This is a genomic window from Streptomyces sp. NPDC057565 (genome assembly GCF_042801455.1).
Classification (GTDB): Bacteria; Actinomycetota; Actinomycetes; order Streptomycetales; family Streptomycetaceae; genus Streptomyces; species Streptomyces yanii.
In genome coordinates this window covers 56,874-107,991 of the sequence record NZ_JBHVFU010000025.1, presented here as the reverse complement: position 1 = coordinate 107,991, position 51,118 = coordinate 56,874, and the positions used below count along the sequence as shown (strand labels likewise).

Sequence of the window (51,118 nt, the reverse complement as noted above, 5' to 3'; positions counted from 1 at the left end):
TGCAACGTCGCACCCACGTCCGACGTACGGGTCGTGGTCATCGACTGCACCGACACCGGCGCATCCCCACCGACCGCCACCGACCCGACCTGGATCTTGCGGCTGACCCTCCGGTCGGCGAGCTTGGTCGGAACGGACGGCATTCCGAGAGAAATCGCAGTCATGCGCTGAGCATCCCCAAGGTGTGGATCAAGGTCCCGAGATCGGCGGGCTCCGACCTTCGAGGTTACGGCACCGGGGGGAGCCCGGAGCACACCGCATCCCGAAGTCCGCACAAACAGAGGCGCCCGGCATCGGATGTATGCCTGGTCACCGCCTGTGGTTCACCGGGCTCGATCCGCCCGATTGTCGCGCCGGGATCGTCCGTCGCGACGCGTGGCAGGCGGACGCGCCGGGCCGGGCAGACGCCGGGCCCATGGGCGCGCCGGACCGGTCGACGCCCTGGGCCGGCCCATGTCTCGGGCCGGCCCTGCCTCGGGCTCGTCAGGAGATCTTGACCGGATTGACGATGTCGGCCACCAGGACGAGCAGGGTGAAGCAGATGAAGACACCGGCGACGACATAGGCGACCGGCATCAGCTTGGCCACGTCGAAGGGGCCGGGGTCGGGGCGCTTGAAGACCCGCGCCACATTGCGGCGCAGGGACTCCCAGAGCGCTCCCGCGATGTGCCCGCCGTCGAGCGGCAGCAGGGGCAGCATGTTGAAGAGGAACAGCGAGAGGTTGAAGCCGGCCAGCAGGAACAGCATCATCGCGATCTGGTTCGTCGCCGGGACGTCCAGCGTCATCACCTCGCCGCCGATCCTGGCCGCGCCCACGACGCCGACCGGGGAGTCGGCCGCTCGCTCGCCGTCACCGAAGGCTGCGCTCCACAGGTCCGGGATCTTGGACGGGAGGGCGATGATCGAGTCGACGCCGTTCTCGATCATGTCGCCCATGCGGACGACCGAGTCGTTGAAGGAGAGCGGAACGATCTCGGTCTGGGCTGCGAAGCCGAGATACCCGGCCGGGACGTACTTGCCGGGGATCACCTCACCCTTGGAGTCCTTCTTGGCCACCGAGTTCTTCTGCAGCACGGCGTGAAGGGTCTTCTCCTGGCCGTCCCGCTGGACTGTGAGGGTGGCGGGGCCGATGGTTTCGCGGATGCGGTCGGAGAGGGTGGCCCAGTCGTCCACCTTCTGACCGTCGAAGGCGACGATCTTGTCGCCCTTCTTCAGTCCGGCGGCCTGCGCGGGTGAGACCGGGTCGCTCTTCTTGCAGCTGTCCCGCTTCTCGCTCTGCGCGATCACGCATTTCTGGACGCCCGCGACCTCGGTGGTCTGCGTCTGAAAGCCGAAGGTCATCGCCACACCGAGGAAGATCGCGACGGCCAGTACCAGGTTCATGAACGGTCCGGCGAACATGACGATCACGCGCTTCCATGGCTTGCGCGTGTAGAAGAGGCGCTTCTCGTCACCCGGTTCGAGTTCCTCGAAAGCAGCTTCTCGGGCGTCCTCGATCATTCCTCGCCACGGCGAGGTGGAGCGTGCCTCGATCCGTCCGTCCGGACCGGGCGGAAACATGCCGATCATGCGGATGTAGCCACCGGCCGGGATCGCCTTGATCCCGTATTCCGTGTCGCCCTTCTTCCGCGACCAGATGGTCGGACCGAAGCCGACCATGTACTGCGGAACGCGGATCCCGAAGAGCTTCGCGGTCGACAGGTGTCCCAGCTCGTGCCAGGCGATCGAGAACAGCAGGCCGATGGCAAAGACGACGATGCCCAGAATCGTCAACAGGACCGTCGTAATACTCATGCGCGCGCCTCCGCTGTCGCTTTCGCCGAGAGTTCCCGAGCCCGGGCCCGTGCCCAGCTCTCCGCTTCCAGGACGTCTGCGACCGTGAGTGAAGTTCCCGTGGGAGGGGTGCCGTGTTCGGCCACCACCGCCGTGACCGTATCCATGATTCCGTTGAACGGCAGCTGTCCTGACAGGAAAGCGTCCACGCACTCCTCGTTGGCGGCGTTGAACACCGCCGGCGCGGTACCGCCGAGCGCTCCTACGTGTCGGGCCAGGCCCACGGACGGGAAGGCGTCGTTGTCGAGCGGGAAGAACTCCCAGCTGGACGACTTCGACCAGTCGAAAGCGGGTGCCGCGTCCGGGATGCGCTCCGGCCAGCCCAGGCCGATGGCGATCGGTCCGCGCATGTCCGGCGGGGTGGCCTGGGCGAGGGTGGAGCCGTCCGTGAACTCCACCATGGAGTGAACGTACGACTGGGGGTGGACGACGACCTCGATCCGGTCGAACGGGATGTCGTAGAGAAGATGCGCCTCGATGACCTCCAGTCCCTTGTTGACCAGAGTGGCGGAGTTGATCGTGATCACCGGGCCCATGGCCCAGGTGGGGTGCGCGAGCGCCTGCTCACGTGTGACGCTCGCCAGCTCGCTCTTCGTCCGTCCCCGGAACGGGCCGCCGGATGCGGTGACGACAAGCTTCCGGACATCGGCCCGGGTGCCGGCGGCGAGCGCCTGGAAGAGCGCGGCGTGCTCGGAGTCGACCGGGATGATCTGGCCCGGCTTGGCCAGGGCCTTCACCAGCGGCCCGCCCACGATCAGCGATTCCTTGTTGGCGAGGGCGAGCGTGCGGCCCGCCTCCAGCGCGGCGAGCGTGGGGGCCAGACCGATCGAGCCGGTGATTCCGTTGAGCACGGTGTGGCAGTCGCTCCCGGCGAGCTGCGTGGCGGCGTCGGGACCCGCCAGGATCTCGGGCAGCGGCTCACCGGCCCCGTACTGCTCACGCAGCGCCTCGCGCAGGGCCGGCGCCGCCTCCGGTGCGGCAACGGCCACGGTGCGCACCCTCAGCTGCCGGGCCTGCTCGGCCAGGAGGGCAACCCGGCCGCCCGCGGCAGAGAGCGCGGTGACGCGGAAGCGGTCGGGGTTACGCAACACCAGGTCGATGGCCTGGGTGCCGATGGACCCGGTGGAGCCGAGGATGACGAGATCCCGGCGTCCTTCCACTGCGTCGAAGACGAGGTGCGGGTCGGCGAGGGGGGCTGGGCTGTCGCTCATGCCCCCCATTGTTGCCGCATCGGCCCGGCAGGCGGACAGCGCGTCCCCGGAGACCTCCGGGAGGAGCAGCTCAGGAAGCGTTCCTGTGAATTCCGGCAGCCTCTGGGCGGCGGCCCACCAGGCGTCGACGTCCTCGCCGAGGGCGGCGCGGGTGAGCGCCGTGGCGCGAGCATGGGCGGCTGTGACGGCTTCGGGCAGGTCGAAGCGTTCCAGGTGACCGAGCCACCAGCTCTCGTCCAGGGCCCGAAGCGCTGGGGCGCCGTGGAGGATCACATCGTCGCCGGTGAGCAGGCCGGCGGCCAGAGCCTGCTTGCGCCGGGCCGTTTGCGACCACCCCTCGATGTGTGCGAGGTCCGCGACCACGGCGTCCCTGACCCGGTGGGCTTGGCCGCCAAGGCGTGCCAGGTCACGACCACGGGTCCGGGCGGCGCCTCGGCGCCCCCTGTCGGGCACGGACAGGACGCGGTCGATCTCGCGTTGCACCGCAGCCCGCTCGGCGTCGTTCCACCGCAGCCCTCCTCGTACCTCAACGGCAGGCAGCAGCAGGGTGCGGTCGAGCGGGGCATGGTGTCGGACCAGTTCGGCGGGGGTGATCGCGCCGGTCCTGACCGCTCGCACGGCCGGGCGGTACCACCAACGGCTGTACGAGCGAGTCCCCCGGGTGTCGAGAAGCGCGAGCACCACCTCGCGCGGGCACTCATCGCTGAGGATCAGCGCTTCGACGGCACCCGGGGGCAGTGGCTCACGCCGGTGCTCGGCCACCAGCAGGCCGAGGTCGAGGCGGTGCGGAGCGTCCAGGATCCGCAGGGCATGGCGAACGCGTTGATGGCCTCTCAAGAGTGAGATGAGCTCCCGGGTGCCCAGCTCGGGTACATGCGCGGCGGGAGCGATGGCGCGACGCATGATGCCGGTGGTGCGCCGGTGGGCATACACCGCCCGGTCCACCTCGTACTCCTGGTGTTCCAACAGCCCGAGCAGTACGCCTCGTTCGGTCTGTTTGTTGCGCGCCAGAGCGACTCGGTCGCCGGTGGTTCCGCCGTCGAGTACGTACTCGACGACGGCCGGTGTCGTGGTGTGGCCGACGAGGAGCTCCTCGCGCTGCTGTGTTTCGAGACGGTCCAGCAATGCCGGGACGACGACAGTGGGGGCGTGCCGGATCAACTGGGCGAGTGCGGAGATCATGATGCGCGGAACTTCGCCCGTTGCGCGGTCATGACGTCCTGTGGAATGCCGCCCATGTCCATGGTGCCGGTGGTTCCGCCGCGGAAGGCGAGGTTGGTGGAGCCGGAACGAACGACGGTGAGGTAGTCGTACAGTTCCGACTTCTCCTTCACGCTGCGGACGGTGAAGCGGTACGCCTTCACACCGTCGGCTTCGGCTGCGAACTCGGGATCCCAGACGGGCTCGACCTTCACATACTTCGCGCGTGCAATGGCACCCTCTTCGGCGAACGCGACCGCCTTCAGCTGCGCCTCGGTGAGCGTCCTCGGCGCGTGCGCTGCCGCAGAGGACGTGCCCTTCTTCTTCGAGTCGTCGGACCCACCAGACGCCTCCTCGTTGCTGCACGCGCCTGCACCCAGGGCCATAACGACCGCAACCATCACGGCCACCGCCCGACACCGCCGCCCACGTTGACCCCGCACACCGAACATCGCTGCCCCCATTTCGCTGCCGGTCCCCATGCCCCTTTGGTTCTGCAGTTCTGGATCAGTTCTCGCTCGACGCCCGATTGCACTGCATGCCCGTGGTCCGGGCTCACTCCGTCGACCACAGAAGCATCAGGGACCTTTGCGGCCACGAACAGTGATCTTTCGTCAGGGCCTTTCCTTACTTTCGTCAGGGGCGTCGGCGGCCGGTGATCGATGACGCTGTGGTCATGCGAATCAGGTGAGCTGACGGCAGAGGGGTGGGCGGCGTGAACATGAAATCTCCCACGGGCGGCGTGGGCCCAGGAACCCTAACGGTTCGTGAGATCCGTGAAATCCGCGAACGCCTCATGAAACTGCGGGAACGTCTTCCGTACACAGCCCGGGTCGTCGTAGGTGATGCCGGGAACGCGCAGACCGGCAACGGCGAACGACATGACGATGCGGTGGTCGCCGTGGGTGGCGATCTCGGTGGGGCGGGGTGCGCCGGGATGGATCTCGATCCAGTCGGGGCCCGTATCGACGGTGATGCCCATGCGTCGGAGGTTCTCCGCGCAGGCTTCCAGACGGTCGCACTCCTTCACCCGGGTATTGCCGACATCCTCGATGCGCACGGGCCCCGAGGCGAAGGGGGCGAGCGCCGCCAGCGTCGGCATGGTGTCGGAGATGTCGCGCATATTTACCGTGAGGCCGGAGAGCTCGCCACCGGAGCGGACGGTGGTGGAATCGGCAGTGGTGCGCACATCGGCGCCCATGCGGCCCAGCACGTCGACGAACCGCAGGTCGCCCTGGAGTGCGTCCGTCCCGAGGCCGCGGACGGTGACCTCGTGCCCGGTGAGGGCTGCGGCGGCGAAGAAGTAGCTGGCCGTGGAGGCGTCGGGTTCGACGGTGTACGTAGTGGCCCGGTAACCGCCGGGCGGCACGGTGAAGACATTGTTGTCGTGGCCACTGCGGGTTACCTCGACGCCGAAGCTGCGCATCATCGCGAGGGTGATCTCGATGTACGGGGCGGAGACCAGGTCGGTGACGGTGATCCGGAGTCCTTCCGCGGTCAGCGGCCCGAGCATCAGGAGTGCGGTGAGGTACTGGGAGGACTGCCCCGCGTCCAGGGTGAGTGCGCCTCCCCTGATCCCGGCGGCGACGATCCGCAGCGGATGGTGGCCTTCGGCAGCCTCATGATGCAGCTCGACGCCGAGCGTACGCAGGGCCTCGGTGAGCGGGGCAAGTGGGCGGCGGCGCATCTGCGCGGAGGCGTCGAAGCGGTACGTGCCGGCGGCTGCGGCTGCGGCAAGGGTGGGCAGGAAGCGGGCCGTGGTGGCGCCGTCGCGACAGTAGATATCGGCCTCGGTGGTGGCGGGTCCGGCCGGGCGGCCCCCGATGTGCCAGCGGTCCGCTTCCTGCGCGACCTCGTAACCGAGGGACGAAAGGCCCTCGGAAAAGCCCTCGGTGTCATCCGAGCGCAGTGGGCGCACGAGGGTGGTGATGCCGTCCGCGGCAGCAGCCAGGAACAGGGCACGTGCGGTGACGGATTTGGAACCGGGGATGTCGATGACGGTCACGGGACCCCATCCTGCCGTGCGGCACACGGCCGGGCGGGGGGCGTCCAGCGAGTGGACGCCCCCCGCCCGACCCGACCGGTCGGCTCGATGGACCGGCGGTCAGCGGATGGGACGGTGGACGTTGTCCTTGGTTGCCGGGCCGGGGGTGGCGTCGGCGATCCAGGGGCCCTCACCGCTCGGGTCGACGACACCCTGTTCCAGCCAGAGGTACGCCCCGGACAGGACGCCGTCGACCACGCGCCGGTCGAGCTGATCGGTGTTGGACCACAGGCGGGTGAAGAGTTCCTCGACGCGAATGCGGGACTGGTGGCAGAAGGCGTCGGCGAGTTGATAGGCCTCCCGGCCGTGCTCGTCGGTGGTGCGCAGAAGCTCGGCACGGACACAGGCGGCGCTCATCGCGAAGAGTTCGGCACCGATGTCGACGATCCTGCCGAGAAAACCCTGCTTGGTCTCCATGCGTCCCTGCCAGCGCGACATCGCATAGAAGGTGGAGCGGGCCAGTTTGCGGGCAGAGCGTTCGACGTAGCGCAGATGGGTGGACAGGTCCGGGTGCCCGGGCGGATGGAACTCGGTGTAGGTGCGCGGCAGTTGCCCTGGTCCGGTGACAAGCTTGGGCAACCAGCGGGCGTAGAAGCCGGCGGCGTTCGCCCCCGCCTTCGCCTTGGCCGAGAGGGGCTTGTCGGGGTCGATAAGATCTCCGGCGACCTTCAGGTGGGCGTCGACGGCCTCGCGGGCGATCAGCAGATGCATGATCTCTGTCGAGCCCTCGAAGATCCGATTGATCCGCAGGTCGCGGAGGAGCTGTTCTGCGGGCACGGCCCGTTCGCCCCTGGCGGCGAGGGAGTCGGCGGTCTCGAAGCCCCGGCCGCCCCGGATCTGGACCAGTTCGTCGGCCATGAGACAGCCCATCTCGGAGCCGTACAGCTTGGCCAGGGCTGCCTCGATCCGGATGTCGTTGCGATCCTCGTCCGCCATCTGGGAGGCGAGGTCGACAACTGCTTCCAGGGCGAATGTGGTGGCCGCGATGAAAGAGATCTTGGCACCGACGGCTTCGTGCCGGGCGACCGGCCTGCCCCATTGTTCGCGGGCCGCCGACCATTCGCGGGCGATCTTCAGGCACCACTTTCCCGCGCCGACGCACATGGCGGGGAGCGACAGCCGGCCCGTGTTGAGCGTGGTGAGGGCGATCTTGAGACCGGCTCCCTCGGGGCCGATGCGGTTGGCGGCCGGGACCCGGACGCGGTGGAAGCGGGTCACACCGTTCTCGAGCCCGCGCAGCCCCATGAAGGCATTGCGGTTCTCCACGGTGATGCCCGGGGCGTCCGCCTCGACGACGAACGCGGTGATGCCGCCCTTGTGACCGACCGACTTCGGGACACGGGCCATGACGACCAGCAGGTCGGCGACGACACCATTGGTCGTCCACAGCTTCACACCGTCGAGGATGTAGTCGGGACCGTCCGGCACGGCCGAGGTGGCGAGCCGGGCAGGGTCGGAGCCGACATCCGGTTCGGTGAGAAGAAACGCCGAGATGTCGGTGCGGGCGAGCCGGGGAAGGAACGTGTCCTTCTGCTCCTGACTGCCGAAGAGCTTCAGCGGCTGCGGCACGCCGATGGACTGGTGGGCGGAGAGAAGCGCGCCGATCGCCGGGTTGGCGGAGCCGACCAGGGCGAGCGCCCTGTTGTAGTAGACCTGGGTCAGTCCCAGGCCACCGTACTTCGGGTCGATCTTCATCCCGAGGGCGCCGAGTTCCTTGAGGCCGTTGATGACCTCGTCGGGGATCTTCGCCTCACGCTCGATCAGAGCGCCGTCGATCTTGGTTTCGCAGAAATCACGCAACCGGGCGAGGAACGCCTCGCCGCGCCGGACGTCGTCGCCGGGCGGCAGTGGATGTGGATGGATCAGGTCCAGCCGGAAGCGGCCGAGGAAGAGTTCCTTGGCGAAACTGGGCTTGCGCCAGTCCTGCTCGCGTGCGGCTTCGGCCACTTGACGCGCTTCACGCTCTGTGACCTTGGGCGTGTTCTTCGGAGCGGATGGTGCGGACATGAGGAGCTCACCTCGCCGCGTTGTCGGTGGGCGGACCCGGCCGGTCCGCGCGGGGCGCGCATGCGCGCCTGCCGAGGCATACCAACCGGTGCTACTCGTCCGTATGTACCCGATTCCTGCCTGCCTCACCAGCCCCCGGACGCCGATCGGGTCGAGAGCCACTCCAGTGGCACGTTCAGCGGGCGAACTGCGGTCGGGCCTGGATCGAGGGAGAAGCAGGAACGGCCGGAGCCCCCGCACAGAGGGGACCCACTTCTGCAGGGGCATGAACCAGGCCGCCCCGAAGATCGAGTGCAGGGCCTCGTCCACGGGACAGCCGACGAAAGTCCTCGACAAAGTTGCCGCCTGCTGCCGAAGAATCTCCGGCCCAGGCCATTAGGAGGAGCTCACCAGGATCCCCGCCCATGGACACCATGGGCGGGGATTCCTCTCCGCAATGCCGCGCTGCCCGTGTGGATCATCTCGCTGGTGCTTTCCGTGGGAATCGCGTCCTGGGGCACCGTACGTGGGCTGCGCACCATGGCCCGCCGGATGTTCAGCATCGTGGAGCCGTACGGGCAGTGCCGCATGGTGGCCGACGACCGCGCCGCGGTCAGCACCGGTGAGCGGGTGTCCTTCTCCATCGAATGGACGGTGTTCCGGGAGAATGTGGAGACCCCCGGGCTCTTCGTGCTGCTGGGCGGCGAGCGCGCGGCCGGAGTCACGGTGCTGCCCAAGCGGGGGCCCAGGACTCCGCGGACGTGGACCGGCTCCGGGCGATCCTGGACCGGACCCTCGAGCGGCTCCAGGCCGCCGGGTCGGGTGACTCGGATCCGATTCAGGACTTCGATCGCCTCCGGGACCACCCGGCGCCTACGCCCTGCGCGTCACCTTCTTGACCAGCCGGGCCAGACCTGAGGATCCGCCACTGGCCTCGTTCAGCGCCTTCTCCAGCTGGGCGAAGTGGTCCTTGCGGGTCCGGCTCAGGTATTCGTTCGAGGTCAGCGGCTTGGCTATCTTCCAGGCGCGGCGGTGGTCACCCTCGTAGTGGGCGACATAGGCCTTGGCGAGTTCGACCACGGCCTTGAACGGGATCCCGTCGGTGTAGTCCCGGTCGACGACATCCTGGACGGCCGACATCAGCTTCAGCTTCTCATCGGTGTCGAAGGCATCCTCGGCTATGGCCCGCAGCACGTCCTGCGGGATCGGCTTGATCACCTCGAAGGCCAGTGTGGAGCGGATGGGCGGCCCGGCAATCTCGATGTACGGCAGCAGCAGACCGGTGCTGTAGTGCAGCCACGGCAGCCGGGGGCTGGCGAAGTCCTGGTGCAGCACAACGGAGCCTGGCTCCAGGCGGGGCAGGAAGCGCTCGGCCACACAGCGGAAGACCCGCGCCGTCTTGGCGATGTCGACATGCAGGAACTCGATGGGGCTGTGATCTTCGGGATCGGAGGTCTGCCAGATGTCGCCGGGGTGCAGCTCGATGAAGTCGATGAACGGCTTCAGCTTGTCCTTGAAATCTTCGAGAAAGGAGTTGGTGTCCTCGGGCGCGGCCCCGGCCGAGAAGAATTTCTCGGAGGCGAAGGTGCCCTTTCCGACCCGGAAGAAGTCGTACGCGTGCAGCTTGTTGGTCTTCTTGTCGAAGTCCGGGTTCTCCTTGAGACCGAGTGCGAGCGCGTACGTCGATCCACCGCCGCCCGATCCGAGCTCGATCACCTTGCCCTCTCCACTCAGCCGATGGCGTCCCAACAGGTAGAGAAAGCGCAATTCCCATGCGCTCACCTGGGAGTAAGGGATTGCGTCCGGGAGTTCAACGTCGTCGAGCTGAAGGCAGAGCTTGCTGAGGGGTGCCACGGGTACCTCGCGGTCTCAGTCGGATGGACGGGCGCGATAGTAACGTCGTGCGCCGGATACCCGTCGGCGAAAACCGGCGATGGATTCGAGGATTTCCCCGGCCGTCATACTCCGGATGAACGGTGTTGGGCCGACGTTCCTCTTCTGAATCGGAGCGCGGCCGATCTCGGCTTCGAGTGGCCGCGTGGCGAACGCCGTACTCGCGTAGCACCTTTTAGACGCCTCAGGGATCAGTACGGTCCGGGCTTCGGCGGGGCGACAGCAGCTGGCTCGCGGCAATGAGGAGGAGACCAGTGAGCGAAAGGGCGTTTCCGCCGAAGAAGCGGATTTCCCAGGAGGCGCTCGGCAGGATTCGGAAGTAGAAGAGGCCCTGTACCAGTGGGCATGCGCCCGCTGCCAGGGCGCCGAGGCCGTGGAGCTGGGGCCTGGTGACGTGGCGGCGCGCCGCGGGCAGGATCCACCCGGTCCGGAGCGTCACGATTCCCGATGCGATCGCCAGCAGCCCCATGAGCATGCCCGCTCCTACCACCCATGCCATGAGTCCGCTCCGCTTTCCGATCAGGTGAGGTCCGGAACACGCGTGACGCCCGTTCCGGGGTTGCCCATATGGTCGTCGGACCTGGCGGGGCTCGGCAATGCCAGGTCCCGGCAACCTGAGACGCGTTTCCACTGCCGTTGCGACCGACGGATGAGGACGAGGCACCGCCGGCGAGCGTGGCAGACATGGGCCGCGTCCCCATCGGTGTCCTCCAGCCGCACAGGGCGATCGACGGCTCGTACCGGAAGCGGTACGCGCTTCAACGGTGGTCACCGGAAACCCGGTCCGGCCCGAGGTGTTCACCGGTGCCGGGACGGTCGCCGAGCTGACCGCGCTCGGCAAGACAGCCGTTGTCGTCCCTCGCCACGTCGGCCGGAAATGCAAGGAGTGCCGGCAGGGCCGGCGCAGCCGGGCCATCGCCCGTACCCCGACCCTCACGCGGGACGAGGCCCTTCGCACCTGGGCCGGCCGGATGCGGCCACCGCCGCCCCGGGCCACCCTTGGAGTTATGGCAACACCACCGATCACCATCCAGCCACCCACCCCGTCCGGCGCCCGCCCCGTGATCGTGCACATCAACAATCGTGACGAACGGCTCGGACTCGCTCACAGCGATCACGACCTCATCGTGTTCCTCGCCGACGCCGGGCTGAAAGACCCGAAACGGATCCTCGACAACCCGGCCGTGGTCCGGTGGCAGGGAGCCGCAGCGCACAGATACGAAACTGCGTGATGCGCGGCGCGCACGAGCAGCCGAGCGGGCACACCCTGGATGCATGATGAACGCCCCGATAGTCGTGCATCGCTCCGCACCGTCCGGCGGCCGGGCGGTCACCATCAACGGAGAGATCGCCGGGCTCGCCCACGACGACCGCGACCTCGTCGAATTCCTCCGGCGGGCCGGGATCTACGACGCCGAGCATTGCCTCGACGACCCGCACTGGATCGAATGGCGCGGCGGCCGGGCCCATCGGTACGAAGCGGCATAGGACCGGGCACACCCCGACCCTCCCGTCTCCCGTAGGGAGGGTCGGGATCTGCCGGTCCCCGGAGCGCTCGTCGTGAGCCGAGGTCACACCGCGTGTTCCACAGTGTTCCCACTACGCCACAGGAACCAGCCAAGATCCGACCATCACCGCAGGTCAGGGTGCAGATACGCAGGAACGGCCGGAGCCCCCGCACAGTGGGCTCCGGCCGTTCTGCCGCCTGCTGTCGTGCTGTCCAGGCGGATTACAGGCGGCTCTGTCGGATCGGTTCGATCCGGTCTGCGGGCTAGTGCCCCTCCCGGCAGGCTTTGCCGGTCACGGCACTAGAGGGCGAGGCCGGTGAGGACCAGCACGCGCTCGTAGGTGTAGTCGTCCATCGCGTAGCGGACACCCTCACGGCCGACGCCGGACTGCTTGGCTCCGCCGTACGGCATCTGGTCCGCGCGGTAGGAGGGGACGTCGCCGATGATCACGCCGCCGACCTCAAGGGCCCGGTGCGCACGGAACGCGGTCTGCAGGTCGTGGGTGAACACACCTGCCTGCAGGCCGTACTTCGAGGAGTTGACGGAGGCGAAGGCCTCGGCCTCGCCGTCCACCTTCTGTACGGACAGGACCGGTCCGAAGACCTCCTCGCAGGAGAGCTTGACGCCGTCCGGGAGTTCCGCAAGGACGGTCGGCGCGTAGGTGGCACCGTCCCGCTTGCCGCCGGTGAGCAGCTGGGCGCCTGCCTGCACAGCCTCGTCCACCCAGGACTCGACGCGCTTGGCGGCGTCCTCGCTGACGAGCGGGCCGACGTCGGTGGCAGCGTCGGACGGGTCGCCGGTGACCTGGGCCTCGACAGCCGCGACGATCTTCGGGACGAGCCGGTCGTAGACCGAGGCGTCCGCGATGACGCGCTGCACCGAGATGCAGGACTGGCCGCCCTGGTAGTTGGAGAAGGTCGCGATCCGGCTCGCGGCCCAGTCCAGGTCCTCGTCGGAGGCGTAGTCGCCGAGGACGACCGCCGCACCGTTGCCGCCCAGCTCCAGGGTGCAGTGCTTGCGCGGCACCGACTCCAGGATGGAGTAGCCGACCGGGCCGGAACCCGTGAAGGAGATCACGGGCAGGCGCTCGTCCTGGACGAGGGCGGGCATCCGGTCGTTGGGCACCGTGAGCACGGACCACGAACCGGCCGGGAGGTCGGTCTCGGCCAGCAGCTCGCCGAGGATCAGCGACGAGATCGGGGTGGCCGGGGCGGGCTTCAGGATGATCGGGGCGCCGACGGCAATGGCCGGGGCGACCTTGTGGGCGCTCAGGTTCAGCGGGAAGTTGAAGGGCGCGATACCGAGGACCGTGCCGCGCGGGAAGCGCCGGGTCAGCCCGAGACGGCCGGTGCCACCGGCGTCGGTGTCGAGACGCTGGGCGTCGCCGCCGTTGAAGCGACGGGCCTCCTCGGAGGCGAACCGGAACACGGAGACGGCGCGGCCGACCTCGCCGCGCGCCCACTTGATGGGCTTGCCGTTCTCGGCGGAGATCAGCTGGGCGATCTCCTCGGTGCGCTCCACGAGACGCCGTACGACGTGGTCGAGGGCGGCGGCGCGGACGTGGGCGGGCGTCGCGGCGAACTCCTCGCGCACGGCGTGCGCGGCGGCGACGGCCTCCTCGATCTGCGCGTCGGTCGGCACACTGACCGTACCGACGAGACGGCCGTCCCAGGGGTTGGTGACGTCGAAGCTGTCCTCGCCGGTGGCCTGGCGGCCGGCGAGCCAGAAGGCGTGGGTGGAAGTCATGGAGGTTCCGGCCCTTCGGAGTCGTGGGGTGTCTTGCCCCCACCGTAGGGCCGGACCGTCGACCTGACGCTTGTCCGCCATGGAGCGAAGGGCAGCAGGCATGCGCCGGTTTGTCGGATGACCCGCGCCCGTCGGAACGGTTTGCCCCAACCGTCCGGCGCGCGGGCACCCTCAGGCGACGGCCGGGCTCCGTGTCACGGCATCGACGGTGAGCTGGTGGCCTTCAGCGCCAGCCACAGTTCCATCCGGACATCCGGATCGTCCAGGGACCGGCCGAGAATCTCCTCCACGCGCCGCATTCGGTAGCGCAGGGTGTGGCGGTGCACGCCCAGGTCGGCTGCGGCCGCGTCCCACTGCCCGTGGTGGGAGAGCCAGGCACGCAGCGAGGCGACCAGGTCTCCGCGCCCCTTCGCATCGTGCTCGTACAAGGCGCGGAGCATGCCGTCCGCGAAGGCCCGTACCGCGTCGTCCGCGAGCAGTGGCAGAACCGAGCCGGCCGCCAGCTCTTCGTGCTCGACGAGGGCCCTGCCCCGGCGGCGGGCGACCGAGAGTGCCTGTTCGGCCTGCTTGTATGCGGCGGAGACGGCGATCGGACCCGCCGGTGCGGACAGCCCGACCACCACTCCCCCTTCCTCGGGCGTCTTCTGATCGCGTGGGGCCCGCTCGTCCTGTGCCTCCGCATATGCCGTGCACGCGGCGACAGCCGCACCACCGTCCGCGGCGAGGACGACGAGCCGCTCGCCCTCGGGAACCGTCAACAGCGCCTCGCCGGCCCGGAAGGCCGCCGCCTCCATCGCCTCACCGAGCAGCGCCGGTGTCGACGGCTCGGTCGCCTCCGCGATCAGCAGCCGGAAAGGAGCATCGAGCAGCCCTCCGTACAGGTCCCCGGCAACGGCCCGCGCGTGGTCCGGCTGGCCGGCCAGGAGCATCCTCAGCACCGCCGCGCCGAGCCGCTGCTCAGCGCCCTGGAGGGAGCGCGAGCGGGCGGTGGTGAGGGTCAGCAGGGCGACGGCCGAGTGCACGGCGTACCGCTCGGCGGTACCGAGAGCCGAACCGGTGCCCACGGCCAGGGCGCCCCGGGCCCTGCGGCCGGTGCCCAAGGTCTGGAGCTCGACCCGGTCGTCGGTGTCGCCGACGACCACGCTCGCCGGAGCAGGGCGCTCTCGCAGGCGCTCGACGTCGGGGGTGAGCCGGGCGGCACGCCGGGCGGCCCAGTCGGGGGCGGCAGCCACGACAGCACCGGAGGCGTCGTACAGCGCGGCCCAGCCGTCGACCTGTGCGGCGAGCCGAGTGAGGAGTTCGGCGGGTCCGTCCCCCGCGAGTGCGGCCCTGGTCAGATCCCGCTGGGCCTCGAACCCCGCTGTCACCGCCCGGTACTGGTCGGCGGCGATCTCCGACGAAACGGCCTTGGCGATGGCGAGGAACGGGGTGCGGCGCGGCACTTCCAGGATCGGCAGCCCGGCCTCCTCCCCGGCGTCGATGAGCGGCTGGGGTACGTCGTCGTAGTTGACGCCCACGGCGAAGCCCAGCCCGACAACCCCGGCGCCGGCCAGCCGTCGCACGTACCGCCGCATCGCTTCGGGGTTCTCCGCGTCGAGGTTGGTGGCGGTGACGAGAAGGAGTTCCCCACCCTCCATGTAAGGGACGGGGTCGGCGAGCTCGCTGGCATGCGCCCAGCGCACGGGCTGGTCGAGCCGGTCCGCCCCCGCACGCACCGTGAGTCTGAGCGCCGAGTGCTGGACGAGCGAGGCGAGTGTGGGGGGCATGGAGACCGCAGGACCTTCAGGAGTCGATTTCGCCGTCCCGTACGAACGGCTCCTCCCGATTCTGCCAGGGCGGCAGGGTCCGCCGTCACTGCTCCCGGAGATAAAGCACCGTTCCCGCCCGTCGGATCCGCCAGGGAGGACCCGGTCCGCACGTCCGGGCCGCACGGACACGGTTCAGCCGTTCAGGTTCACCAGCAGGGGCGGCGCATGGTCCCCCCGTACTGTCGTGAGGGACAGCACCGCGTGTCCGGCCGGAACGCGATGGGCCAGTTCGGAGGCGGACCAGCGTTCGCGTTCGACCTGGCGTACGGTCACCGCGTCCGTGGTCACGGCCTTCCCGGTGACCAGTTTCCGGAAGGCGTGGATGGCCCGGGTCATCGGCTGGTCGGCGAAGACCGTGCGCTGGGTGACGTCCCTCGTCTCGACCCATTCCGTGCCCCACGCCTCGGCGAACTTCTTGCCGTCCCAGGTGGTGATCCCGGAGAACGCCATCCGGCAGCCCACAGCGCCGAGCAGCGCCGTGTGGAGGTTCTCCGGGACGTCGTCGAGGGTGCGCAGCGTGACCACGGCTCCGGCGTGCGCGGAGCGCAGCCGCTGGATTCCGCGGACGGTGTCGGGGGTCAGGGCCCGGGTCGCGTCATCGAGGACGAGGCAGGCGAAGAGCGAGCGGTCCGTGCGGGTGGCGGCGCTCGCGGTGAACTGGGCGAGGACAAGGCGGGCCATCATCCGCGACGCCTCGGCGTGGCCGCGTTCGGGCAGGTCGATGCGGACCCTCAGGGGGTGCTCCAGGGCCCGCAGGGAAAAGGGGCGGGTCTTGCCGGTCGTGTCGAAGAATTCGGCGAACGCGGGCCGGTCGAGGAGAGCGACCCGGTCGGCGAGCGCGGGTCCGGCGTCGCCGGGGGCGCCGGACTGGCGGGCGCGCGCGTCCAGTTCGCGGTGCATGTCCTGCCTGCCCGTCGTGTCGAGGGCCGCGCGCAGGGTGGAGAGCGTCTCCGGTACGCCGTCGAGCAGTTCCCGCAGCTCCGGGACGGACGGGAAGCGACCGTGGGCGGCGCGGTAGGGACCGAGGAGCTGGGCGAGGGCGGTGGCGGCGCGTCGGCTGTCCACCTCCTGGAGATCACCGACGAGCCCCTCGGCCAGGGCGGCAGCGGCTTCGTCGGGGTCGGTGGTGCCTCCGTACAGGTCGAGATCGTGGACGGAGGACGGGTCGCCGAGCTTGACCACGACGTCGAAGCCCTCGTCGGCGCCGAGCTGGGTTCCGGCGGCGCACACCGCGACGACGGCGGCGCGCCCGGCGAGCGCCTGGAGGGCGAGGGATTCGACGACCGGCCGGATCAATGCGCGGCTCTTGCCCGCTCCCGGCGGCCCGACCGCCAGCAGGGAGGTGCCGAGCAGCCCGGGGTCGAGGGCGATGCCGCTGCCGCGGCGCGCGTAGGGGTTGCGTTCGCTGTCGTCGACGGTGCCGAGCCTGACCTGGTCGACCAGCAGGTCGTGCCGGGCGGCACGGACGGGTAGATCACGTGCGCCGGAGGGGTGGGTGCAGGCGGCGGCGCCGTTGCGCAGCACGGTGTCGGTGAAGGCGGGGAGCCGGTTGCTGTCGGCGCGTACGGACGTCCAGGCACGTCGGATACGGGCGTAGTCGACGTCGTTCATCCGGCCCGAGCGCGCCTCCTGGGAGAGCTTGGCAGCGACCTGGTTCTGCCCGGCGGCGCGCACGTCGGGCCACTCGGCCGGATCGTCCGCGCCGTCGTCGGTACGGCTTTCGGTGCCGCGGCCTGCGTCCCGGGCCGCGCCGCCGTGCACGTTGCCGCTCGCGCGTTCGGTCGTGGCGGCGCGGTCCGTCGGCGGGTGCTGCGGTCCCTTGCCGCCGGAGGTCCGGCGCAGCAGTTCCGTCCACCGCCCCAGCTTCGCGAACGGCCACACGATCACCAGGGTGATCAGGGCGTACAGCGTGTACGTGACCGCGGTGGTCACAGTGCGGTCGGCGCCCAGCCACGGTGCGGCGAAGCTGAAGGTCAGCTCCATGCCCGGCACGGTCCCGTTCCATACGAGGATCCAGACCAGCAGGGCGCCGACCGCGGCTCCGCCGGCTCGCGCGGCGGGTCCCCGGCCCCCGACCCATCGTTCGAACGCGGCGGGCCAGTTACCCAAGCGGCCGAACCCGTAGAAGATGGCTCCGGTGATCAGGAGGCGGTATATGTCGAGCGCCCGTACGGCCCCGTGGGTCAGCGGCTGGTCTCCGAACGGTCCCCACCAGCCGTCGGGGGTGAAGAGTTTCAGCGGGACCCGCCAGTACGGGATGTATCCGTTGCGCCAGAGCGACCAGATGAGGATCGAGGCCAGCAGCGAGATCACGGCTCCGCTGAGCAGGGTGCGGTCGGGCGTGCGCTCCTCTTCCTGGGCGGGCCGGGAGGTGTGACCGAACCGCCAGACGCCCGGTTCCGCGATGGGCCTGGGGATGCGCAGCCAGTCGCCGAGGGAGGGCCCGGAGGCCGGCGCGTGGCCCGGCATGGGCGGCAGCACGGGCGGTGGTGGGCCGGCCGGGCGCGGCACCGGATGACCGGAGCGGGTGCCGCGTGAGTCGTACGTGCCCTCGGTGTCCATGTGCTGTCCCTCGTCCCCTGACCAGCGCTGACCGGCTAACTCCGGGCGCGGGCGCCCGATCCCCTCAATCTAGTGCCCCGTACCACCCCGTCAGACGCTGTCGAGCGGGATGTCCCGCACCTGTTGCCGGGCCGGGGCCATGCCGGTCGCTATGTCCGTGACGGACAACCGCGACCCGCCACTTCTCCCGAACGGAACATGCCGGACCCCCGGCCTCGCCCCTAGCCTGCAGAGAGAGAAGCGTCCGAAACATCCCCCAGGAGCCCCGCATGACCGCAATTCCGCAGGAGCGCCGCGTCGTCACTGCCATTCCCGGCCCGAAGTCGGTGGAGCTGCAGGCCCGCCGTCTCGCGACGGTCGCCGCAGGTGTGGGCTCCACCCTGCCGGTGTTCACCGCCCGTGCCGGTGGCGGGATCATCGAGGACGTGGACGGCAACCGTCTGATCGACTTCGGCTCCGGCATCGCCGTGACCTCGGTCGGCGCCTCCGCCGAGGCCGTCGTGCGCCGCGCGTCCGCGCAGCTGGCCGACTTCACCCACACCTGTTTCATGGTCACGCCGTACGAGGGGTACGTCGAGGTCTGTGAGCAGCTCGCCGAGCTGACGCCGGGCGACCACGCCAAGAAGTCCGCGCTGTTCAACTCGGGCGCCGAGGCCGTCGAGAACGCCGTGAAGATCGCCCGTGCCTACACCAAGCGCACCGCCGTCGTCGTCTTCGACCACGGCTACCACGGCCGGACGAACCTCACGATGGCGCTGACCGCCAAGAACATGCCGTACAAGCAGGGCTTCGGTCCGTTCGCGCCCGAGGTCTACCGCGTCCCGGTGGCGTACGGCTACCGCTGGCCGACCGGTGCGGAGAATGCCGGTGCCGAGGCGTCCGCCCAGGCCATCGACCAGATCACCAAGCAGATCGGTGCCGACAACGTCGCCGCGATCATCATCGAGCCGGTGCTCGGTGAGGGCGGCTTCATCGAGCCGGCGAAGGGCTTCCTCCCCGCCATCGCGCAGTTCGCCAAGGACAACGGCATCGTCTTTGTCGCGGACGAGATCCAGTCCGGCTTCTGCCGTACCGGCCAGTGGTTCGCCTGCGAAGACGAGGGCATCGTCCCCGACCTGATCACCACCGCCAAGGGCATCGCGGGCGGTCTGCCGCTCTCCGCAGTGACCGGCCGCGCCGAGATCATGGACGCCGCGCACGCGGGCGGCCTCGGCGGTACGTACGGCGGTAACCCGGTGGCCTGCGCGGGTGCGCTCGGCGCCATCGAGACCATGCGTGAGCTGGACCTGAACGGGAAGGCGAAGCGCATCGAGGAGGTCATGAAGGGCCGCCTCGCCGAGATGCAGGCGAAGCTGCCGAACGGCGACGTCATCGGTGACATCCGCGGCCGCGGCGCGATGATCGCGATCGAGCTGGTGAAGTCCGGCACGAAGGACCCGAACCCGGAGGCCGCCGCGAAGCTCGCGAAGGCCTGCCACGCCGAGGGCGTGCTCGTCCTCACCTGCGGCACCTACGGCAATGTGCTGCGCTTCCTGCCGCCGCTGGTGATCGGCGAGGACCTGCTGAACGAGGGCCTCGACGTCATCGAGCAGGCCTTCACCCAGATCTGATCCGGTCCTGGCGCCGGATCCTGACCGGGCCCACGTGAGGGTCTGTGAAGAAGGTGTGGGGGGGCGATGGCGGGATCCGATTCCCGCTGTCGGTCCCCCATCGGCTGCCGTACGGTTTCTGCAGATGAGAGAAACACCCCGCTCGCAGGGCACTGCGAGCGAGACCGGGTCGGAGCTTCCCCGGCGCCGTCCTGGTCGTGCCTTCGCGCACACCACTGGAGCCTTTGGCTCCGGAACTCCTCACCGATCGGATGGCCGCTCGCCCCAAACCCCCCGGGGCGCGCGGCAAACCGATCCAGGCGGCCGCCCCGGAACCACCCCCCCTGTTCCGGGGCGGCCGGCTTTTCTCCTTTCGCTGGTGTCGTCACTGCTCGCGGTCTTTGCGCTCCTCACCTGGCAGGTCGCGGCCGACGGCCCGCTGCGCGGGCTGGACGAGCGGATCGGCCGGTCCGTCGTCGGACACGGTCCCGCCCGGCTCGCCGAATTCCTCGCCGATCTCGGCAATATGCAGGTCGCGCTCCCGGTCCTGGGCTGCGCGATCGCATACGCGCTGCTGCGCGGCGCACGCCGTGAACCGCTGTACGCGGCGTCGGCCATGGCGGTGGTACCGGCGGTGATCGTCCCGCTCAAGGACTGGATCGCCCGGCCGGGACCGCTGACCGAGGCGACCGGCTACTACCCGTCGGGCCACGCGGCGACGGCTGCGGTGGCGTACGGGGCCGCGGCGCTGTTGCTCGCACCGCGCACGGGTCCGGCGGGGCGGTCGAAGTGGTCATGGATGATGCCCGTCGCCGCTGTCCTGCTGACAGTGGCGACGGGCATCGGTCTGGTACTGCGCGGCTATCACTGGCCGCTGGATGTGCTCGGCAGCTGGTGCCTGAGCGGGCTGCTGCTCCTGGCACTCAGCAGGCCGGGCTGTTCCTCACGGCGGCGTCAGCCGCCGAAGTAGGCGTCGAAATTCTTCGAGAACTCACCGTTGTTGAAGCGGTCCCAGTTGATCGACCACGTCATCAGTCCGCGCAGTCCGGGCCAGGTCCCGTGCGTGGCGTACGAACCGCAGTCGGCCTTCTTCGTCAGGCAGTTCAGCGCCTTGGTGACCTCGGCGGGCGAGGTGTATCCGTTGCCCGCCTGGGTGGAGGCAGGCAGGCCGATGGACACCTGGTCGGGGCGGAGCGCAGGGAAGACCTTGGTGGTGTCGCCGGCCACCGGAAAGCCGGTGAGCAGCATGTCGGTCATGGCGATGTGGAAGTCGGCGCCGCCCATCGAGTGGTACTGGTTGTCCAGACCCATGATGGAACCCGAGTTGTAGTCCTGGACGTGCAGCAGGGTGAGGTCGTCACGCAGGGCGTGGATGACCGGCAGGTAGGCACCGGCGCGCGGGTCCTGGCCGCCCCAGGGGCCCGAGCCGTAGTACTGGTAGCCGAGTTGCACGAAGAATGTCTCGGGCGCCATGGTCAGGACGAACGTGTCGCCGTACTTGGCCTTGAGGGTCTTCACCGCGGAGATCAGGTTGACGATGACCGGCGTGGTCGGATTGCGGAAGTCGGTGTCGCCGGTGTTCAGCGAGAGCGAGTGGCCCTCGAAGTCGATGTCCAGGCCGTCCAGACCGTACTCGTCGATGATCTTGCTGACGGAGGAGACGAAGGCGTCACGGGCGGCGGTGGTCGAGAGCTGCACCTGGCCGTTCTGACCGCCGATGGAGATCAGCACCTTCTTGCCCGCGGCCTGCTTGGCCTTGATGGCTGCCTTGAACTCGGCCGCGGACTCGACGTTCGGGCACTCGGTGACGGGGCAGAGCGAGAACCGGATGTCGCCGGAGGTGACGGAGGTCGGCTCACCGAAGGCCAGGTCGATGACGTCCCAGGAGTCGGGTACGTCCGCCATCCGCGTGTATCCGGAGCCGTTGGCGAAGCTGGAGTGCAGATAGCCGACGAGGGCGTGGGCGGGGAGGCCCGCGCCACCGCCACCGCCTCCGCCGCCCGCCGTGGTGGTGGCGGTGACGGCAGCGGTCTTGGCGGACTCACCTGCGGAGTTGGTCGCGGCGACCTGGAAGCTGTACGCGGTCGAGGCGGCCAGGCCCGACACGGTGGCGGAGGTTCCGGCGACGGAGAGGACCTTCGTGCCGCCCCGGTAGACGTGGTAGCCGGTCGCTCCCGTGGAGCCGGTCCAGGAGAGGGTGACGGACGAGGAGGTGGTGGGTGCGGCCTTCAGTCCGGTGGGGGTGGCCGGGAGTGCGACCGGGTCGCCGCCGGGTCCGGTGAGGGAGAGGTCGTCGGCGTAGTAGGCGGGAGTCCCGTACCACCCGTGGGTGTAGATCGTCACCGAGGTCGTGGCGGCGCCGGTCCTGAACGTGGTGGTGAGCTGCTGCCAGCCGGTCGCGGACGGCGTCCACGTCGACACATCGGTGGTGCCGGTCCCGGACGCGCCGAGGTACACGTAGCTGCCCTGCACCCAGGCACTGAGGGTGTACGTGGAGTCCGGCTTGACCGTCACGGTCTGGGAGCACTGGGCGTTGTCGCTGCCGGCCGGGGTCGCCTTCAGCGCGGAAGTTCCGCCGTGGACGGGCGTGCTGACGACGGCTCCGCTGCCGCCCGTACAGCTCCAGCCGTCCAGGCCGGCCTCGAAGCCGCCGTTGCGCGCCAGATCGGCGTCGGCCGCGGCGGCGGCCGGAGCCGAGGCCGCGAGGCCACCGGCGACGAGAAGGGCCGCCGAGAAGGCGGCCAGAAGTCCGGAAAATCGGGCGGGGGGTCCCGTGCGTTCCACAACGGCCTCCGTGCAGGGGGGAATTGAGTGTGGCGCGCACAACATGGTCCAGACCAATCAGGTTGTCAAGACCTCTGGCACCACCCCGCCCCCGCCGCTCCGCATTCATCCGCCGCCGACACCCATGCCTCCCCGGTGGCCCGCCGCGGGTACGGCACGATGAAGCCCATCGGGCGTCGCCGAAAATCGGAGAGGACCGGCCCCGACCGGTCGATGAGACGGGTGAGCAGGTCGAGCGTCGGACAGCCGAACTCCCCGGAAGGCTCAGTACGCCCCAGCGCCCGCAAGCAGGAAGGAGCGCAATCCCGTCGGGATTGCGCTCCCTTTCCCACCGGCAGACGTCCGGATCCGGTGCCACCGATGCAAATCACTCGACTGCCGCCTCCACCCCCGGCCGGTCAAGGCCGCGAACGTCCCGGTCAGCTGTCGAAGCCGAGCCCCAGGCGATCCATCGTCCGCAGCCACAGATTGCGGTGCCCGCCATTGCTGTCCGCCCTGGCCAGGGACCTCTTCGTGAGTTCGATCCCGGCCCAGGCGAACGGCTCCGGGGGGAACGGCATCGGCTTGGTGCGCACCATTTCCAGACCGGTCCGCTCGGTCCTTTCACCGGACAGCAGGTCGAGCATCACATCGGCGCCGAACCGGGTTGCTCCGACACCGAGCCCGGTGAATCCGGCGGCGTAGGCGACCCGCCCCTGATGGGCTGTACCGAAGAAGGCGGAGAAGCGGGAACAGGTGTCGATCGCGCCGCCCCAGGCATGGCTGAAACGCACCCCGGCCAACTGCGGGAAGCAGTCGAAGAACTGGCCCGCGAGCTTGAGGAACGTCTCCGGCCGCTGGTCGAGATCGGCGCTCAGCCGGCCACCGTACGGATAGATCGCGTCATAGCCGCCCCACAGGATCCGGTTGTCCGCGGAGAGCCGGAAGTAGTGGAACTGGTTGGCACTGTCGCCCAGCCCCTGCCGGTTCTTCCAGCCGATGGAGGCGAGCTGCTCGGCGGTGAGCGGTTCGGTCATCAACGCGTAGTCGTAGACCGGGACGGTGTACGGACGCACCCGCTTCACCAGTGACGGGAAGATGTTCGTGCCCAGCGCGACCCGCCGGGCGAGGACCTTCCCGTACGGCGTGCGGACCGCCATCCCGGTGGCGGTCCTCGCCAGTTCGAGGCCCCGAGTGTGCTCGTACACCCGTACGCCCAGATCGAGGCAGGCCCGCTTCAGCCCCCAGGCGAGCTTGGCGGGGTGCAGCATGGCGACCCCGCGCCGGTCCCAGAGCCCACCCAGGAATGTCGGTGAGTCGACTTCCGCGCGCAGTGCGTCCTGATCGAGGAATTCCACTCCGGTGAAGCCGAGTTCCTCCGCTTCCCGATGCCATTCCCGGAGTTCTTCGAGCTGGTGGGGTTCCGTGGCGACATCGATTTCGCCGGTGCGCTCGAATTCGCAGTCGATGGAGTAGCGGGCGACAGCCGCCTCGATGGCGTCGAGGTTCTGCTCGCCCAGCTCCTCCAGCCTCTTGATCTCGTCGGGCCAGCGTTCCAGGCCGTTGGGGAGGCCATGGGTGAGGGAGGCGGCGCAGAATCCGCCGTTGCGGCCCGAGGCGGCCCAGCCCACCTCATGCCCCTCGATCAGTACGACGTCCCTTTCCGGGTCGCGTTCCTTGGCGATCAGCGCGGTCCACAGTCCGCTGTATCCACCGCCGATGACGAGCAGATCGCAGTGTTCGTCACCGGTGAGCGCGGGAAGCGCGTCGGGCCTGCCGGGGTCGTCCAGCCAGAACGAGACCGGCCGGGCGTCGGAGAGTGATTGTGCAGCAGTACGCATGGCAGCTGGGGCCATGGTTTCCAACTCCTTCAGGACTTCAGGGTCGTGCGCTGTTCTTTCGCCGGTTCGCGATCAGCTGGCCGGCGACAACCACCAGAACGGCAATGATGAACATCGCCGTGCCGATGACGTTGATCTGCACGGGAGTGCCGCGCTGTGCCGAACCCCAGACGAACATGGGGAAGGTCACGGTCGAGCCCGCGTTGAAATTGGTGATGATGAAATCGTCGAAGGAGAGCGCGAAGGCGAGCAGCGCTCCCGCCGCGATTCCGGGGGCGGCGATCGGCAGGGTCACCCGCAGGAACGTCTGCACGGGACCCGCGTACAGATCGCGGGCCGCCTCCTCCAGCCTCGGGTCCATCGACATCACGCGCGCCTTGACCGCTGTCACGACGAAGCTCAGGCAGAACATGATGTGGGCGATGAGGACCGTCCAGAAGCCGAGCTGCGCACCCATGTTGAGGAAGAGCGTGAGCAGCGAGGCGGCCATGACGACCTCGGGCATCGCCATCGGCAGGAAGATCAGCGAGTTGATCGCGCCGCGCGCCCGGAACCGGTAGCGGACCAGCGCGAAGGCGATCATCGTGCCGAGCGCGGTCGCGCCGATCGTCGCCCAGGTGGCGATCTGGAGGGAGAGCGAGAGCGAGCCGCACATGTCGGCGACGCCGCACGGGTCCTTCCACGCGTCCAGTGAGAAGCGCTGCCAGGCGTAGTTGAAGCGCCCGTTCGGCTTGTTGAAGGAGAACACCATGACGACGATGTTCGGCAGGATCATGTACGCGAGGGTCAGCAGACCCGCGATGACGATCAGATGGCGGCGAAGCCAGCGCAGTACGGACATCAGACCAGGTCCTCCGTCCCGGAGCGGCGGATGTAGACGGTGACCATCAGCAGGACGACCGCCATGAGGATGAAGGAGAGCGCGGCCGCCATCGGGTAGTCGAGGACGCGCAGGAACTGGGTCTGGATGACGCTGCCGACCATCTTGGTGTCGGTGGAGCCCAGCAGTTCCGCGTTGACGTAGTCACCGCTGGCCGGGATGAAGGTCAGCAGCGTGCCGGAGACGACGCCCGGCATGGAGAGCGGGAACGTCACCTTGCGGAAGGTGGTGGCGGGGGTGGCGTACAGGTCGCCGGCCGCCTCGTGCAGCCTGCCGTCGATCCGCTCCAGCGAGGTGTAGAGCGGCAGGATCATGAACGGCAGGAAGTTGTACGTCAGACCGCAGACCACCGCCATCGGTGTGGCCAGCACCCGGTTGCTCTCGGTCCAGCCGAGCCAGCTGGTGACGTCCAGGACGTGCAGGGTGTTCAGCACGTCGACGACCGCACCGCCGTCGGCGAGGATCGTCTTCCAGGCGAGCGTACGGATCAGGAAGCTGGTGAAGAACGGTGCGATGACCAGCACCAGCACCACGTTGCGCCAGCGGCCCGCCTTGAACGCGATGAGATACGCGAGCGGGTAGCCGAGCAGCAGGCACAGGATCGTCGCGGTGCCCGCGTACAGCAGGGACCGGATGAACTGCGGGTAGTACTCGGACAGCGCGTCCCAGTAGGTCTGGAAGTGCCAGGTGACCTCGAATCCCTTCTCCAGGGATCCGGTCTGTACGGAGGTCGACGCCTGGTAGACCATCGGCAGCGCAAAGAAGACGACGAGCCACAGGATGCCGGGGAGCAGCAGCCAGTACGGGACGAGCCGCTTGCGGGTCGAGGCCTTGCGTACGGTGAGTTCGGCGGGGTCGGTGGGCGGCGCGGGCGGCGCTTCGGTGACGGTCACGTCGCGTCCTCCACCGTCTCCACGCCGGCGTCGATGTCCTGGGCCGCGTCGAGGCCGAAGGTGTGCGCGGGGTTCCAGTGCAGGACGACCTCGGCTCCCGGGGTGAGCCGGGTGTCGCGCTCGATGTTCTGCTCGTACACCTGAAGCGACTTGGCGGCCGGGCTCTCCACCACGTACTGCGTGGAGACACCGATGAAGCTGGAGTCGATGATCCGGCCGGTGACCCGGTTGCGTCCGGCGGCTATGGAGTCCGCGTCGTCGGCGTGGGCAAGGGAGATCTTCTCCGGACGGACGCCGAGCAGCAGCCTGCCGCCACGGGCGGCGGGGGCCTGACACCTCCCGGCGGGCAGCCGCAGCGTCATGCCGCCCGCACCGACCAGGATGTCCTCGCCGGCCTCGGTGATCTCGCCCTCGATGAGGTTGGAGGTGCCGAGGAAGTTGGCGACGAACGTCGTCTTCGGATTCTCGTACAGATCGGCGGGAGCACCGAGCTGTTCCACGCGGCCCGCATTCATCACCGCGACGGTGTCGGCCATGGTCATGGCCTCCTCCTGGTCGTGGGTGACATGGATGAACGTGATGCCGACCTCGGTCTGGATGCGCTTGAGCTCAAGCTGCATCTGGCGGCGCAGCTTGAGGTCGAGGGCACCGAGCGGCTCGTCGAGCAGGAGCACCTGCGGGTGGTTGATCAGGGCGCGGGCGACGGCGACGCGCTGCTGCTGGCCGCCAGAGAGCTGGTGCGGCTTGCGCTTGGCGAAGTCGCCGAGCTGGACGAGGTCCAGCATGTCGTCGACCTGCTTCTTGACCGACTTGATGCCGCGCCGACGCAGACCGAAGGCGACGTTCTCGGAGATGTCGAGATGCGGGAAGAGCGCGTAGCTCTGGAAGACGGTGTTGACGGGCCGCTTGTACGGAGGGAGGTCGGTGATGTCCCGGCCGCCCAGCGAGATGGTGCCGGTCGTGGCCTCCTCCAGCCCGGCGATCATCCGCAGGGTGGTGGTCTTGCCGCAGCCGGACGCCCCGAGCAGGGCGAAGAAGGAGCCCTGCGGAACGGTCAGATCGAGCGGCTGGACGGCTTTGAAGGAACCGTACGTCTTGCTGATCCCGGTGAGGCGGACGTCGCCGCCTTCTGTCTGCTGCTGTGTCATGGGTCGCAGTCCCAGTGGTGTCAGGGGGAGATCGGGGGAAGGAAAGGCGGGCCGGTCAGGCGCCGATGAGCTTGGCGAACTTCTCTTCGTACGCCGTCTCTTCCTTGGAGGTCAGCGAGCGGAAGGCGTGCGATCTGGCCGCCATCTGCTTGTCGGGAAGGATCAGGACGTTGTCGGCCATCGACCGGTCGATCTTCGCCAGTTCGTCGCGTACTCCGTCGACCGGACAGACGAAGTTGATGTACGCGGCGAGCTGGGCGGCGACCGACGGTTCGTAGTAGTAGTCGATGAGCTTCTCGGCATTGGTCTTGTGCCGGGCCTTCACCGGGACGAGCAGGTTGTCGCTGGATATGATGTAACCGGCGGCCGGGATGGCGTACTTGATGTCCGGGTTTCCAGCCTGGAGCTGGATGATGTCGCCCGCCCAGGCGACGCAGGCGGCGATGTCGCCCTTGTCGAGGTCGGCCGTGTAGTCGTTGCCGGTGAAGCGCCGGATCTGGTTCTTGTCGACGCCCTTCTGGAGCCGGCCGATCGCGGCGTCGTAGTCGGCGTCGGTGAAGGTGCCGGGGTCCTTGCCCATGTCGAGCAGGGTCATGCCGATGGAGTCACGCATCTCCGAGAGGAAGCTGACCCGTCCCTTGAGCTTCGGGTCGTCGAGCAGCTGGCTGACGGAATCGACTTTGCGGCCTCCGGTCGCCTTGGAGTTGTAGGCGATGACGGTGGGAATGCCTGCCCACGGGTACGAGTAGGCGCGGCCGGGGTCCCAGTCCGGGGAGCGGAACTGGGCCGAGAGGTTGGCGTAGGCGTGCGGCAGGTTCGACGCGTCGAGCTTCTGCGCCCAGCCGAGGCGGACGATGCGGGCGGCCAGCCAGTCGGTGACGTTGATGATGTCGCGGCCGGTGTCCTGGCCGGCCGCGAGCTGCGGCTTGATCTTGCCGAAGAACTCGACGTTGTCGTTGATGTCCTCGGTGTACTTGACCTTGATCCCGGTGCGTTTCGTGAACGCCTCCAGGGTGGGCCGGTGCTTGCCGTCATCGGTGACGTCCATGTACTCGGTCCAGTTGGAGAAGTTGATCTGCTTCTCCTTGGCCGAGTGGTCGTCGGAGGCCGCCGCTGCGTCCCCTTCCCGCTTCGCGGGCGGGATGCCGCACGCGCTCAGCGTGCCCAGTCCGCCGATTGCGAGCGCCCCCATGCCGGAGGCGCGCAGCAACGAACGGCGGGTGAGAGCACCCCTGCCATTGGTGAGACTGCGCCGCATCGCGGCCAGTTGGACCGCGGAGAGGTGCTCCGGCTCGTACTGCTCCATGCGCGTTGCCCTTTCGGGTGGGTGTGGCCGTTGTCCGGCCCGGCTATCGGTCCCCGAAGATCGTGCGGTGCCAATCCTTCCGGGCGACCGCGGTGTTGTCGTACATCACGTGCTTGACTTGCGTGTACTCCTCGAATGAGTACACCGACATGTCCTTGCCGAAGCCGCTGGCCTTGTATCCGCCGTGTGGCATCTCGCTGATGATCGGGATGTGGTCGTTGACCCAGACGCAGCCCGCCTTGATCTCGCGGGTGGCGCGGCCCGCCCGGTACAGGTCGCGGCTCCAGGCCGAGGCGGCGAGTCCGTACGGGGTGTCGTTGGCGAGGGCGATGCCCTCGTCGTCGGTGTCGAAGGGCAGCACGACCAGGACCGGGCCGAAGATCTCCGACTGGACGATCTCGCTGTCCTGGGCGGCGCCGGCGACGAGCGTCGGCCGGTAGTAGGCACCGTCCGCGAGGTCCCCGCCGGGGGCCTCACCGCCGGTCACGACGGTGGCGTACGCACGGGCGCGCTCGACGAAGCCGGCGACCCGGTCCCGCTGGGCGTGGCTGATCAGCGGGCCGAGGTCGGTCGACGGGTCGAAGGGGTCGCCGAGCCGGACGGTCTCCATCAGCGAGGCGACGCCCTGGACGAAGGCGTCGTAGAGCGGCCGCTGGACGTAGGCGCGGGTGGCGGCGGTGCAGTCCTGGCCGGTGTTGATGAGCGCTCCGGCGACGGCGCCGTTGACCGCGGCCTCCAGGTCGGCGTCGTCGAAGACCACGAAGGGGGCCTTGCCGCCGAGTTCGAGGTGGAGGCGCTTGACGGTGGCGGTGGCGATCTCCGCGACCCGCTTGCCGACGGCGGTGGAGCCGGTGAAGGAGGTCATCACGACGTCCGGGTGGCCGACGAGGTGTTCGCCTGCGTCCTTGCCCGCGCCGGTGACGATGTTGATCACACCGTCCGGGATGCCCGCCTCGGTGGCCGCCTGGGCGAACATCAGCGAGGTCAGCGGGGTGATCTCGGCGGGCTTCAGCACGATCGTGTTGCCCGCCGCGACCGCCGGGAGGATCTTCCAGGCGGCCATCTGGAGCGGGTAGTTCCAGGGAGCGATCGAGCCGACGACACCGATGGCCTCGCGGCGTACGTACGAGGTGTGGTCGCCGTCGTACTCCCCGGCGGCCTTGCCCTCCAGGTGGCGGGCGGCGCCCGCGAAGAAGGAGGTGTTGTCGACGGTGCCGGGCACGTCGAACTCGGTGGAGAGCTTGATGGGCTTGCCACACTGGAGCGACTCGGCGTACGCGAAGTCGTCGGCCTGCTCCGCGAGGACGGCGGCGAACCGGTGCATCGCCTCGGACCGCTCGGCCGGGGTGGCACCCGACCAGCCGGGGAACGCCTCGCGGGCGGCCGCGACGGCCGCGTCGACATCGGCGGGGCCCGCCAGTTCGTAGGTGTAGACGGTCTCGCCCGTAGCCGGATTCACGACGTCGTGGCTGCGTCCCGATGTGCCGGAGCGCAGCTTTCCGCCGATGTACTGCGCGCCGGCCGCGAAGCGGTCCTGCACGTGGAAGCCGTTGCCCATGACGCTCTCCTCCGCCGCTGTCTCCGTGAACCGGGGCGGCGTAGCTTCTGCTCGATTTGAGTGCCGATCCTGACAGAGGAGACTGAGCCCAACAAGTGATTCCGTTGTTGCCTTTTGGTTACGCAACGGAATCTGTCGACCATGTGTCGCGTCACCGCGGAAATCCACGTACGGAGTGTCAGTGGCGGATGCCACACTCGCATGTCATGGAACACCTGAACGAGCTGGTGGCGCGGACCCGTCGCGGGGAGAAAGTGAAGTACCTGGCCTTCTGGGGACACCGCCCTCGACCGGACGGGCGGATCGGCGCGAGCTGCCTCAGCCAGTGGTGGCCTTCGCCGTTCACGGTCGACGGGGTGACGTACGCGTCGGCCGAGCACTGGATGATGGCTGGCAAGGCGCGGCTCTTCGGCGACGTGGAGGCGGAGCGCCGTGCACTGTCCGCGAGCAGCCCCGCGGCGGCGAAGAAGGCGGGCCGGCTGGTCCGCGCCTTCGACGAAACGGTGTGGGAGCGGGAGCGATTCGCCCTGGTGGTGGCGGGCAGCGTCCACAAGTTCGGCCAGGACGCCGGGCTGCGCGCGTTCCTGCTGAACACCGGGGACCGGGTGCTGGTCGAGGCGAGCCCCCTGGACAGGATCTGGGGCATCGGAATGGCGGCGGACGACCCGCGAGCGGAGGACCCGGCACGCTGGCGGGGCCTGAATCTGCTGGGGTTCGCCCTCATGGAGGCACGGACACGGCTGCGCGCGGTGCCCGACGCGATGTGAAAGGCCCGCGGGGCGGTCGGGGTTCTCCCCACCGCCCCGCGGGCCGTACTCTGTGCAGCGGCTTTCCCGCCTCTATCGCGTGCCGTCCACGACCAGGGACGTTCCGTACGTGTCGTCGTACGGGTAGCTGTCGTCGTTGTTGAAGTCGTGGGCCAGACCCCAGATCAGGAAGCCCAGGAACGCTCCGCTGATCACGATGCCGAGCGAGCCCAGGATGATTCCGGCCAGCGCGACGCCGCCGTTGTTCGCCTCACCCCGGTTGACCCGGCCACGGCCTATGAGACCGAAGATCAGCGCGAGGACGCCGAGGATGACCCCGAACCCCCACATGCAGAAGCCGACCACGGCGATGATGCCGAGCACCATCGACGCGATACCCAGCCCGTTCGCGGGCGCCGGTCCGCCCCAGGGCGCCTGGCCGTAGCCAGGGTATCCGGGATAACCGCCGTACTGCGGAACGGATGCGGCCGGGTATCCGTACTGTCCTGCGGGAGGAACCTGCTGCCCGGGACCGTTCGGCGCGATCGGCGGCGGCGGAACGTCCCCGGGCGCCTGTCCCGCTCCGGGCAAGGGGCCCGTCCCCGGTGCGGCAAAGGGGCCGGTTCCCGGTGCGGCGCCGAACCCCGCCGTGGGCACCGGTCCCGCTCCTGTGGCCGGCATCGAGGTGACCGTCTGCTGGTCGTGCACAGCGGGCGGGCGCGGGTCACCGGTCTGCTTCTCCAGCGGCACCCTGTTGTCCGGCGGAGCCCACGGATCGCGTGGCACAGCCCCGTCCGCGGGCTGCTCTGTGTTCTCTGACATGGGCCTCCCCCATCGTGGTCCCGTCATGCTACGGCCCGCCCCGGCACCTGCCGCTCCGGCCTACGATGATCCCCGTCCCACACCGGGCCGTCCCGTGCCCGGGCCGCTCCACGTCATGCCCCCCGGAGGATCCGATGACCGATCTGCACCCCTTCATCGCGGGGCTGCCCAAGGCCGAACTGCATGTCCACCATGTCGGATCCGCCTCGCCCCGCATCGTCGCCGAACTGGCCGCCCACCACCCGGACTCCAAGGTCCCCACCGACCCGGAGGCGCTGGCCGACTACTTCTCCTTCACCGACTTCGGCCACTTCATCGACGTCTATCTCTCCGTCGTGGACCTGGTCCGCACCCCGGAGGACGTCCGGCTGCTGACCTTCGAAATCGCCCGTGACATGGCCCGCCAGAACATCCGGTACGCGGAACTGACCGTCACCCCGTTCAGCTCGACCCGGCGCGGCATCCCGGAGCAGGGCTTCATGGAGGCCATAGAGGACGCCCGCAAGGCCGCCGAGGCCGAGCTCGGCGTCGTCCTGCGCTGGACCTTCGACATTCCCGGCGAGGCCGGGCTGGAAGCCGCCGCGGAGACCACCCGGCTCGCGGTGGACCTGCGGCCGGAGGGCCTCGTCGGGTTCGGGCTCGGCGGTCCGGAGATCGGCGTGCCCCGCCCGCAGTTCAAGCCCTACTTCGACCGGGCGATCGCCGAGGGGCTGCACTCCGTCCCGCACGCCGGGGAGACCACGGGCCCGCAGACGATCTGGGACGCCCTCACCGAACTGCGCGCCGAGCGCATCGGCCACGGCACCAGCGCCACCCGGGACCGCAGGCTTCTCGACCACCTCGCCGAGCACCGGATCGCGCTGGAGGTCTGCCCGACCTCGAACATCGCAACCCGCGCCGTGACCGATCTCGACCTGCACCCGGTCAAGGAGATGGTGGACGCCGGAGTCCTGGTCACCATCAACAGCGACGACCCGCCGATGTTCGGCACCGACCTCAACAACGAGTACGCGGTGGCGGCCCGCCTCCTCGGTCTGGACGAGCAGGGTCTTGCCGCGCTCGCCAAGAACGCGGTGGAGGCCTCCTACCTCGACCCGGCCGGCAAGCGGACGCTGGCCGCCGAGATCGACACGTACACGACGGACTGGCTGCGGCGCACCGGCCGGTGACCAGCGGTGGTGACAATGGCCCCATGGCCACCCCTGTCACCGCCGTAGCTCACCGCGGCGATCCGTACCGTGTCCGCGAGAACACCCTCCCCTCGATCCGCTCCGCCCTCGAACGGGGGGCGGACGTGGTCGAGCTCGACGTCCGGGTCACCCGCGACGGGGTGCCGGTCCTGCTGCACGACGCCACGCTGGAGCGGCTGTGGGGTCACGAGCGCAGACTGGACCGGCTCACCCACCACGAGCTCACCGAACTGACCGCGGGCGGTGTGCCCACCCTGCGCGAGGCGCTGCTCGCCGCCGGGGCGCACCGCCTCATGCTCGATCTGCCCGGCTCGACCGACGAGTCGGTACGGAAGACCATCGGCCTGGTCCGCGAGTGCGGGGCCACGGAGCGTACGTACTACTGCGCGGGCCCCGAGGCCATGCTGCGGGTGCGCGCCGCGGATCCGTCCGCCGAGATCGCCCTCACCTGGACGACACTCGCCCCGCCGCGCTCCGCCCTGTTGGACGTGGTGAGACCGCGCTGGCTGAACTACCGGTTCGGGCTGGTGAGCCGGGAACTGACGGACCGTATCCACCGGGACGGGCTGCTGGTCTCCGCCTGGACGGCCGACACCAAGCGCACAATGCGCCGTCTGATCAAACAGGGCGTCGACTCGATCACCACCAACCGGGTCGACACCCTGCACGGCCTGCTCGCCAACTCCCGGTCCGCTGAGCTTTCTTGAACTGTCCGGCATCATGGGCGGTGCCTCATCGTCGGTGAGCGAAAGTGCCCGAGGAGCAGATGTGACCGATCCGCACCGCAGCCCCGCCCAAGTCCGTTCCGACATCGCGCACAACGCCCGGGTCTGGAACCACTGGCTGGGCGGCAAGGACAATTACCCCATCGACCGCGCGGTCGGCGACCATGTCACCTCCATGTATCCGAGCATCGGTGAAGTGGCCCGTGCCGACCGGGCGTTCCTGGGGCGGGTGGTCCGGTATCTGACGGGTGACGTAGGGATCGGGCAGTTCCTGGACATAGGCACCGGTCTACCGACGGCCGACAACACCCATGAGGTCGCCCAGCGCACCGCACCCGCCACCCGCGTCGTCTATGTCGACAACGACCCGACCGTGCTGGCGCACGCCCGCGCGCTGCTCGCCGGCTCACCGGAAGGTGCGACCGAGTACATCGACGCGGACGCCCGCCACCCGGAACAGATCCTGCGGGGCGTCGAACCGACACTCGATCTGAAGAAGCCGGTCGCGGTCATGATGCTCGGCATCCTGAACTTTGTCCTCGACACGGACGAGGCACGGAAGATCGTAGGGACGCTGATGGACGCGATGCCGTCCGGCAGCTATCTGGTCCTCACCCACCCCACCCTGGAGCTGGGCGGCGAGGGCAACGAGGCGGCGATGCGGTTCTGGAACGAGAACGCCACCCCGCCGATCACCGCCCGCAGCCACGCCGAGTTCGCCACGTTCCTGGAGGGCCTGGAGCTTGTCGAGCCGGGCATCGTGTCCTGCGCCCTCTGGCGCGCCGGACCCGGTGCGACGCAGGTCGCCCAGTTCGGCGCGGTCGCGCGGAAGCGCTGACAGCGCCGCCCTACTCAGACCGCCGGTGCGGGCACCGACTGCGGTGTCCGCTCCATGCCCTCCAGCCGCTTGATCTTGCGGTGCACAATCAGCAGCGGGATCACCCCGAAGACGCCGAACGACATGTCGATGACCGACCACCAGAAGGGAATGTCGCGGATCGGTCCGCAGATCAGGGCTAGCGGGATGATCCCGGCGCAGGCGATCATGCCGAACTCGACGACCCAGATGTTGCGGACCGGATCGCGGTACGGACCGTAGAAGGCGACCGCGATGACCAGATGGGCGAAGGCCAGCCAGTCGGTGCCGTACAGCACGAAGGGGTACTTAGCGTCGGCCTCGTCGAGTCCGGTCCGGACGCGGGTGATCCACTCCATCAGGGCGGGGAAGTGCTCGGGAACGGGCGAGGCCGAGGAGCGCAGCAGCTCCTCGACCCATCGGAGTTCGTGGACGAGCGGGAAGGCGGTCAGCCCGCTCAGTACCAGACAGACGATGAAGACGACCAACCACACGCGTATACGCCTCTGCAGGGCATGTCGCTCGCTCATGTTCGCAGCGTACGCCGGGATTTACTGACTCTTCGTGTCACCCCCGGCAGGACTTCACAGACCGACGATGGAGTTCCGCTTCTTGGCGAACTCGGTGCGCTCCTCAGAGCGGACCAGCCGCACGGAGCTGTCGGGGGCTCAGGGCCGCGGCCCGGTCCGGGCTGCGCCGGAGGCCGAGAGCCGGTGCACGACGACGGACGTCGCCGCGAGCAGTACGGGCGCCGATGCGACCGTGTGTACCGGGAGTGCACTGGATGCGTGCCGACAGCGCACTGGCCTTTCGTGCACTGCGAGGTCATATGCGGTGCACTGATGGGATATTCCTCCCGGCCCGGCGGTTTTACGGTGGCGACCGGCACCCCGCAGACCCTGTGTCTGCCGCGCAGTTGCCCCGCCGGAGAGACCGGCACACCACAGGAACCTCAGGAGTTCGACATGTCCCATGTTGTGGAGCCGGTGCAGCCGGTGCTGGAGCCGGCGGCAGCCGCGTTCGCCGAAGCGACCGCCAATCCGCCCTACCTCTTCGACCTCGCGCCCGCCGAGGGCCGCAAGGCAGTCGACGAGGTGCAGTCCGGCGAGATCGACAAGCCGCAGATCGACGAGGAGTGGATCACTGTCCCGGGCGGTCCCACGGGCAGTGTCCGCGCGCGCATCGTCAGGCCCGCCGGTGCGCAGGGCACCCTGCCGGTGATCCTCTACATCCACGGCGCCGGCTGGGTGTTCGGCAACGCCCACACCCACGACCGCCTGGTGCGCGAACTCGCCGTCGGCACGGGCGCCGCCGTGGTCTTCCCCGAGTACGACCTCTCCCCGGAGGCCCGCTACCCGGTCGCCATCGAGCAGAACTACACCGTCGCCCGCTGGATCGTCCAGCAGGGTACGTCCAAGAACCTCGACGGCTCCCGCCTCGCGGTGGCCGGCGACTCCGTCGGCGGCAACATGACCGCCGCACTGACGCTGATGGCCAAGGAGCGCGGCGACGTCCCGCTCGTGCAGCAGGTGCTCTTCTACCCGGTCACCGACGCGAACTTCGACACCGGCTCCTACCACCAGTTCGCCACCGGCTACTTCCTGCGCCGCGACGGCATGCAGTGGTTCTGGGACCAGTACACCACCGACGAGGCCGAACGCGCCCAGATCACCGCCTCCCCGCTGCGGGCCACCACCGAGCAGCTCACCGGGCTGCCGCCGGCCCTGGTCATCACCGGCGAGGCCGACGTACTGCGCGACGAGGGCGAGGCCTACGCCAACAAGCTCCGCGAAGCCGGCGTCCCCGTCACCGCCGTCCGCTTCCAGGGCATCATCCACGACTTCGTCATGCTCAACGCCCTGCGCGAGACCCACGCCGCCCAGGCCGCCATCACCCTGGCCGTCGACACTCTGCGCACCGCCCTCGACAGCCGCTGACACGGCGTCCCTGCCTCACCTCACCAAGGAGAAGAACAGACATGGCCACCGCCCCCACGGTCGTTCTCGTGCACGGCGCCTTCGCCGACGCCGGCAGCTGGTCCGGGGTCATCGCGGAGTTGCAGAATCACGGCATCCCCGTGGTGGCGCCGCCCAACCCGCTGCGCGGACTGGTGTCGGACGCCGCGTACGTCGCCTCCGTGGCGTCCCAGATCGACGGTCCGGTCGTGCTGGTGGGGCACTCGTACGGCGGTGCGCTGATCACTGTGGCGGGCACCGCGGAGAACGTCGTCGGACTCGTCTACGTTGCGGCCTACACCCTCGAAGAGGGCGAGAGCCTCGGCGAGCTGCAGGGGCGCTTCCCCCTCTCACCGCTCGTCAGCAACCTGAAGGAGGCGACCTACCCCGTCGAGGGCAGGGAGCCCGCGGTCGAGGTCACCATCGAGCCCGAGGCGTTCCCGGCCGTCTTCGCCGCGGACGTCCCGACCGCCGTCACCGAGGTCCTTGCCGCGGCGCAGCGCCCGCTGGCGGCCGCCGTGTTCGAGGAGAAGGCCGCAGCCGCCGCGTGGAAGACCAAGCCCTCCTGGGCGCTCGTGGCCGGCGCGGACCGGGCGATCAACCCCGAGGTCGAGCGCTTCGGTGCCGAGCGGGCCGGGGCGACGATCGTCGAGCTCGAGGGTGCCTCGCACGCCGTGGCCGTGTCCCGCCCCAAGGAGGTCGCCGAACTGATCCGTGACGCGGTGCGCGCGACGAGCTGACGAAGAGCTCGGGCAGCCGCGCGGACGCATCGCCCTGGGCGCGTCCGCGCGGCTTCGCTGTGTCGTCGCCCCACCGGCGTTCGGTCCGGGCGTGCCGAATCGCGCCGGAACACGACGGCTTCACGGGGCCGGGACGGCCGGGTCGCGGGCCTGCAGGCTCAGCTGGCCGAAGGGGGCGAGAGGGAAATCCCCCACGTGCGAGCCGGCCGACGCCCTCGGCGGTCGCCGGCGCGCGGGTCCCTGCCCGTGAGGGAACGCACGGGCAGGGACACCGGACACCGTGCGCCGGCAGGCATCACCGCATGCGCCTGCGGGCAACCCCTGCCCCGCCCGGGCGCCTGGTCGACACGCCACTGGTCCGCGCCTGAGGAAACGCGGGGCACCGGCGCGGGCGTGGCGGCCGGGCCGCCACGGACCGCATCCGCAGACCGCGCCGGACGCGGCTGCCCGGGGCTGGGCCCACCGCCTCGCGAGCAGGCCTGCCCCGGTGCGGCTCACAGGCCGACGATGGAGTTCCACTTCTTCGCGAACTCGGTGCGCTCCTCGGACGTGATGTCGCGGGCGATCGCCAGCCGCTTGCGCATCGCCTCGTCGGGGAAGATCAGCGGCTCCTCGGCGAGCGCGGCGGTCTCCTCGTCCTTGGAGGAGGCCAGCACCTCGCGGGCGGCGGGGACGGGGCAGACGTAGTTGACCCAGGTCGCCAGCTCCGCGGCGACCTCGGGCTCGTAGTAGTAGTCGATCAGCTTCTCGGCGTTGCCCTTGTGGCGGGCGAGGTTGGGGATCATGAGGGACTCCGCCCAGAGTTCGGCACCCTCTTCGGGCACCACGAACTCGATCTCCGGGTTGTCGGCCTGGAGCTGGATGACATCGCCGGAGTAGGCCTGGCAGGCGAGTACATCGCCGGTCGACAGGTCCTTGATGTAGTCGTTGCCGGTGAAGCGGCGGATGTGCTTCTTCTTCACCAGCTTCTCCACCTGGTCGCACACCTCGTAGAAGTCGTCGCGCTTCCAGCGGGTGACGTCGACGCCGTTGCCCTGCATCAGAAGGGCCAAGGACTCGTCGAGCCCGGACAGCAGTGTCACCTTGCCGCTCAGGTCGTCCGCCCACAGATCGCTCAGGCTCCTGATCTCGCGGCCGAGCTTCTTGCGGTTGTACGCGATGCCGGTGATCCCGGACTGCCAGGGGACGCTGTGCGTCCGGCCCTTGTCGAAGGCGGGTGAACGCAACTGCGGGTCGAGGTACTTGGCTACGTTGGGCTGCTTGGCCCGGTCCATCTCCTGCACCCAGCCGAGCCGTACGAACCGGGCGGCCATCCAGTCGCTGACGACGATCAGGTCCCGGCCGGTCTCCTGGTGGTTCATCAGCGCCGGACTGATCTTCCCGAAGAACTCGTCGTTGTCGTTGATCTCCTCGGTGTACGTGACGGAGATCCCGGTCCGCTTGCTGAACGCGTCGAGGGTGGGCCGCTTCGACGCGTTCTTGTCGTCGGCGTCGATGTAGAGGGGCCAGTTGGCGAAGTGCAGCGTGTGATCACTGCCGGAGTAGTCGCGTCCGGCGCGGTCGCCGGGCTGCACGTAGGCGGCGGGCACTCCGCAGCCGGCCAGCGCGACACCGGCCGCTCCCGCCCCGAAGGCGCGCAGCAGGGACCGGCGGGACATGAGGTTGTTCGGGATCGCTCGCACCTGCGCAGGATGCCCGGCCGGGAACGCGGCGGACAATGGACCAACCGTCCAGCGGAGCGGGCCCCTCCCGCACACCCTGTCGATGCCCCGTCAGGGGCGGGCACGGGAACGGCCCCTCGAAGCGATGCATTCGAGGGGCCGTCACCACTGCGGGGGTATCAGTCGTCGAGCGAGGTCATGACGTGCTTGATGCGCGTGTAGTCCTCGAAGCCGTACGCGGAGAGGTCCTTGCCGTAGCCGGACTTCTTGAATCCGCCGTGCGGCATCTCGGCGACGAGCGGGATGTGGGTGTTGATCCACACGCAGCCGAAGTCGAGGTTCTTGGACATCCGCATCGCGCGGGCGTGGTCCTTGGTCCACACCGAGGAGGCGAGGGCGTACTCGACGCCGTTCGCGTACTCCACTGCCTGGTCCTCGTCGGTGAACGACTGGACCGTGATCACCGGTCCGAAGACCTCGTTCTGGATGATCTCGTCGTCCTGCCGCAGGCCGGAGACGACGGTCGGGGCGTAGAAGTAGCCCTTCTCGCCGACGCGGTGGCCGCCCGCCTCGACCTTGGCGTGCGTGGGCAGCCGGTCGATGAACCCGCTGACCTGCTTCAGCTGGTTGGCGTTGTTGAGCGGGCCGTAGAGCACGTCCTCGTCGTCCGGCTGCCCGGTCTTCGTGTCGGCGGCGGCCTTGGCGAGCGCGGTGACGAACTCGTCGTGGATCGACTCGTGGACGAGGACGCGGGTCGCGGCCGTACAGTCCTGACCCGCGTTGAAGAAGCCCGCGACGGAGATGCCCTCGACGGCCTTGGCGATGTCGGAGTCCTCGAAGACGACGACGGGCGCCTTGCCGCCGAGCTCCAGGTGGACGCGCTTGACATCCTTGGCGGCGGACTCGGCGACCTGCATGCCGGCCCGTACCGAACCGGTGATGGAGGCCATCGCCGGGGTCCGGTGCTCGACCATCGCGCGGCCGGTGTCCCGGTCGCCGCAGATGACGTTGAAGACGCCCTTGGGCAGGATGTCGCCGATGATCTCGGCGATCAGCACGGTCGACGCCGGAGTGGTGTCGGACGGCTTGATGACGACGGTGTTGCCCGCGGCGAGCGCCGGGGCGAACTTCCACACGGCCATCATCATCGGGTAGTTCCACGGCGCGACCTGGGCACAGACGCCCACCGGCTCGCGGCGGACGATGGAGGTCAGGCCCTCCATGTACTCGCCGGCCGAGCGGCCTTCGAGCATCCGTGCCGCGCCCGCGAAGAAGCGGATCTGGTCCACCATCGGCGGGATCTCTTCGGTGCGGGTGAGCTCGATCGGCTTGCCGGTGTTCTCGGACTCGGCGGCGATCAGCTCCTCCGCCCGCGCCTCGAAGGCGTCCGCGATCTTCAGCAGGGCCTTCTGACGCTCGGCGGGCGTGGTGTCGCGCCAGGCGGGAAAGGCCGCCGCGGCGGCGTCCATGGCGGCATCGACATCGGCCTGGCCGGAGAGCGGGGAGGTCGCGTAGACCTCTTCCGTCGCCGGGTTGACCACATCGATGGTCCGCCCGTCCGCGGCGTCCCGGAACTCCCCGTTGATGTAGTTGCGCAGACGGCGCACCTCGGTGGTCACAACCACCCCTCCTGTCGACACGTCCAATGGGTGAGACGTCCAGCCTAGTCGCAGAGGTGACGCTTTCGACATACCCACCCGCCAGGAACTTCGGATTCAGTGAGATCTGGACCCTCAGACAACGAATTTCATCGATTGAGGGTTGCGAGACAGACGAGTCCCGGTGCACAGTGGATGCGTGGCCAGTCGCAGCGCAGACTCCAGGACCGGGAACGGATCGTCACCAGCGGTCGATGCCGTCTCCCTCGCAATCATCGAGCAGCTCCAGGAGGACGGGCGTCGTCCGTACGCCGCGATCGGCAAGGCCGTCGGCCTCTCCGAGGCGGCCGTGCGGCAGCGCGTCCAGAAGCTGCTCGATCAGGGCGTGATGCAGATCGTCGCCGTCACGGACCCGCTCACCGTGGGGTTCCGGCGGCAGGCGATGGTCGGCATCAATGTCGAAGGCGACCTCGATCCCGTCGCGGAGGCGCTGTCGGCCATGGCCGAGTGCGAGTACGTGGTGATGACCGCGGGCTCCTTCGACCTGATGGTGGAGATCGTCTGCGAGGACGACGACCACCTGCTGGAAACGATCAACAAACGCATCCGGGCCATCCCCGGCGTGCGCTCCACCGAGAGTTTCGTCTACCTGAAACTCAAGAAGCAGACCTATATGTGGGGAACCCGATAGCCGTGAGCAAGGACCTCAGCCGAACCGCGTACGACCACCTGTGGATGCACTTCACCCGCATGTCGGACTACGAGAACGCGCCCGTTCCCACCATCGTGCGTGGCGAGGGCACCTACATCTACGACGACCAGGGCAAGCGCTACCTCGACGGCCTGTCCGGCCTGTTCGTGGTCAACGCCGGTCACGGCCGTCACGAGCTCGCCGAAGCGGCCTACAAGCAGGGCCAGGAGCTGGCCTTCTTCCCGGTGTGGTCATACGCCCACCCGAAGGCCGTCGAGCTGGCCGAGCGGCTCGCCGACTACGCGCCGGGCGACCTCAACAAGGTCTTCTTCACCACCGGCGGCGGCGAGGCCGTCGAGACCGCCTGGAAGCTTGCCAAGCAGTACTTCAAGCTCAAGGGCAAGCCGACCAAGTACAAGGTCATCTCGCGTGCGGTCGCCTACCACGGCACCCCGCAGGGCGCCCTGTCCATCACCGGCCTGCCGGCCCTGAAGGCCCCCTTCGAGCCGCTGGTCCCCGGCACGCACAAGGTGCCGAACACCAACATCTACCGCGCCCCGATCCACGGCGACGACCCGGAGGCCTTCGGCCGCTGGGCCGCCGACCAGATCGAGCAGGAGATCCTCTTCGAGGGACCGGAGACGGTCGCCGCGGTCTTCCTGGAGCCGGTGCAGAACGCCGGTGGCTGCTTCCCGCCGCCGCCCGGGTACTTCCAGCGGGTCCGCGAGATCTGCGACAAGTACGACGTACTGCTCGTCTCCGACGAGGTCATCTGCGCCTTCGGCCGCCTCGGCACGATGTTCGCCTGCGACAAGTTCGGCTACGTGCCGGACATGATCACCTGCGCCAAGGGCATGACGTCGGGCTACTCCCCGATCGGCGCCTGCATCGTCTCGGACCGCATCGCCGAGCCGTTCTACGAGGGCGGCAACACCTTCCTGCACGGCTACACCTTCGGCGGCCACCCGGTCTCCGCGGCGGTCGGCCTCGCCAACCTCGACATCTTCGAGCGCGAGGGTCTCAACCAGCACGTCCTGGACAACGAGAACGCGTTCCTCACGACGCTGCAGAAGCTGCACGACCTGCCGATCGTCGGCGACGTCCGCGGCAACGGCTTCTTCTACGGCATCGAGCTGGTGAAGGACAAGGCCACCAAGGAGACGTTCACCGACGAGGAGACCGAGCGCGTTCTCTACGGCTTCCTCTCCAAGGCGCTGTACGACAACGGTCTGTACTGCCGGGCCGACGACCGCGGCGACCCGGTCGTCCAGCTCGCGCCGCCGCTGATCTCCGACCAGTCGACGTTCGACGAGATCGAGGGCATCCTCCGGAGCGTCCTGACGGAGGCCTGGACGAAGCTCTGAGAGGGATGGTGATCCGGGCCGCGGGTCGATCGGCTGATCGACCACGGATCGATTGACCGATTGACCCCGGCCTGATCACCAGCCGACCGCATTCCAGCGGTCATTTCATATGGTCCACACGGCCCGGATGCGCCCATTCGAGTGGGAAGAAGCGCACCCGGGCCGCGTGCTGTGCGCACACCGCGGTCCGAATCCTTACGGTGCCGAGTGACCTATCGGCCCCCTCTTCGTTCCCCCGTACGGGGGACGGGAAATCTGATCTGAACCGAGGTGTACGCCATGGTGGCCCCGCCGGACAACGACGTGATCTGGGCGCGTTCCCTGCACCACTCCCACAACGGCTCACCCGCGCTCGGCGGGATCTCCCTGGAGGTCCGCGACGGCGAGATCCTCGCCGTGACCGGCCCGCGAGGCAGTGGCAAGACGACTCTGCTGCACTGCCTCTCCGGCCAACTGGTGCCCCAGCAGGGCGAGGTGTGGTTCAACAGCGTCCCGGTCCACACCATGGGTCCGCGGCTGCGCGAGCGGCTGCGCCGTGACCGGTTCGGCTGGATCGCACCCGATCCCCAGCTCGTGCCGGAGCTGAACACCTGGGAGAACGCAGCGCTTCCCCTGCTGCTGCGCGGCACCTCGCACCGGGTCGCGAAGAAGGTCGCCATGGAGTGGCTGGAGCGGCTCGACATCGGCATGTGCGCCAAGAAGCGGCCGCACACGCTGCTCCAGGGGCAGCGTCAGCGGATCGCCGTCGCCCGCGCGCTGACCGGCTCACCCACGGTGATCTTCGCCGACGAGCCGACCGCGACGCTGCAGCGCACGGACCGCAATCACGTGCTGCGGACACTGACGAGCGCGGCCCGCTCGCACGGCATCACAGTCGTGCTCGCCACCCATGACGCGGAGGTCGCCTCGCTGGCAGACCGTACGGTCCCGCTGCTGGACGGCCGCCGGGTCGCCACCGTCGCCCTGCCCGCCGGGTCCGATACGGAAGGCCGCGCGGCGTGCTCGCTCTCCGTCTAGCCCGCGGTACCCATCCGCTGGTCCTGGTGCGGCGGCTGCTGGTCGCGGCCGCCTCGGCCGGGGTCGGTTTCCTCCTCCTGTGCACTCTGGCATACGCGTCGACGCATCCGGCGTACTCGACCGCCTCGGTACTGCGGCTGCTGTGGTGCTTCGTGCCGCTGGCCGCCACCGTGCAGTTCGCGGTCGCGGTGGCCCGTACGGATCCGAGCACCCGCCCGCGTCCGGGGCTGTCCGCCGTCGGTCTGGGGCCGCTCCGGCTCGGCATGCTGGCCGCGGTCTCCACCGCCGTGTCCTGCACGCTCGGGTCGATGGTGGCGCTGCTCGTCTTCCTGTATCTGCGCGGCGATCTGCCCGGGCTGCCGTTCGACGGTGCGCCGGCCGGACTGCTGGGTGCAGGGGCCCCGTTGCCGGTGGCCGCAACCCTGGTTCTGCTGACGGTGGTACCGGTGGCCGCGGCGGCGGCGAGCGCGATGGCGCTGCGCACCCGGCCGCTGCAGGCGGCGGTGCCGGAGGACGCCACGCAGGACATCGTGCCGGACGAGCAGATTCCGGCTCCGGCCGATCCGCCGACCGGGCTGCCGTGGGGCGTGGCGCTGACGGCAGCCGGTCTCGCGGTCGAGGCGTACGCGAGCCATGATGGCGCGGGCAGAGCGTTCCCCCTGCCGGGAATTCCCGATACCACCCCGCCGTGGGTGCTGGCCGGGTGGTCGCTGACGGCGATCGGTCTGGCCATGGCGGGTCCCGGACTGACGCACCTGTGCGGACAGCTGCTGCAGGCGGTGCGTCCCGGAGCCGTACGCCTGCTGGCCGGAAGGGTGCTGATGGACGAGGCGCGCCGGATCGGCCGGCCGCTGGGTGTGGTCTGCGCGGTGCTCTCCGCGGCGATCGCGGCGATCGCGCTGTACGGGACGGGTCCGCGGCCCTTCGGCCCGCTCACCGCGCTCGGCGCCGTACTCGTACTGGGCTGCACGACGGCGACGCTGCTGACCTCCGCCCTGGAGGCGAAACAGGCCCGCGCCCACCTGGCTCGGACGCTGCTGCGGCTCGGCGCGCCGGCCTCGGCGCTGCGGGCAGCGACGGCCCTGCGCGTGGGCGTTCTGCTGGTCGTGTTCGCCCCGATCACCTGGGCGATCGCCGAATTGGCCGCGCTGCCGCTGACCGGCTGAAGAGCCGCCAGCCGGCCCCGGCCGGTACGTAGCATGACAGCGTGGAGAACCCGGACGACAGCATTCCTGCACCCGGCATCGAGATCGAGTCGCTCGCCGAATTCGACGCGGTGATCGCCGGCGGGTCACTGGCCGGGCATCGCGTCCAGTCCGTCGACCTGACGGACCGCAGCGCCGCGCTGTTCGCCGCGGACACGTCCGGCGCGGTCTTCCTCGGCTGCCGGATGGAGCCGGACGCGGCGGCAAAGGTGCGGGCCGACGGGGCGTTCGTCTTCCCGCCCGTGCCGGGGCTGCCCTTCGATCCGTACCGCGGCCTGCTCTACTCCCCCGACGCACTCTACGAAGGGCTGGCGGAGGGGGGTTACGAGGCGACGCCCGACGCCCGCGCGTACCGCTGGTTCCAGCGGACCCACGCGAGCGGCGACGCCTTCGCCTCGATGCTGCGCGCGCTCCATGACGACGCGGTCTCCGACGCGTTGGACGAAGTCCTCACCGGAGCGCGGGTGGTCGGGGTGATGGGCGGCCACACGACCGCGCGGGGCAGCGCGGCGTACGCGGCCGCGGCCCGGCTGGGCCGGACCCTGGCGCGCGGCGGGCTGACGGTGGCCACCGGCGGCGGCCCGGGTGCGATGGAGGCGGCGAATCTCGGTGCGTACGCGGCGCCGCATCCCGATCCGATGCTGGACAAGGCATGCGAACTCCTAGCCGCCGCCCCGTCGTTCACCCCCTCGGTCACCGACTGGGCGCTGGCCGCCTTCGCCGTGCGGGAACGCTGGCCGGACGGCGGAGGCTCCGTCTCGATCCCCACCTGGTTCTACGGTCATGAGCCGCCGAACCCGTTCGCGGACCACATCGCCAAGTACTTCGCCAACGCGCTGCGCGAGGACGGGCTGCTCGCCCGCTCCACGGCGGGCGTCGTCTTCCTGCCGGGCGCCGCCGGAACCGTTCAGGAGGTCTTCGACAACACGACGCCGAACTACTACGGCTCACGCGGCACACCGACCCCGATGGTGCTGGTCGGCCATGCCCACTGGACGGAGGAACTGCCCGCCTGGCCACTGCTGCGGACGCTGGCCGCGGGCCGGCCGATGGAGTCCCGCATCGCCCTGGTCGACACCGTGGACGAGGCCCCCGAGGCACTCGCCCGGCTGTCCGGCTGACCGTCCCGTCCGGCCGAGTGGTTCAGATCGCTGCGAGCCGGTTGACCAGCGCGTCGAAGAACGCCTCCCAGCCGTCCTCCGCCGCCGCGTACTGCTCGGCCGTGAGGTTGCCGCCGCGCTGCTGGAAGACCATCTCGGTGGTCTTGTCGCCGCGATCGGTGAACGTGACGGTGACGATCTCGCCCTCGACGTCGTCGGGCGCGGTCGCGTCCTTCAGTGTGAAGACGAGCCGCTCGGGTGCGACCACCTCCCGGTAGACACCGTGGAACGGCATCTCGGTGCCCGGCACCACGATGACCAGGCTCCACGTGCCGCCCGGCCGGACGTCCATCGACACCCGGTCGAGCGGCACCTCGGCGTCCCCGCCGTACCAGGCGGCGAAGTGCTCGGGGGTCGTCCAGGCTTCGAAGACGAGTTCCCGCGGGGCGTCGAAGATACGGCTGATGTCGATGCCCTCGCGTGCCGATTCAGTCATGGTCCCTGTCCTTTTCGGAGTCGTTCCCGATCTTCTGCAGCTGCTTGAGGTGTTCCCCGAGACGGTCTAAACCGCTCTCCCGGAACGCCCTGTAATGGTCCAGCCACTCCGTGGCGTCCGCCGGCGGCGCCGCCTGGACAGCCCTTGGAGGAGCTCAGAACACCGCGGGCAGCACCACTGTCTCCGACACGTCGAAGGTCACGCCCACCGGCGCGCCCTCCTGAGGGGTGTCCCTCAGCGGGCACTCCGCCTCCAGGACCGGACCGCTCTCGGGGTGGAGGGTCACGGCGACATGGTTGCCCCGGAAGGTGCGCGCGCCGACCGTGCAGCGCAGCCCGGACTCCGGGGATCCGAGCCGTACGCCCGCCGGACGCACCAGCAGAGCGCACGGACCCTGCGGCGAGCCGTCCGGCACCGGCACCTTCCCCCACGCCGTACCGGCCGCCGCGCCGGTCACCGTCGCGTCCACCACGTTGTCGAAGCCGAGGAACCGGGCGACGAACGCGGAGGCGGGGCGCTGCCAGACCTCCAGCGGGGTGCCCGCCTGGGCGATACGCCCGTCGCGCATCACGACGACCCGGTCGGCGAGGGCGAAGGCCTCGCCCTGGTCGTGGGTGACGGCGAGTACCGTCGTCCCCAACCGGGCGAACAGAGTGCGCAGTTCGACGACGAGGCGTTCGCGCAGACTGCGGTCCAGCTGGCCGAGCGGCTCGTCCAGCATCAGCAGCTTCGGCCGCGGGGCGAGCGCCCGCGCGAGGGCGACGCGCTGCTGTTCTCCGCCGGACAGTGCGGCGACGGCCCGCCGTTCGGCGCCAGGCAGGCCAACCAGTTCGAGAAGTTCGGCAACCCTGCGGTCCTGGTCGCCGCGTGTGACACCGTGCATGCGCAGCCCGAAGGCGACGTTGGCGCCGACATCCCGGTGCGGAAAGAGCTGATGATCCTGGAACATCAGGCCGAGACCGCGCCGGTGCACCGGCACCCCGGTCTGGTCGACGCCGTCGAGGAGCACCCTGCCGCCGTCCGGCGGGTGCAGTCCGGCGACCACGCGCAGCAGGGTCGACTTGCCGCTGCCGCTGGGCCCCAGGACACAGACGATCTCGTGGTCCGCAACCTTCAGATCCACCGCGTCGAGGGCCGCCCGCTTCCCGAAGAGGACAGTGGCGGATTCCAGTGTCAGCATGTCCAGAACACCCCGAGCATCGTCAGAACTCCCCGGACCGGTCCGGGCGGATACGTTCGAGCAGCAGCAGCGACACCGCGCACACCAGCATCAGAATCGTGCTGAGCGCCATCGCCTGCCCGTAGTTGAGCTCCCCGGACCGTCCCAGCAGCCGCGCCACGGCCACCGGCAAAGTCGGGTTGTCGGCCCGCGCAATGAACACCGTCGCCCCGAACTCGCCGAGCGACACGGCGAACGCGAAGCCCGCCGCGACCAGCACCGCTCTTCGCACCAGCGGCAGATCGACCTCGCGCCAGGCCCGCAGCGGCGACGCCCCGAGCACCGCCGCCGCCTCCCGGAGCCGCCCGTCCACCGCCCGCAGGACCGGCAGCATCGTCCGTACGACGAAGGGAACGCCGACCAGCGCCTGGGCAAGCGGCACCAGGATCCACGAAGTCCTCAGATCCAGCGGGGGCTTGTCCAGGGTGATCAGAAAGCCGAAGCCGACGGTGACGGCGGACACCCCGAGAGGCAGCATCAGCAGCGCGTCGAAACCGCGGACCAGCCGCTCGGCCAGGGGGGTCCCCCCGGCCGAGTCCGTTCGAGGCCGGGGGAGCGTCAGCGCGGCCGCCGCGAGCCCGCCGACGAGCAGCGCGATCGCAGTCGCGACCAGCGCGTACCGCAGTGAGTTCCCGACCGCTTCGAAAGGTGCGACCAGGAACGTGCTGCCGCTCGCCTCCACGGACTGCAGGGCGCGGTAGTAGCCGAAGCCGTAGCCGCCGGGGGCGTCCAGCGAACGCTCCACGAGCACACCGAGCGGCAGCAGGATCAGCACCAGCACCGTCAGCAGGACCCCACCGAGCAGCGCCCACTGCCCGGCGCCGCGCGGCCTGCGGGACGTCTGCGCCGGATCGACCAGCTTCAGCGCCGTTTCCCTGCGCCGCACGGTCCACGCGTGCACGGCCAGGATCGCTCCGACCGCGGCGAACTGAACCAGCGTCAGCACGGCAGCCGTCGGAAGGTCGAGGAGCTGGGCGGTCTGCCGGTAGATCTCGACCTCCAGCGTGGAGTAGGCCGGACCGCCGAGGATCTGTACCACCCCGAAGGAGGTGAACGTGAAGAGGAAGACCATCAGCCCGGCGGCGGCCACTGCGGGCGCGAGGGCCGGCAGAGTGACCCGCCGCCATGCCGCGAACCGCCCGGCGCCCAGCACCCGGGCGGCCTCCTCCTGCCGCGGGTCGAGCTGCGACCACAGCCCGCCGACGGTCCGCACGACGACCGCGTAGTTGAAGAAGACATGGGCGAGCAGGATCGCCCACACCGTGGTGTCGAGACGCACGCCCGCCAGTTCGTCGAGGAAACCGCCGCGCCCCAGCAACGCCAGAAAGACCGTCCCCACGACGACGGTCGGCAGAACGAACGGCACGGTGACGACCGCCCGCAGCACCTGCTTGCCGGGGAAGTCGAAGCGGGCGAAGACATACGCGCCGGGCAGCGCGATCAGCAGCGTCAGCGCGGTCGACGCGAGGGCCTGCCAGGTGGTGAACCAGAGGACGTCGAGGATGTCCGGCCTGGTCAGCACCTCGCCGATCCGGCTGAACTGCCAGGCGCCGTCGGCCTTCAGCCCGCGGCCGACGATCGCGACGACGGGGTAGGCGAAGAACAGCGCGAAGAACGCGACGGGCACGGCCATCAGACCGAGCCGCACCACGCTCCCCCGCCACGCCCCTGCGCGCCGGGGGGCCGCGAGCCGGGTCCGGTCGCGCGAGCCCTTCCCGCCCGCGCCCGGACCGCGTACGGGAGTCTTCGCTACTTCACTACGAGCGAGGACCACGACTGGACCCACTGCTCACGGTTCTTGGCGATGGCGTCCGGGGCCACTGTGGCGGGCCTGTCGACCGTCGCGCCGAACTCCGTGAAGAGCTCCGGCAGCTTCGCGTCCTTGGTGACGGGGTTCACGAACATGTTGAGCGGCATGTCCTCCTGGAACTTCTTGCTGATCAGGAAGTCCAGCAGCGCCTTGCCGCCCGCCTCGTTCTTCGCGCCGTTCAGCAGACCGGCGAACTCGATCTGACGGAAGCACGTCCCGGTCGCGACGCCGGTCGGAGCCTCGCTCGGCTGCGGCTTCGCATAGAGCACCTCGACCGGCGGGCTGGAGGCGTACGAGACGACGAGCGGCCGGTCCGCCTTGGCCTTCTTGCCGCCCGCGGACCCGGAGAACTCCTCGTTGTACGCCTGCTCCCAGCCGTCGACCACCTTCACGCCGTTGCTCTTCAGCTTCTTCCAGTAGTCCTGGTATCCGCTCTCGCCGTAGGTGGCCACGGTCCCGAGGAGGAAGCCGAGACCGGGCGACGAGGTCGCGGCGTTCTCCGTGACGAGGAGGTTCTTGTACGCGGGCTTCGCCAGGTCGTCGAAGGTCTTCGGCGGCGCGAGCTTCTTGTCGGCGAAGTACTTCTTGTCGTAGTTGATGCAGATGTCGCCGGTGTCGATCGGGGTGACCCGGTGCTTGGCCGCGTCCAGCTGGGAGTCGGCCGCGACCCGGTCGATGCCCTTCGCCTCGTACGGAGTGAACAGTCCGTTGTCGAGGGCGCGGGAGAGCAGCGTGTTGTCGACGCCGAAGAACACATCACCGCGCGGGGAGCCCTTGGTCAGGATCTCCTGGTTGAGAGCGGCGCCTGCGTCACCGCTCTTCAGCACCTTGACCGTGTAGCCGGTCTCCTGCGTGAACGCCTTCAGTACATCCTTGGAGGCGTTGAACGAGTCGTGGCTGACAAGGGTCACGGTCTTCGAACCGGAGCCCTTGGTGTCGCCGGCCCCCGAGGCCGAGTCGCCGGAACTGCCGCAGCCGGCAAGTGCCGTGACGCCGAGCGCGGCGGCGACGGCCGTCGCCGCGAGCTGCTTGGTCCCACGCGTGGTGCGGGTGGTGCTCATTATGAATTCCTCCTGGGTTTTGACCAGGAAGAGACGCGGCCCTGCCCTTGGAGAAGCGGGCAGGGCGCAACAGCATGAGTTGATGACCGAACTTCCTACCCGGAATGACCCGGGCGAGGTTCAGAGGGTCTGCGGCCAACCTGTCCTCGGTGCCGCACTCTCAGCGCTGTGGCGCTCCCCTGTCGGAATATGAAGTTGATTTCTGGCCCAGGTTACACGGGCCCTTTCGACCTCAGCGCTCGGATGCCGCCAGCTGCCCGCAGGCCCCGTCGATCTCCTGGCCGCGGGTGTCCCGCACGGTCACGGGCACTCCGTGGGACGCGATCGCGTCGACGAACGCCTTCTCGTCCTCGGGCCGGGAGGCGGTCCACTTCGAGCCGGGCGTCGGGTTGAGCGGGATCAGGTTCACATGGACCCGCTTGCCCTTGAGGAGCCGGCCGAGCAGGTCACCGCGCCAGGCCTGGTCGTTGATGTCGCGGATCAGCGCGTACTCGATGGAGATCCGGCGGCCGGACTTCTCCGCGTACTCCCACGCCGCGTCCAGCACCTCGCGTACCTTCCAGCGCGTGTTCACCGGCACGAGCGTGTCCCGCAACTCGTCGTCCGGCGCGTGCAGCGAGACGGCGAGACGGCACTTGAAGCCCTCGTCGGCAAAGCGCAGCATGGCCGGCACCAGGCCCACGGTGGAGACGGTGATGCCGCGCTGCGAGAGACCGAGACCGTCCGGCTCCGGGTCGGTCAGCCGGCGAATCGCGCCGACCACCCTCTTGTAGTTGGCGAGCGGCTCGCCCATGCCCATGAAGACGATGTTGGAGAGCCGCGCGGGCCCGCCCGGAACCTCACCGTCACGCAACGCCCGCATGCCGTCCACGATCTGGTGGACGATCTCGGCCGTCGACAGGTTGCGATCCAGACCGGCCTGCCCCGTCGCGCAGAACGGGCAGTTCATCCCGCATCCGGCCTGCGACGAGATGCACATGGTCACCCGCTCCGGGTAGCGCATCAGGACGGACTCGACCAGCGTCCCGTCGTGCAGCTTCCACAGCGTCTTACGGGTGGTGTCGTCGTCGCAGCTGATGTGCCGGACCACGGA

Annotated in this window: 43 protein-coding genes, 1 pseudogene and 1 riboswitch (1 of these 45 running past the window's edge); of the genes and pseudogenes, 16 read left to right on the top strand and 28 right to left on the bottom strand. The window is 69.4% G+C overall.

Annotated features, from left to right (window positions below):
* The 6 genes from ACFU8W_RS31960 to ACFU8W_RS31935 form a co-directional block, all read right to left on the bottom strand.
* Window positions 1-164: flavodoxin-dependent (E)-4-hydroxy-3-methylbut-2-enyl-diphosphate synthase (locus ACFU8W_RS31960; protein WP_356646833.1), on the bottom strand; the 164-nt coding region annotated here is incomplete at its 3' end.
* A 319-nt stretch (window positions 165-483) separates the two neighbouring features.
* Window positions 484-1,794: an RIP metalloprotease gene (locus ACFU8W_RS31955; protein ID WP_266980927.1), complete on the bottom strand. Its 1,311-nt coding sequence runs from the start codon at window positions 1,792-1,794 to the stop codon at window positions 484-486.
* Window positions 1,791-3,053, bottom strand: a complete 1,263-nt coding sequence (gene dxr / locus ACFU8W_RS31950) for a 1-deoxy-D-xylulose-5-phosphate reductoisomerase (protein ID WP_384044494.1) — start codon at window positions 3,051-3,053, stop codon at window positions 1,791-1,793. Before dxr ends, ACFU8W_RS31955 begins: the two co-directional genes overlap by 4 nt.
* 1,169 nt (window positions 3,054-4,222) lie before the next feature.
* Entirely contained in the window at window positions 4,223-4,645 is a 423-nt protein-coding gene (locus ACFU8W_RS31945; protein WP_384044471.1) for a hypothetical protein, read from the bottom strand.
* Between the two features lie 356 nt (window positions 4,646-5,001).
* Window positions 5,002-6,249, bottom strand: a complete 1,248-nt coding sequence (gene aroA, locus ACFU8W_RS31940; protein WP_384044468.1) for a 3-phosphoshikimate 1-carboxyvinyltransferase — start codon at window positions 6,247-6,249, stop codon at window positions 5,002-5,004.
* Window positions 6,250-6,348: 99 nt separating this feature from the next.
* Window positions 6,349-8,295: an acyl-CoA dehydrogenase family protein gene (locus ACFU8W_RS31935; RefSeq protein WP_345514449.1), complete on the bottom strand. Its 1,947-nt coding sequence runs from the start codon at window positions 8,293-8,295 to the stop codon at window positions 6,349-6,351.
* Window positions 8,296-8,763: 468 nt separating this feature from the next.
* Here ACFU8W_RS31935 and ACFU8W_RS31930 point away from each other — a divergent pair, with 468 nt between their 5' ends.
* Window positions 8,764-9,192, top strand: a complete 429-nt coding sequence (locus tag ACFU8W_RS31930; protein ID WP_384044465.1) for a hypothetical protein — start codon at window positions 8,764-8,766, stop codon at window positions 9,190-9,192.
* Here ACFU8W_RS31930 and ACFU8W_RS31925 read toward each other — a convergent pair.
* Both ACFU8W_RS31925 and ACFU8W_RS31920 read right to left on the bottom strand, forming a co-directional pair.
* Complete coding sequence (locus tag ACFU8W_RS31925) at window positions 9,148-10,128, bottom strand: class I SAM-dependent methyltransferase (protein ID WP_384044462.1); 981 nt, start codon at window positions 10,126-10,128, stop codon at window positions 9,148-9,150. The two genes, ACFU8W_RS31930 and ACFU8W_RS31925, sit on opposite strands and share 45 nt — an antisense overlap.
* Window positions 10,129-10,351: 223 nt before the next feature.
* Window positions 10,352-10,666 carry a hypothetical protein gene (locus ACFU8W_RS31920; protein ID WP_384044459.1) on the bottom strand — a complete coding sequence of 105 codons (315 nt, stop codon included), beginning with the start codon at window positions 10,664-10,666 and terminating at the stop codon, window positions 10,352-10,354.
* Between the two features lie 265 nt (window positions 10,667-10,931).
* On the opposite strand from ACFU8W_RS31920, the gene ACFU8W_RS31915 reads away from it, so the two are divergent.
* Both ACFU8W_RS31915 and ACFU8W_RS31910 read left to right on the top strand, forming a co-directional pair.
* Entirely contained in the window at window positions 10,932-11,399 is a 468-nt protein-coding gene (locus ACFU8W_RS31915) for a hypothetical protein (protein WP_384044456.1), read from the top strand.
* 46 nt (window positions 11,400-11,445) lie between these two features.
* Complete coding sequence (locus ACFU8W_RS31910; RefSeq protein ID WP_384044491.1) at window positions 11,446-11,655, top strand: hypothetical protein; 210 nt, start codon at window positions 11,446-11,448, stop codon at window positions 11,653-11,655.
* A 320-nt stretch (window positions 11,656-11,975) separates the two neighbouring features.
* Here ACFU8W_RS31910 and ACFU8W_RS31905 read toward each other — a convergent pair whose 3' ends face one another.
* From ACFU8W_RS31905 to ACFU8W_RS31895, 3 genes are all read right to left on the bottom strand, one after another.
* Entirely contained in the window at window positions 11,976-13,421 is a 1,446-nt protein-coding gene (locus tag ACFU8W_RS31905; protein WP_037689742.1) for an aldehyde dehydrogenase family protein, read from the bottom strand.
* A gap of 194 nt (window positions 13,422-13,615) precedes the next feature.
* Window positions 13,616-15,187 (bottom strand): PucR family transcriptional regulator, encoded by a 1,572-nt coding sequence (locus tag ACFU8W_RS31900; protein WP_384044453.1) that lies wholly within the window; start codon window positions 15,185-15,187, stop codon window positions 13,616-13,618.
* Window positions 15,188-15,361: 174 nt separating this feature from the next.
* Complete coding sequence (locus tag ACFU8W_RS31895) at window positions 15,362-17,791, bottom strand: ATP/GTP-binding protein (RefSeq protein ID WP_384044450.1); 2,430 nt, start codon at window positions 17,789-17,791, stop codon at window positions 15,362-15,364.
* 269 nt (window positions 17,792-18,060) lie between these two features.
* On the opposite strand from ACFU8W_RS31895, the gene gabT reads away from it, so the two are divergent.
* Window positions 18,061-19,401, top strand: coding sequence for a 4-aminobutyrate--2-oxoglutarate transaminase (gene gabT, locus ACFU8W_RS31890; protein WP_327244090.1), 1,341 nt, complete (start codon window positions 18,061-18,063; stop codon window positions 19,399-19,401).
* A gap of 124 nt (window positions 19,402-19,525) precedes the next feature.
* A complete protein-coding gene (locus tag ACFU8W_RS31885) occupies window positions 19,526-20,350 on the top strand; it encodes a phosphatase PAP2 family protein (protein ID WP_384044446.1) in 825 nt (274 codons plus the stop codon).
* Here the strand turns inward: ACFU8W_RS31885 and ACFU8W_RS31880 are convergent.
* From ACFU8W_RS31880 to ACFU8W_RS31845, 8 genes and pseudogenes are all read right to left on the bottom strand, one after another.
* Window positions 20,335-22,164 (bottom strand): chitinase, encoded by a 1,830-nt coding sequence (locus ACFU8W_RS31880; protein ID WP_384044442.1) that lies wholly within the window; start codon window positions 22,162-22,164, stop codon window positions 20,335-20,337. The two genes, ACFU8W_RS31885 and ACFU8W_RS31880, sit on opposite strands and share 16 nt — an antisense overlap.
* Before the next feature lie 83 nt (window positions 22,165-22,247).
* A pseudogene (locus tag ACFU8W_RS31875) lies at window positions 22,248-22,522 on the bottom strand (hypothetical protein); the annotation flags it as partial.
* 61 nt (window positions 22,523-22,583) lie between these two features.
* Window positions 22,584-23,999, bottom strand: a complete 1,416-nt coding sequence (locus ACFU8W_RS31870) for an NAD(P)/FAD-dependent oxidoreductase (RefSeq protein ID WP_384044439.1) — start codon at window positions 23,997-23,999, stop codon at window positions 22,584-22,586.
* A gap of 22 nt (window positions 24,000-24,021) precedes the next feature.
* Window positions 24,022-24,825 carry an ABC transporter permease gene (locus tag ACFU8W_RS31865; protein ID WP_345514461.1) on the bottom strand — a complete coding sequence of 268 codons (804 nt, stop codon included), beginning with the start codon at window positions 24,823-24,825 and terminating at the stop codon, window positions 24,022-24,024.
* The gene (locus ACFU8W_RS31860) at window positions 24,825-25,757 is read right to left on the bottom strand and encodes an ABC transporter permease (protein WP_345514462.1); all 933 of its coding nucleotides are present in this window, start codon (window positions 25,755-25,757) and stop codon (window positions 24,825-24,827) included. The genes ACFU8W_RS31865 and ACFU8W_RS31860 overlap by 1 nt, the downstream gene beginning before the upstream one ends.
* Window positions 25,754-26,905 (bottom strand): ABC transporter ATP-binding protein, encoded by a 1,152-nt coding sequence (locus ACFU8W_RS31855; RefSeq protein WP_345514463.1) that lies wholly within the window; start codon window positions 26,903-26,905, stop codon window positions 25,754-25,756. The genes ACFU8W_RS31860 and ACFU8W_RS31855 overlap by 4 nt, the downstream gene beginning before the upstream one ends.
* Before the next feature lie 55 nt (window positions 26,906-26,960).
* On the bottom strand, window positions 26,961-28,211 hold the full coding sequence (locus ACFU8W_RS31850) for a spermidine/putrescine ABC transporter substrate-binding protein (protein WP_384044434.1): 1,251 nt from the start codon (window positions 28,209-28,211) through the stop codon (window positions 26,961-26,963).
* A 43-nt stretch (window positions 28,212-28,254) separates the two neighbouring features.
* Window positions 28,255-29,769 (bottom strand): gamma-aminobutyraldehyde dehydrogenase, encoded by a 1,515-nt coding sequence (locus ACFU8W_RS31845; RefSeq protein ID WP_345514464.1) that lies wholly within the window; start codon window positions 29,767-29,769, stop codon window positions 28,255-28,257.
* Window positions 29,770-29,975: 206 nt separating this feature from the next.
* On the opposite strand from ACFU8W_RS31845, the gene ACFU8W_RS31840 reads away from it, so the two are divergent.
* Entirely contained in the window at window positions 29,976-30,536 is a 561-nt protein-coding gene (locus ACFU8W_RS31840) for an NADAR family protein (protein WP_384044431.1), read from the top strand.
* Window positions 30,537-30,608: 72 nt separating this feature from the next.
* On the opposite strand, the gene ACFU8W_RS31835 is transcribed toward ACFU8W_RS31840, so the two are convergent.
* The gene (locus tag ACFU8W_RS31835) at window positions 30,609-31,337 is read right to left on the bottom strand and encodes a DUF4190 domain-containing protein (protein ID WP_384044428.1); all 729 of its coding nucleotides are present in this window, start codon (window positions 31,335-31,337) and stop codon (window positions 30,609-30,611) included.
* Window positions 31,338-31,471: 134 nt separating this feature from the next.
* On the opposite strand from ACFU8W_RS31835, the gene ACFU8W_RS31830 reads away from it, so the two are divergent.
* The 3 genes from ACFU8W_RS31830 to ACFU8W_RS31820 all read left to right on the top strand — a co-directional run bounded on the left by ACFU8W_RS31830 (window position 31,472) and on the right by ACFU8W_RS31820 (window position 34,090).
* Entirely contained in the window at window positions 31,472-32,506 is a 1,035-nt protein-coding gene (locus tag ACFU8W_RS31830) for an adenosine deaminase (protein WP_384044425.1), read from the top strand.
* 23 nt (window positions 32,507-32,529) lie between these two features.
* On the top strand, window positions 32,530-33,234 hold the full coding sequence (locus ACFU8W_RS31825; RefSeq protein WP_384044422.1) for a glycerophosphodiester phosphodiesterase: 705 nt from the start codon (window positions 32,530-32,532) through the stop codon (window positions 33,232-33,234).
* Between the two features lie 61 nt (window positions 33,235-33,295).
* Window positions 33,296-34,090, top strand: a complete 795-nt coding sequence (locus tag ACFU8W_RS31820; RefSeq protein WP_384044419.1) for an SAM-dependent methyltransferase — start codon at window positions 33,296-33,298, stop codon at window positions 34,088-34,090.
* A 14-nt stretch (window positions 34,091-34,104) separates the two neighbouring features.
* Here the strand turns inward: ACFU8W_RS31820 and ACFU8W_RS31815 are convergent, their stop codons facing one another.
* Window positions 34,105-34,638 (bottom strand): hypothetical protein, encoded by a 534-nt coding sequence (locus ACFU8W_RS31815; RefSeq protein ID WP_384044416.1) that lies wholly within the window; start codon window positions 34,636-34,638, stop codon window positions 34,105-34,107.
* 435 nt (window positions 34,639-35,073) lie between these two features.
* Between ACFU8W_RS31815 and ACFU8W_RS31810 the strand changes: the two genes are divergently transcribed.
* Window positions 35,074-36,045 carry an alpha/beta hydrolase gene (locus ACFU8W_RS31810; RefSeq protein ID WP_384044413.1) on the top strand — a complete coding sequence of 324 codons (972 nt, stop codon included), beginning with the start codon at window positions 35,074-35,076 and terminating at the stop codon, window positions 36,043-36,045.
* 41 nt (window positions 36,046-36,086) lie between these two features.
* A complete protein-coding gene (locus ACFU8W_RS31805; RefSeq protein ID WP_384044410.1) occupies window positions 36,087-36,803 on the top strand; it encodes an alpha/beta fold hydrolase in 717 nt (238 codons plus the stop codon).
* Window positions 36,804-37,297: 494 nt separating this feature from the next.
* Here ACFU8W_RS31805 and ACFU8W_RS31800 read toward each other — a convergent pair whose 3' ends face one another.
* Together ACFU8W_RS31800 and ACFU8W_RS31795 are read right to left on the bottom strand one after the other, a co-directional pair.
* Window positions 37,298-38,461: a spermidine/putrescine ABC transporter substrate-binding protein gene (locus tag ACFU8W_RS31800; RefSeq protein ID WP_384044488.1), complete on the bottom strand. Its 1,164-nt coding sequence runs from the start codon at window positions 38,459-38,461 to the stop codon at window positions 37,298-37,300.
* 182 nt (window positions 38,462-38,643) lie between these two features.
* Window positions 38,644-40,083, bottom strand: a complete 1,440-nt coding sequence (locus ACFU8W_RS31795) for a gamma-aminobutyraldehyde dehydrogenase (RefSeq protein WP_345514473.1) — start codon at window positions 40,081-40,083, stop codon at window positions 38,644-38,646.
* Between the two features lie 178 nt (window positions 40,084-40,261).
* Between ACFU8W_RS31795 and ACFU8W_RS31790 the strand changes: the two genes are divergently transcribed.
* From ACFU8W_RS31790 to ACFU8W_RS31770, 5 genes are all read left to right on the top strand, one after another.
* A complete protein-coding gene (locus ACFU8W_RS31790) occupies window positions 40,262-40,753 on the top strand; it encodes an Lrp/AsnC family transcriptional regulator (protein ID WP_030928325.1) in 492 nt (163 codons plus the stop codon).
* On the top strand, window positions 40,738-42,117 hold the full coding sequence (locus ACFU8W_RS31785; protein WP_345514476.1) for an aspartate aminotransferase family protein: 1,380 nt from the start codon (window positions 40,738-40,740) through the stop codon (window positions 42,115-42,117). Before ACFU8W_RS31790 ends, ACFU8W_RS31785 begins: the two co-directional genes overlap by 16 nt.
* Before the next feature lie 279 nt (window positions 42,118-42,396).
* Window positions 42,397-43,134, top strand: coding sequence for an ABC transporter ATP-binding protein (locus ACFU8W_RS31780; RefSeq protein WP_384044405.1), 738 nt, complete (start codon window positions 42,397-42,399; stop codon window positions 43,132-43,134).
* Entirely contained in the window at window positions 43,116-44,300 is a 1,185-nt protein-coding gene (locus tag ACFU8W_RS31775) for a hypothetical protein (protein ID WP_384044402.1), read from the top strand. The genes ACFU8W_RS31780 and ACFU8W_RS31775 overlap by 19 nt, the downstream gene beginning before the upstream one ends.
* 41 nt (window positions 44,301-44,341) lie before the next feature.
* A complete protein-coding gene (locus tag ACFU8W_RS31770) occupies window positions 44,342-45,460 on the top strand; it encodes an LOG family protein (protein ID WP_384044399.1) in 1,119 nt (372 codons plus the stop codon).
* A 22-nt stretch (window positions 45,461-45,482) separates the two neighbouring features.
* Here ACFU8W_RS31770 and ACFU8W_RS31765 read toward each other — a convergent pair whose 3' ends face one another.
* The 5 genes from ACFU8W_RS31765 to rlmN form a co-directional block, all read right to left on the bottom strand.
* Window positions 45,483-45,935, bottom strand: a complete 453-nt coding sequence (locus tag ACFU8W_RS31765; RefSeq protein WP_384044396.1) for an SRPBCC domain-containing protein — start codon at window positions 45,933-45,935, stop codon at window positions 45,483-45,485.
* A 154-nt stretch (window positions 45,936-46,089) separates the two neighbouring features.
* Complete coding sequence (locus ACFU8W_RS31760) at window positions 46,090-47,115, bottom strand: ABC transporter ATP-binding protein (protein WP_384044393.1); 1,026 nt, start codon at window positions 47,113-47,115, stop codon at window positions 46,090-46,092.
* Between the two features lie 22 nt (window positions 47,116-47,137).
* Window positions 47,138-48,787: an ABC transporter permease gene (locus ACFU8W_RS31755; RefSeq protein ID WP_384044484.1), complete on the bottom strand. Its 1,650-nt coding sequence runs from the start codon at window positions 48,785-48,787 to the stop codon at window positions 47,138-47,140.
* A gap of 116 nt (window positions 48,788-48,903) precedes the next feature.
* Window positions 48,904-50,025, bottom strand: a complete 1,122-nt coding sequence (locus ACFU8W_RS31750; protein ID WP_384044390.1) for a thiamine ABC transporter substrate binding subunit — start codon at window positions 50,023-50,025, stop codon at window positions 48,904-48,906.
* A gap of 74 nt (window positions 50,026-50,099) precedes the next feature.
* Window positions 50,100-50,216, bottom strand: a riboswitch (TPP riboswitch).
* A gap of 41 nt (window positions 50,217-50,257) precedes the next feature.
* Window positions 50,258-51,118 carry the 3' portion of a 23S rRNA (adenine(2503)-C(2))-methyltransferase RlmN gene (rlmN, locus tag ACFU8W_RS31745; RefSeq protein WP_384044387.1) on the bottom strand. The gene runs 246 nt beyond the window's last position, so 861 of the gene's 1,107 nt are visible here — the last part of the coding sequence; its start codon lies beyond the right edge, outside the window — the gene reads right to left on this strand; the stop codon is at window positions 50,258-50,260.

What these genes read in the sequence shown, in the direction of transcription:
- ACFU8W_RS31955 (WP_266980927.1), bottom strand. Translation starts at nt 1,794, where the DNA reads ATGAGTATTACGACGGTCCTGTTGACGATTCTGGGCATCGTCGTCTTT.
- dxr (WP_384044494.1), bottom strand. Translation starts at nt 3,053, where the DNA reads ATGGGGGGCATGAGCGACAGCCCAGCCCCCCTCGCCGACCCGCACCTC.
- ACFU8W_RS31945 (WP_384044471.1), bottom strand. Translation starts at nt 4,645, where the DNA reads ATGGTTGCGGTCGTTATGGCCCTGGGTGCAGGCGCGTGCAGCAACGAG.
- ACFU8W_RS31935 (WP_345514449.1), bottom strand. Translation starts at nt 8,295, where the DNA reads ATGTCCGCACCATCCGCTCCGAAGAACACGCCCAAGGTCACAGAGCGT.
- ACFU8W_RS31920 (WP_384044459.1), bottom strand. Translation starts at nt 10,666, where the DNA reads ATGGCATGGGTGGTAGGAGCGGGCATGCTCATGGGGCTGCTGGCGATC.
- ACFU8W_RS31910 (WP_384044491.1), top strand. Translation starts at nt 11,446, where the DNA reads ATGAACGCCCCGATAGTCGTGCATCGCTCCGCACCGTCCGGCGGCCGG.
- ACFU8W_RS31905 (WP_037689742.1), bottom strand. Translation starts at nt 13,421, where the DNA reads ATGACTTCCACCCACGCCTTCTGGCTCGCCGGCCGCCAGGCCACCGGC.
- ACFU8W_RS31900 (WP_384044453.1), bottom strand. Translation starts at nt 15,187, where the DNA reads ATGCCCCCCACACTCGCCTCGCTCGTCCAGCACTCGGCGCTCAGACTC.
- ACFU8W_RS31895 (WP_384044450.1), bottom strand. Translation starts at nt 17,791, where the DNA reads ATGGACACCGAGGGCACGTACGACTCACGCGGCACCCGCTCCGGTCAT.
- gabT (WP_327244090.1), top strand. Translation starts at nt 18,061, where the DNA reads ATGACCGCAATTCCGCAGGAGCGCCGCGTCGTCACTGCCATTCCCGGC.
- ACFU8W_RS31885 (WP_384044446.1), top strand. Translation starts at nt 19,526, where the DNA reads ATGAGAGAAACACCCCGCTCGCAGGGCACTGCGAGCGAGACCGGGTCG.
- ACFU8W_RS31870 (WP_384044439.1), bottom strand. Translation starts at nt 23,999, where the DNA reads ATGGCCCCAGCTGCCATGCGTACTGCTGCACAATCACTCTCCGACGCC.
- ACFU8W_RS31865 (WP_345514461.1), bottom strand. Translation starts at nt 24,825, where the DNA reads ATGTCCGTACTGCGCTGGCTTCGCCGCCATCTGATCGTCATCGCGGGT.
- ACFU8W_RS31855 (WP_345514463.1), bottom strand. Translation starts at nt 26,905, where the DNA reads ATGACACAGCAGCAGACAGAAGGCGGCGACGTCCGCCTCACCGGGATC.
- ACFU8W_RS31850 (WP_384044434.1), bottom strand. Translation starts at nt 28,211, where the DNA reads ATGGAGCAGTACGAGCCGGAGCACCTCTCCGCGGTCCAACTGGCCGCG.
- ACFU8W_RS31845 (WP_345514464.1), bottom strand. Translation starts at nt 29,769, where the DNA reads ATGGGCAACGGCTTCCACGTGCAGGACCGCTTCGCGGCCGGCGCGCAG.
- ACFU8W_RS31840 (WP_384044431.1), top strand. Translation starts at nt 29,976, where the DNA reads ATGGAACACCTGAACGAGCTGGTGGCGCGGACCCGTCGCGGGGAGAAA.
- ACFU8W_RS31835 (WP_384044428.1), bottom strand. Translation starts at nt 31,337, where the DNA reads ATGTCAGAGAACACAGAGCAGCCCGCGGACGGGGCTGTGCCACGCGAT.
- ACFU8W_RS31830 (WP_384044425.1), top strand. Translation starts at nt 31,472, where the DNA reads ATGACCGATCTGCACCCCTTCATCGCGGGGCTGCCCAAGGCCGAACTG.
- ACFU8W_RS31825 (WP_384044422.1), top strand. Translation starts at nt 32,530, where the DNA reads ATGGCCACCCCTGTCACCGCCGTAGCTCACCGCGGCGATCCGTACCGT.
- ACFU8W_RS31815 (WP_384044416.1), bottom strand. Translation starts at nt 34,638, where the DNA reads ATGAGCGAGCGACATGCCCTGCAGAGGCGTATACGCGTGTGGTTGGTC.
- ACFU8W_RS31810 (WP_384044413.1), top strand. Translation starts at nt 35,074, where the DNA reads ATGTCCCATGTTGTGGAGCCGGTGCAGCCGGTGCTGGAGCCGGCGGCA.
- ACFU8W_RS31805 (WP_384044410.1), top strand. Translation starts at nt 36,087, where the DNA reads ATGGCCACCGCCCCCACGGTCGTTCTCGTGCACGGCGCCTTCGCCGAC.
- ACFU8W_RS31800 (WP_384044488.1), bottom strand. Translation starts at nt 38,461, where the DNA reads ATGTCCCGCCGGTCCCTGCTGCGCGCCTTCGGGGCGGGAGCGGCCGGT.
- ACFU8W_RS31780 (WP_384044405.1), top strand. Translation starts at nt 42,397, where the DNA reads ATGGTGGCCCCGCCGGACAACGACGTGATCTGGGCGCGTTCCCTGCAC.
- ACFU8W_RS31765 (WP_384044396.1), bottom strand. Translation starts at nt 45,935, where the DNA reads ATGACTGAATCGGCACGCGAGGGCATCGACATCAGCCGTATCTTCGAC.
- ACFU8W_RS31760 (WP_384044393.1), bottom strand. Translation starts at nt 47,115, where the DNA reads ATGCTGACACTGGAATCCGCCACTGTCCTCTTCGGGAAGCGGGCGGCC.
- ACFU8W_RS31755 (WP_384044484.1), bottom strand. Translation starts at nt 48,787, where the DNA reads ATGGCCGTGCCCGTCGCGTTCTTCGCGCTGTTCTTCGCCTACCCCGTC.
- ACFU8W_RS31750 (WP_384044390.1), bottom strand. Translation starts at nt 50,025, where the DNA reads ATGAGCACCACCCGCACCACGCGTGGGACCAAGCAGCTCGCGGCGACG.